Genomic DNA, 53,210 nt, shown 5'->3' with positions numbered 1-53,210 from the left:
TCTACCTGTTGCACAACCTGCAACTTAAAGGCAAGACTGTAATCGCGCTGACTGCGCCTGATAACTCGTTTTAAGTGTTTCTTCATAATAAGTCAACTTGGATGTCAACTTATTTCAGGACGGGACAGGGGCATAAAAAAAGGCAGCTAAATTTTTAGCTGCCTTTTTTTATGGAAAATTACTGTGCTTATTGTGCGGTAATCATAGTTGATGGCAGAACTGTTGGATTAACATCGGGTGTTCCCCAGCGATTGTTGTTCCATCCGTTAATTGTGCCGCAGTTGCCGCCATTCCAGCTTGAATTCTGATATCCGCCAGCGGCTGTAAAGTTTACCTGGTTATTACTGATAGTTATAATTGAACATCCCGCGCTTGATTCGTATTGGTTCCAGGCAAATATACCCACGTTAGTATACCATGCTTGTGCGCCGTAAATTTGATTGTTAACAATTGACATTTGTGTTCCTGAAGCTATTGCTATTCCGTATTGACCCGGGTTAATCAAAACGTTATCAGATGCAGTTTGGTAAGTGCCGCCATCATCGCCTAAGGCAATACCGCCGCCGCTTTTGCTTGGGCCACCACCGCGTATCCAATTGGCTTGGATCATAATTGGGTTTCCGGATACACCATTACTGCGATAAATGTTAATGGCATCCTCGGGATTGCTTTGGCCCATAACGTTCTCAAATCTGTTACCCAAAATTTTATTTCCGGGGCCATAACAATTGTTAAATTGAACAAACTGGCCGCGCGGTGCAGGGCCCCTCATGTTTAACATCTGGTTGCTGGCTACATATACACCAGTACTGGTTGATGCATAAACACCGGTTGAAACGTTATTGATGTAACAAAAATCTATGGTTACGTTGGTGCATTTAAACAAATAAATACCAACTGCGTCAACGTTTGTTCCGTTAACTAAACGGCATAAGGTAATATGCACATTAATAGCATTACTTATGCTTATAGCTGGTCCGGAACCGGCTGTTATTGATAATCCACTAATGGTAATGTTGTTAACACCATCATATTTAACAGGACCGCTTGGAGTATAAGTTGCGGAAGCAAATGTATTAGTATTAAGTGTTGCTGCAGAAGGAACTGTAAGGCCGGTTGTTGCAGCAGTTGCTCCGGTTATGCTCATGCTCTTGGTCGAGGTACCGGCGGTGTTAGATGCTGTAGCAGGAGGGGTTATTGATTCTTTAGTACATGATGAGGTAGAAAACACAAGCATTACAGACAAAAGTAGTATACATGACAAGCTTAAGTTTTTTACAAGTGGAGATTTTTTTAACTTCATTTCAGTGGTTTAATTTAATGGTTTGTTGTACAGTTATCACGATCCTGTGTACGGATTAAAATGCGTTTTTAAAATGTTTTTATTGTGCGACCAAAATATTTTCTCAAAAAAATATTTTTTTTAATTAAAATTTCTCTTTGGTTATTTTAATTATTTATAGGTTTTAAAACCATATTTTTAACGAAAGTATAAAAAAGCGACTATATATTAACTAAAAATAAAAATATATTTTTTCTTTGCCTCTGTAAAAAATCAGTTTGGTATGGTTTTTATATATGAAATCGCGTTTTTTGGCACGCCTGTGCCAATTTTACTGTACAATATATTAGTCAGTAACTTTGTTACAATTTTCTTCATAATTAAGAAATCTATCCGCAGCAGAGCGCCTAACTAAAGGAGAACTTTTAAATATTAAAAATTTGAAGATTATGATGTGATCCGGCTATTGTAATTTAACCAGATTAATAACTTGATAGCTGTATATTTTCAATAAATAAAATGCAAATAAGAGGATTGTATTTGGAATAACGACAGCCGGGGGTTGGCTTTAATAAAGTTATACCAAATTAATGCAGGAGAATTTACCTGATAATGGTAACATAGCCGGATAATAGTTTATTGATATTTTTTAAATCAATAACATAATAGTATACACCAGCCGGAAGTGCAGAGCCGTGGAAAGTTCCATCCCAGGGCGTGCCGTAGCTATTTGCATAAAATACATTTTGTCCAAAACGGTTGTATACGCTAACAGTGCAATCTTTATATGAATCAAGGAATGTTATGTGCCAGGTGTCGTTTATACTGTCGCCATTAGGGGTGAAAGCGTTGGGCACTGTATAAGATTTTATAACTACTAATGTTCCCGGTACATAAGTAATAGTGTAATCGGGACTTAAAGCACCGGATACTGTTATTGGGTAACTACCAGGTGTTGATATGTCTGTGGCGGTGGTGGATATAACAGGCAAGGTGGTCAATTGCTTAGGAGTATCACCATTTACCAATCCATTATAGGTGGCTGTTAATATCGGGTTTGGTTCGCCGTACTGTTTAATTTCATCATCGGCAATAATTGTTAGCGGCGCCGGAGCCACGATTATATTCCCCGGGGCATAAGTAATACTATAATTGAAAGGGTTGAAAGTTCCGCCTGTCGCGCCCGCTACAGTTACACAACCGCGGCAAGTACCAACATGCGCACTTGCGGCACCCGCTGTTCCGTAACCAACTGATACACTACTGATAGACTCGCCATTTTGCAAACCGGTGGATGTAAAGGTGGTAGATCCCGGTCCGCCTTGTAGTACAGCGCCATACGTTTTAGTAACATCATTAGCGGTAATGGTTAACGCGGCCGGCACCACCTTAATTCTTCCCGGCACATAGGTAATAGCATAATTATGATTTGTAAAAGTCCCTCCTGTTGCTGCAGCTATTGTCACGCAGTCAATATATGTTCCGGACGCATCGGTGGCTGCTGATCCTGTGCCATAGCCAATGGTTACAGTACCTACTGTCTCCCCATTTTGCAATCCAACTGTTGTAAACGCGGTAGAACCAGACCCTGCTGTAAGATTACTTCCATAAGTTTTGGTAACATCATCAGCTGTAATAATCAATGGTGCCGGATTTACAATAATATCTGCTCCCGCGTATGTTATATTATAATTGTTAGCCAAAAAAGTCCCCCCGGTGGCATTAGCAATCGCTACACACGATAAATAGGTTCCAACAGCGTCTGTTGGTTGCGCGCCGGTGCCATATCCTATTGTTGCGCTGCCGATAGTTTCTCCGTTTTGCAAACCAGTTGCTACGAAAGCTTTCGCCCCTGCGCTGCCGGCTAAAGTAGCCCCATACAATTTGCTAACATTGCTTGCAGTCACAGTTAAAGGGGCCCTGTCTACCCTACTGTTTGAAATAGCTACATTCACATTAGCTGCCCCTGTGCTTGTTAACACAATATCCCCCCCGTAGTTTCCGGCTGGCGTTGTTGCAGCTAATCTGATATAAATAGTAGTATTTGGAATATTACCAGCGCTACCAACAGTTAGTGTACTTGAAAATGTTGTTTTATCTGTACTTACCTCAAACCCGGAGGGCGGATTAACTTGTATTCCAGCCTGCATATTACTACCAGATATGGTAAAACTGGTCATTGCTGATGCCGCGCCATATGTAGTAGTTATAGAACTGGGCGCTCCATTTTCGTTGATCACAGGTGTTGCATAAGCAACATAAACGATATTTTTTGAGGTAGAAGATATTTGCCCTGATTTGAAAAATACCGGCTTGAGTTTGTGTTCTTTAGCTGGTAATCTACCCGCGGCCGCTTCGCTCATGTTAGGAAATATCACTAAAATAGCTATGGTGGTTATAAGTTGGAATAAATGTTTTGTCATATCCATGCCAGTAGTACAAGGATAACATCCCTAAAATAAAAAAGTTTATGCTGAGGTTGGCAACGATTAAAAACAAATTTATTGCCCCATTTATAATACAATAGGCCACTGAGCGTTAAATATGAAGCTAATTGCTTGATCATTCAGGAATATTTCCTTTAACTCCAATTTAATTTTGCTAAACCGATGGTTGGTTACGATATTTTTTTAAAGTTTTTTTAAAAAAATTATTTTAGATTTGATAGTATATTTAATTAACAGCTATTAAACAGATACACTCTCTGGATGAGTGATAGACATACAATGTTTGAAATTGGTAAAAAGATAAAAGCACTTCGTCAACAACGGGGCTGGTCTCAAAGTGATATCGCTGAATTATTGAACATTTCAGTACCGGCATTTTCTAAAATAGAATCAGATATTACAGATTTGAATATCTCCAGGTTAAAACAAATTGCCGATGTTTTTAACGTTCCTATAGTTGATTTGATTTCAGACCAAGCTAATCCAAGTCAAACTTTGCTGGACGAACTACAAGAGTCAAAGAATACGATAGCTGCCCAGGCTTTAAAGATTAGCCACTTACAAGAATACATTATTACACTTTATGAACAATTACATAAACATACACAAGATGTAATTAGCAGTTAATTACATCTTGTGTATGTTTTTTTATCAATAAGCATTCTTGTCGCCTTTAAAAGTAGCCGAAAGAGTTTGCAGCACTATTTGCATATCAAGCCAAAAATTCCAGTTTTCAATATACCAAAGGTCGTGTTCAACCCTTTTAATTAACTGCTCATCAACTTTGATCTCGCCGCGGTAACCGTTTACCTGAGCCCAACCGGTAAGACCCGGTTTAATAGAGTGACGTAGCATGTAACTACCATGCAGGCGAGAGTAATCTTCGGTGTGTTTTAACATATGTGGCCTTGATCCAACTACCGACATATCACCTGCGAGTACGTTAAAAAACTGTGGTAACTCATCAAGGTTTGTACGCCTTAAAAACTTCCCGATTTTTGTATATCTTGAGTCGTTTTGAGTTACCTGCATAGTATCTGCCATATCATTAACCTTTAAACTTCTAAATTTCAGGCATAAAAATGGTCGATTGTTCTTACCTGTACGGAATTGTTTAAAGAATACCGGGCCATCAGACTCCATCTTAATTAGTATCGCAATAATTGGTATAAGCCATGATAAAATAAAAACTATTACCAAAGAGCTGAAAACAACGTCAAAAATACGTTTCTGAAGTTGGCCTGAGATGTCGGCCAAGGGTTCAGGCTTAAGTGAAACAATAGGCAAATTACCGTCAAATTCAAAAGTGTATTTATATTTTGAATTGTTCCTGAATTGAGGAACAAATTTGAATTTTATAAAATTATTCTGTGCCTCGTCAGCTAATTGATATAGTTCAGGCATGTGATCTGGCGATATCACTGAATATATTTCTGAAATGTTATTATTTTTTGCATACGCCAGGCAATCATCTATATTGCCCAATAGCGGATATTTGCTATTAAACCCGTTTTCGGTATCATTGAAAAAACCTTTGATCTCGTAAAATATCTGTTTTTCCTCTAATTGTTCAATTAATGGTAGTGCACGCTGCACCTGCCCTATTACAACTACCCGTTTCCTGAAAACGCCTGTCCTGTCAATAAACTTAACTATACCTACCATCCCCACCCTGCTTAAAATCAGGAAAACACCGAACCATAGCACATCGTATACGATAAAGCTCATTGTGTCAGCAAAAAAATTCAGATCAAAGAAGAACCACGTTATAAGTGCAAAAAACACATAGGTTATTGTTGTTTGTTTAAGTAAGTCATATACTTTGTATATTTTATCATATTTATATATCCCGGCAACATGAGAACAGATAAGCCAAGCCATGTTGTTAAATACAATTAACAACGTATAAAAATGGGCCTGACTATTTACAATAAATCCAATATTGGTTATTAACAGAAAATGGATAATATTAAAAACAAGAAGATCGGGAAATAAAAAAGAAAACTTAGTTGAGTTGTGTTTCGGTTTCATATCGGAATAATTTAAGCAGCGTTGAATTTATCGTTTCTTAGTGAAGGTATTGTGATAACTGAGGGATTAGGACGTAAAGTGGCGGTAGACGCAGTATTATCGGTCTTGAATTTTTGTTGAACTAACTTGTAAGCGAAGACCGGCCCATAAACCATATATCTTTTATATAGCCTCCTTGGTTCAGCTACCATGCGGCCCATCCATTCCAGGCCAAGGTTAATCCAAACTTTATTTGGCCGTTTAACAGTGCCCGCGTAAAAATCAAAGACAGCCCCTATGGAGCAAATATATTTTGCGTTCAATAAGGCTTTGTTAGCAATAGCCCATTTCTCTTGCTTTGGGGCAGTCATCCCAACAAATAATACATCAGGATTTACTTCATTCACTCTGTCAATCATTTCCTGATTTTCTTCAGGTGTGAATTCTTTTTTAAATGGTGGTGAGTAAAAATGGCCTTTTATATTTGGATACTCCTTCTTTAGCCTTTTTTCAATTTTTTCAAGTGTAGCTGTTGATGACCCAAGGTAAAAGCAAGTTCCACCCTTAACATTCAGATCTTTTAATAAATGGTCATGTAGATCTGCGCCTGAAACCTTTTTAATCAGAGAGCCTTTCAGAAATTTCGCAGCGGCGACAATACCTACGCCGTCCGGCAACAAAATATCCGAATTTTTTAAAGCCTCTTTAAAATGGTTGTCATGTTCGGCCATGCAGTACGAATACTGATTAATCGTATTTATAACGGTCCGGTAATTTGTGGGTAGTTTTTCGAGGGTGTCTGCAAATATTTCGTATCCCAGGCAATTGCAAGTACTAGTGAACATTTCTGTAATTTTTTAGTGAGCTTAGTTAACTACAGAGTAATTTTTGGTAATAATTATTTCTATTTTTCTTGCGTTTAATTTAAAAATACACATTTTCCTCACACACTTAATCAAAACATTAAATTAAAATCAATTTGGGTAATTTTGTTTAATTATTATTTAATTATACTCCATCTTACCGTAGCAATTACAATAAACACGCCAAAATTTAACGCAAACGCTTTTTTATATAAATAATTATAATCAAAGGGTATTAAACTTAAATAAAAAGAAATTATTAACCAATGAATTACCTAAAAGAGCAAACACCGCATACTATAACAGACAGCAGAATACTACTGTGGGGTAATTTTGTATAGTTTTTAGTTAATTATTTTTCCAAAAATAGACACTCACATTTCATAGTATATTATTTGGAACCTGATAAAAATAAGTGAGCAGTTAAAGGAAGCGAGTATTGCAACTCAATAAGTTTAATTGATTGGCAATACGAAGAGATTACCAATATATCTAACAATGATTTCTGTTATTTAGGTCGGCGTGTGCTTGAATTTACAAAAATTTATACATTTTTTAATTTTTGCGTACATACAGATTAGCAAAAATTTATACATTTTTATTTTTACTTACATAGGATTAGTTCTCAATTAGACTGCACGCTAATGCCAGTCATCTGGCGGGTCCATATAAAGCATAAAAGTTAACCACCCAAAAACTACAATTACGCTAAATACAATAATAGCGATAATAGTATGAAGCCATAAAGCCCAACCTATTATTATAAGCATTAAGGTTAATAATGCTGCTCTTCCTATTGCTTTTAACATACCACCAATATATTTAAAATATCAGCAAAATTAAAATGCGGGAAAAATCTTTTAAAAGATATTTTATCTTTTTGTCTTTGTTCGGCAGACTTTTTGTTTAAAGGTAAACGCATGTCTTTATTAACGACACTTATTGTGGTTATTAATACAGAAATGTAGGTTAAGGTTATGAAGGCATTACCAATATTGGTTATATCCCACTACCCGACGCTAAATAACAGATACTAAGATTTATAAAGAACATCTTAACAAAAATGGAAAACGTTGAAATTGTAAAGTGTTATTGTTTTAATCCATTATGCAAAAGTTCAATTTTTGCGCTGAATAAAAATATCACTATCTGGGAACCGCTTGAGCGGGTATTATCTGAGCCGATACACTGTAAAGATTGTCATACAGTTTTAATTTCGAAACCTGTCTTGGAGATTAAAATACAAGTAGATAACTGCCTTCTTTACAGACCTGCAGGAATGGAGCCAAGGGTGATTACTAAAGATCGTTTTTTTATGACTATTTAATATAATACCAGTATAATAATACCAGGACTAAAAAGTATTATTCTTGCACATTGTATTAATATCGTTTAAGCATAGGTATCTGTCCAAGGCTGTTAAGTATATATATCTTATTGAATAGTCGTTTTTTATACCACTCCTCCGCCCGGTTTATTTATGATAAATACCACCTTGGTTGCTACAATTAATACATACTACTATCCATATCAGCGCCATTGAAACGCCAGTAGTTAAATTTAACTATTGGTTACTTTATTTGCACCTTAAAAGAAAATATAAATTCAAACTTAGGTATAGGCTTAGTTACATATGGTAATATATTTTATCTTTTTTTTTTAGTCAGAGTGAAAACTAATTTCATTTAAAGTAGTTTCATTATAAAACAAATCAGCTATGAAAACTACTTTTTTACTTCCGATCTTCGCGGCTGTTGTCTTTTTTTCGTGTAAAAAAGACAACCTACCCCACACCAGCAATGATACTCAGTTAGATACATTGCAGGGAACTATATCAACTAATACCACATTAAGTGCTAACAAAAATTACTTTTTAAAGGGTAAAGTATTTGTTAAAAACAATGCCACACTTACTATACCCGCCGGTGTTACTGTTTTTGCACAGGTAAACGACCTTGCTGATAATAAAAGTGCATTGATAATTACACAAGGCTCAAAAATTAATATTGCCGGTACGGCCACTAATCCGGTTGTATTTACATCAGCAGCTACCAATAAAAAACAAGGAGATTGGGGTGCAATAATAATACTTGGGAATGCACCTACCAATGTAGGAACCGGCCATGTGGAAGGTTTATCGGTATCTAACGATACGCAATACGGCGGAACTGTGTCAACCGATAACTCGGGATCTATTAATTACCTGCGCATAGAATATAGCGGTGGTATAAATCCGCCGGCTGAGGACGAGTGGATTGTAGATAAGGCCAGCGGTTTGTGCCTGGCAGGTGTTGGGTCAGGGACGCACATTGACAATGTAATGGTGACACATTCAAACGATGATGGCTTTCAATTTGTTGGCGGTACAGTGAATGCAACGCATCTGATAGCTTTTAATAATGGTGACGATGATTTTGATTTCGACTTAGGCTATGAAGGAAATTTGCAATTCTTAATAGCTTACCGCACCCAGGCATCATCACAAGCATTGCGTGCTAACGGGGTTGAAAGTTATAATGATGAAGTACCAACTACCAATACACCGCTTACACGCCCCGTAATTTCTAACATGACAATCATTGGTCCTCAAGGAATCGAATCAGTCAAGACAAATATTAACCAGGGCGTTTACATGCGTAAAGGTACACGCCTGGCTTTTAGAAATTCAATCGTTGCTGAATATAGCCAGGGGGCTTTTATGGTTTGCCCAAGAACAAGACCAGTGATATTAAACAATGACTGGGCCGAATTCAGGTATAACTTAGTACAGTCTGATAGTGCGGATCGTACATTTTCATATGATACAAACACATCGGTAATTCCAGACCCTGAGTTAGCAGCATTTGAAACAAACAGCGTAAATAAAAATGTATTACTAATATCATCTGTCGATTTTAAGTTGACAAACCTCTATAATTCCGTACCTGATTTAACACCAGGCAGCGGATCCCCAGCCTTAACAGGCGCCGATTTTACAGGTGTAGATTTTTCTTCAGCCTTTTTTGTAAAAACAGCCTATCGTGGGGCTATTGGATCAACAAATTGGGCAGCATCAAGCAACTGGGCCACTTGGAAATAAACAATGCTCAATTAGCAACAACATAAAAAGGGATGCCCAAATGGGCATCCCTTTTTATGTTCAGGAAGTGGGTATCTACTTTGGAAAAAGCTTTGGTCAAACGAATACATGCTTTCCATTAGCCATTAGTAAGATTCAGTATTTCGAATCCCTTTTTTTTGACCATTATTGAGGGGGAATATCTGTTGATTTTCTTTATTATCTTCTTCCTTTTTAAACTCCAACTTACCAAACTTATAGCTCAGCGTAACCCCAAAGGAGCGATAAGGTGTTTGGCGGAGATTAGATTGTTCAAAATTAGCGCCATGCGTCGTGGTGGTTTGACTAACGTATTGGGCAAATGGGTTTGCCGCAGTTATCCCGATGCTTGCGTTTTTATTAAGGAATTGCTTACGCAATGCTATATTGTAAAATCCGAAACCGGGACGAGTGCCCTGTAGGTTCTTCTGACTGGAGTTATAATTACCAAATACTTCTGCCATTAAGTCGCCGGGAAACTTATAACTGGCATTGAGGTTTAGACGGTAAGCAAAACCAGTTACACTGGCTAAGCCAGGGGTACTATTTGTGCGCTCTCCTAACTGTACATTAGACCGGAAAACGAATTTCCCGGCAGGTACCGAACCAAACAAGTTCAATCCAACACCAGTCTGGGAGCCGATATTATACCGCTGAGTCAAGGTCACGTTTGTATAGTCAGTCCCTCCGATGTTAATTGATGGATAAAAGGTACTGAATGCCTGCATGTCATCAGTGTTGTAGCGGTAAAATGCTGAAGCCATGAAATTGCTGCCGTCCTGAAATGACTTATTATAAACGAGCTCATAATTATGGCCAATCTCCGGTTTCAAATTCGGGTTGCCTGTGCTGATATTATGAGGGTCGCTGATATTATAAAATGGATTAAGATCGCCATAATCGGGTCTTTCTATGCGGTACGAGTATGCAAATTTGATAGACTGTGACTTATCCAGCTTATGCGAAAGGACAAATGACGGGGCCCAGGTATTGTAACCGGGTATATTTGTGCCAGGGAAGTCTGCCCACGTAGCGGTACGCTCATACCGCATACCGGCTTTGCCATCAAAAAAATCAAGTAGTTTAAAAGTTCCTGATAAATAGACGGCGTAAACTTTTCTGCTATAGTTAAACCCATAAGTTTGCAATGGGTTATTTTCATAAGCGCCATTACCGAGCAAGGTATCAGTGATAATATTATTTTTAAGAGATTCGAGCGTAACCTTCGCACCGGTTTCTAGTTGAAAATTATCGCTAACCGGATCAGTGTAATCAACTGCGATTTCGGTTTCGTGGTCATGTCCTGGATTATTGCTAATAACGCCTTGGGACTGGTTGCCACTGGACAAGTAATTTTGCTCCTGTGTAGCGTAAGAACTGTGGGTTTCATAACTTGACGTATACAACACCTCTAATTCCTGTCCATCTTTTTTAAATGTCTTTTTATAGTCAAGACTCCAATCCGCAGAAGTCGAGCTGGAATTACTCACCGAATTTCGAAGGCTAAGCAGATTGCTGAATAACGCTCCTGCAGGCGATAGGGTTTGTTGTTGCTGATCAGTGCGTCCGTCGCCCCTATTGCTAAATCGATCCAAACCAACGGCGCCAATTATATTGTCGTGTTTACTTATATCCCACTGGAAGTTCAGCCCGCTCTCGTATCCCAGGCGTTTGTATCCGCCATATCCGTTTTGCAGTAATGTGGTAATGGTATCGCGGCTGTTATTATACGATCTCCGATTATTAGCGGTGTACATTCGCGTATTTAACTGTTCGTTGCCGCTGAAAAATAAGCCAGCACCGAAATTGTTCTTTTTAACATTCAAGTTAATCGAACCATTTTCCAGACGTGTGCCGGCAGACAAGTTAAAAGAACCATTCATACCCTGGACTTTGTTGTCTTTTAAAACAATGTTGATAATGCCACCAGTACCTGAGGCATCGTATTTCGCACCTGGGCTGGTAATTACTTCTATGCTTTTAATCTGACTCGCAGGTATAGATTGCAGTGCATCGGCCAAACTTGCACCAAATATACTGGAAGGCTTGCCGTTGATAAGAAAGCGAATTGCTGAGCTGCCTTGCAGTTCTACATTTCCGTCGATATCCACGCTTATCTGCGGTACTTTTTTGAGCACATCGATGGCTACACCGCCCTGCGCTGTCAGGTCATTGGCGGCATTGTACACCATTTTGTCGATTTTATTTTCAACAGTGGGAGCTGTAGAAACTACGGTTACCCCTTTTAGCGCGGTTTGCAAGGCTGCAAGTTTAATCAGACCCAATTTCGTATTTCCGCCTTTGACGTTAACATTTTCAATCGTGTCCTTTTTATATCCCAGGAAATCTATAGTTACACGATAAGCGCCATCCGGGATGTCATTAACGCTAAAATTGCCGTTTACGTCAGAGCTGATGCCGTTAAAAGGACTGTTGCTTCCCGGCTTAAAGACACTGATTGTCGCATAGTCCACCGGCGAGCCATTAGCGGCATCTGTCACTTTCCCGGTGATTTTTCCTTTAGCTGATTGCGCACTAGCCGTTCTTAAAAGACCAAGAAACAGGACTAGTAAACATAAATTTCGTAACATTCGCTTCATGCAGCAAAAATGTCGCCTAATTCTGGATAAAGTTTGGAAGCCACAAAAAATAATTAACAATTACGTTACATGGAAAATAGATCATAGTTGCCGCATTTGCTGGAGCTGCAAAACAACAAAGCCTGCAAATTGCAGGCTTTGTTTCTAGCTTGGATTAATCGTTTTCTTTTCCGGCTTTGACAAAGCTGCCTTTTTTGTCAAAAACAACTACTACGCCTTTAACTTCTGCCTCGAAGGTGATTTTGCCGGCAGCATCAACCACCCTGCCAGCTTCACTAACTTTTTTCCCAGAATAGTGGCTTTTCAAATAAGCAGTCGCTGCAGCAGGTAAAGCTGTGGCGCTGACCGCCTCTACCTGTTCTACAAAAGCCCCGGTTGGTGTGAATACGACGGACATATCCTCTCCTGATTTGCCACCCCAGTTAGCTTCGTAATTTCCTTTTTCTTTTTCCCAGGTCACATTTGCTGCTTGCGGATATTTACTTTTAAGAGCAGAAGCCACAGCTGAGGGAACCAAGCTGCTTTTAACTTTTTGTGCAAGGGCCGCAGTACTTATTAACATGGCTGCAGCCGTTGTGTAGACGAATGATCTTGTTTTCATAACATTAATTTTTTATACAATCATAAATGGCGATTTTGATTTTATTTAGGACAAAATCTATGTAAATCCTGAATTAATGAACTTTCATTTTAAACCAGTGATTTAGCATGAACGTCACAAAAGCAACCGGCACCTAATACCGCGCTGCCCAATACATTACCAAGATAATGCCGCAAGTAAAGCGTGGAATAGCCATTTTGGTGTTACGTAAGAATGATGGCATTATGATCTACCATTCTGAAACTGAGGCTCAGTGAGGTAGCGGTGTCGCAAGCCGTCGAGGCATCACCTGAGGGCAGGGATAATCCCTTTGTGATCTTTGCCGCCAAACAACTCCGGATGCGCGATAAATAATATCTTTCAGCGTTACTGCCCAGCGTAAAAACATAATCAGCATTTAATATACGATGCCAGAAACCGTCGCCACCAGAGGGTTAGCCATTAATTTGTTATAAAGACGGAAATTAATTTGTTGTGCTTTTGTTACAAAAGAAGCGAACAAAATAATTAAAATGGTAATGTATTTTTGAGTTCGCATCAGCGACTGACAAAGCTAAATCTGTGTTTTTTAGAACTATCTATGTAGAATTCATCATGTTAAGCAACAGCATTTGCACAAAATTTATACAGAATTAATGATGAGCTTTGAAACTATTGTGAAAATTCTTGTTATAGAAGACGAACCTGGTTTGCGTGATAGTATTCGGGACTATTTTGCAGAAAGCGGAAACATCTGCGAAACGGCTAGCGAGTACGAAACCGCTTTGCAAAAAATAAATGTGTACCGTTACGATTGTATCTTGCTTGACATTACCCTGCCGAATGGCAGTGGCCTGGATATTTTGGAAGCCCTAAAAGCGAACCATCATCCTGACGGTGTTTTAATTATTTCGGCGAAGAACTCGTTGGATGACCGTCTACGGGGACTGGATCTCGGGGCAGACGATTACCTTACTAAACCCTTTCATTTGTCGGAATTAAAAGCGCGGGTAATGGCAATTGTGCGCAGAAAGTCTTTTAATGGTAACAGGGAGATCATTTTTCGTGAAATTACTATTGATCTGCTGGCTAAGCAGGTAAACGTCTTTGGAGTCTCGATCAAACTGACTAAAAAGGAATATGCACTACTTCTGTACTTTGTGGCCAATAAAGGTAAGGTCATTTCTAAAAACGCTATTGCTGAACATTTGTGGGGTGATGAGATAGATATTTCTGATAACTTTGATTTTATATACTCGCATATTAAAAACCTTCGCAAAAAACTAATAGAAGCCGGCAGCGGAGATTATATTCAATCCACCTATGGCATGGGTTATAAATTTCGTGACCATTGAAATTACTTGATCGCTATAACAGCCTAAGCTTACTCACTACCATCCTGGTTATCGTCGTAACCGGCGTTATCTATTATTTTTCGATCAGCTATATTTTAACAGGGCAAGTTGACAAAGACCTTGAGGTGGAGGAAAATGAAATCTTTGAGTATGTAAAGCTGAACCATGCCCTGCCTCAAGTGTTTAAGTCAGACGACCTGATCATTCATTTTACGCCAATTGGAGGCCACGGGGTTACACGACGATTTTCAGATTGCCGTTTTTTTGATGCTCATGAACGCGATGAAGAATCTGGCCGAACGCTGACCAGTTCAGTAATGGTGGGACAGCAGCTTTACCGCATAGAAATTACCGAGTCGAAGGTTGAGACTGAAGATCTGATACGGATGATTTTTTTCATAACGCTGGGAATCGTTTTCGTTTTGCTGACTGTCCTGCTACTGATTAACAGATTGGTTATGAGAAGGCTTTGGCAGCCGTTTTATCGGATTCTTAAAGCCATCAAGCTTTTCAACCTGGCCGACCGAAATGGCATAGACCCGGTAAATAGTCATATTGATGAATTTCGCGATCTTAACCTGGAGGTAACAGCTATGTCTCAACGGGTACTTCAGGATTATAGATCTCTGAAAGCATTTGTTGAAAACGCTGCACACGAACTTATGACGCCATTGGCTGTAATTAACTCCAAGTTAGACACACTAATGCAGGTTGGTGAAATGAACGATAAGCAAGGACTGCTTATCAGCGAGGTTTATCATACTGTAGGAAAGCTAAAGAAGTTAAATCGGTCAATGCTCATGTTATCCAGGATTGAAAATAAGCTGATTGCAGAACGCGAAGAAATTGACCTATGCCAATTTATACAAGACATGGTCAATGAGTTTCAGGAACTACTTGCTGACCGCGGGATTGTCATTTCGGAAGGTTTAAAGCCTTGCCGTATTAAAATCAACCGCGATCTATTGATGATTATCCTAAATAACCTGATGGGGAATGCCATTCAACATAATTGCAAACAAGGTAAAATAGTTATTCAACTGGATCAGCAAGGTTTTAGTTTCTGCAATACCGGTGCTCCTGTACCGCTCAATGAAAAGCAAATACTACAACGATTTTATAAATCGCCGGAATCTGAAGGCAGCGGCCTGGGCCTAACACTGATTAAAGAAATCTGTGATAGTTACGGTTTTTCCTTTCGGTATGCCTTTCGAAACAATATGCATTGCTTCGATATATCCGGTATATAAAAAGGCCTGTTGAAATAAGTATTAATCAAGCCTTGTCCGAAAGTGATTATCAATGAAGGATCAAAAATCCGGGCTAAAGCTTAATTTAACGCTATAAGAAGATATACCCGGATGATCGAGGTAATTCAATCTTTTGATTAGGTCGATCCTAAGGAATTTAAAGATATTACCAATACCGGCACCAACTTCTGTATAAGGTGTATGGCCTAAGGCATAGGTACCATAGGCTCCATTTGATGCAGCTGGAAAACGATACAAACCGGATGTTTTTGCGGGATTGTTTTCATCGCGCAGTCCCCCATACAAAAACTTAAAGGATAGATATTCCCGCCATTTCAGATGATTGATCAATGGAACCTTATTCAGAAAGAATCCATTAAAACTTTGGGTGAAATTTAAGCCCATATAATGATCGCTAACAAATTCAAGATAATACATTTTATTATAGGCATCCGCTTTGTAAGCGACAGATTGATTAGCCGGGCTGATATTCAATAAAGGGAAGGGTACCCTACCAGCAATCAGGCTGCCTGTTAAGGTAACATCTCCGTACCCCAATTGTGACATATAAAATCGCTTGTAAATACTGGCATCAAACCGGGTATATTGGTAGTCGCCCCTAAGTCTGCCGTTTAGTGCCTGGGTAATTTGCAAATTGTATATCGGGTATTTACTATGAATAGTATGCCGGTCGCGGGTGCCCTGAATGATCTGCTCATGTGCAACATACCGTAGGGCCAATGTGAGTTCATTGGTGGTTAGGGCAGGCACCAAGCTATTGGCCAGATCATTTCTTTGAAAAAGCAAGGTGCCGGCGGGCCGTTGATTCCAGTTCCGAAAGCCCAGGTTATAAGAGAAATGATTATCGAATTCCTTTACATAAGCCAATGAATAGATACGGTCATAAAGCCAGTAATTGGTTGAACCACTTTGAAATGAGTTGAGTGCAGCTTGTGAACTGTTGGCTGCAAAGCTTTGCCCCGGAATGTCCACATCATAAAGGTAGCCAACCTTAAAATAATGATTAGGATAGCGGTAATAAGGTGTTTTGTTTAAAGAGAAGTAAGTATTAAGTTCATACATAAATTGTTTATCTCTCGTGCCATAACCTAAAGAACCGTCAAGGTAAATAGTTTGGTTGAATTTAGGTGTCGTTCTTCCGCCCAGTTGAAAACGGGCGCCTTCCTGGGTATTATGCGAAAAAAGAGAACCCACCGGACCCGCCTGTATAGGTCCGAGGTCCGCAAAATCGCCAGTGATGGTAGCCGCTATCCAGGTAGCCGTCTTAAACGAGCGCATATTCTGAAGCCGGTTAATGCGTGCATAAGTACCCGCCTCTCGGGCGGTTAGGGTATCTGTACGATGTCTGGTCCAATAGCCGGTATCGGCTTTACTGAAATTAACAGCGGTTTGAATGCTTTTGCCCCGATAAAAGCTTTCAGGTTGTGGTGTGTTCAGCACATAATTGGAGTAGATCACCGTTCGCTCACCGAATACACTCATCCCTTTATCTCTTATTAAACTAAAGTCGGCGGCTACGTTACTTTTAGTTAGGTAATAACGACCATCAGCATGTGGCTGAAAATCCAATGTAACCTTCAGGCTGCGCATAAAATTAATATTGATCTGTTTATTTACATTCAGTTCGCAAGACTGTACTGCATAACGTCCGTCCAGCGTTACCAATAGCCTGCCTTCAAATAAAAGATCGCCTTTATTACGTGGTGTAAAGCTAAGCGCTATCAGCTTGCCATGGTCTGTTTGCAATGTATCTGTTATAAAAAATTTATAATAGTTGGGCGCATGGTCAGCAATAGGACTTAAAAACTGATTGACGATAATGAAGATATTGTTATCATAAATATCAATGTGATTTCCATAAAGCCGGTTCAGGTAGATATCTATACCTGCGGTATCGACAAATTTTATGATATTGATACTCTTTTCGGCCTGGAGTATTTGTATAGTCTTTTCGGGGGTTTTTCGATAGAAATACCTGGATAGCTTTTCGCTCAAGTACCCGGGGAGAGAAGTTTGTTTTTGATTGTTAATTATAGTGGTCGTATCCAGCATGAATTGGTATTTCCTAAAAAATTTACTGTTGATCAATTTCTTCGAAAGATTAAACAATGACAAACCAATACGTTCATATTCATTGTATTGAACATAATCAGCGCTTTCCATCCGGTTTTGCGCTTTATGATCGATTACCTGCTGGATCAACTCGACCGCTGGATTGCCCTTATTGCTATATTTCACATGCTTTCCTGAAACAATATTCACCTCACTTAGCTGTGTTTTGCTGGTTATTAGTTTAACTGAAACTTTATTAACCTGACCGGGGAGGATAGCTTTCGATACCGGTTTATAACCTACAAAACTAAAAGAAACTTGTTTGAATGCCCCGGCAGCGCTTAAGGAAAATTGCCCCGATTTATCAGTAGTGGTGCCATGGCTGCTACCTGGAAAACCGACATTGATATATTGTAAAGGTTGACCGGAAATCTGGTCGGTAACTTTACCGGTAACTGTTGTTCTGACGACGCCCTCCGGCAAAGTTTGCGCGGCCGCTAACTGTGAAAATAATAACAGGCATAGCCAGGTTATATTCATCAGCGAAATCAACCGATGTTTATATTTACAAAAATTAATAGTAATGGCTAGATGATAAATAATAAATAACATATTTATTTATTAACCATCTATTATTATTTAAGTTTATAATAATCAACGGAATGTTATGTTGCTATTTATTAATGAACTATAGCCGACTAATGCCATGGTGGCAGACTTTTTTCAAAACAGGGTTGAAAAGAAAAAGGTTGCCTGAGAGCAACCCTTTTCTTTTTTAGTCCTTTGTAACTAAAAGACTGAGCAGCCTTTCATTGATCATTTTGAGTTGTTAAATAAATGTAATTTTAGTCCTAACTCAAAAGAACCGGTGGTATAGTTGCTTAAGCTACCTGTTTCAAAATCATAGTTAAAAAAAAGTGCGTAGGCGCGCTGATCAAGACCGATACCTACGCCCACACTCTCGCTGGTATGATAAACGCCTTGCAGGAATATCCCATTATTATTCATAGCAAAGTTGAAACCAGCATCGACTATGTCTTTATAACCTTTTACTTTACGGTAGGCGACCAATGGGCTCAACGTCATACTGTTCACCGCTGTAGTAATATCGAATTTATAACTAACAAGGGTAATAAAAAGCAAACGATCGGCATCAAAACGTTGATCTGATTCCTTAAAAAATATTGTTTTCAAATTAGGCAAGCCGCCACTGACTGTTAACCGTTCACCTGTATAAGCCGCGCCAAAGTCACCATCCACATAAGCTTTTAGCTGATTATACTGCGCAATTTGCGCATCAGTCAGGTCCCCATTAACTTTGTTATAATCCACACGAGCGTCATTTACACCCAATGATAAACCAAAACTTAACTTATCATTTCTATCGTTTAACGGCAAATGGTATGCATAACTACCCATTATACGGGTTTGTCTGATAATCCCAATCTGATCGTCGTTCACATTCAGGCCAACGCCTACCCTATTTGCAGGTTGAAAGTCAGCAGTAAACAGTGTCGTCTTAGGCGAGCCGGGAAGGTTACTCCATTGCTGACGAAAACCGATATTCAGGTTTAATCCCTGATTCAACCCAGCCATGGCAGGGTTATATTGATATGGGTTCTGGAAGTAAATCTGCTGAAAAGGATTTAACTGTGCCTTTGCATCGTAGCTGCAAAGGGCGATAATAAGTACAATTAGTGATGTACGGAGAATTGATGATATATAACGTATGTTCATGCCTTGATAGTCTTTCTTTATCATGCTTATTGTGCTTTCAAAATGGTAATAAAACCTTTTATTGATGCAGAACCTGATCCCAAATCAATAATATAGTAATATGTACCCTGCGCTAATGGTGCACCGTTTAAGGTACCATCCCAGCCATTATCATAACCGCGTTTCGAATATACTTCGCGACCCGCGCGGTCATATATAGTTACCTTATTATTTGGATACAATTTAATATCTTTTACTACCCAGGTATCATTCTTGCCATCACCATTTGGTGATAATATGTTAGTTGGTACAATCTCAGCTGGTGGTAAAGCACGATATACCGTTACAGTATAGGTTTGTTTAGTGGTACCATCTTGCGCAGTGACTACGATAGTGATGTTATTATTGCCTGTACTTAACATTACCGGGGCAGAGTTATTACCGTTATCTGTTACGTTGCCATTTATAGTGATAACATCCGTCGGATCGGTTGTCGGTGTAAACGTTATCCGGTCTGTAAGATGCGAAACAGAGACCGCATATTGGGTTACAGAACTGCTGAAAGCAGGTGATAAATTGCCTGAACTGATCTTCAGATCAGTCATAACTGCATTCGTTAGTGGCATTATCGTCAGTGTACCACTACTATATGTTAAGGTATAGTTAGATGATTCCGCCCCTCTTGCTATGATCGCATATTTACCTGGCGCAGAGTTTGTTGTAGCATTGGTAATAGCTGTGGCCTGCGTACTCAACCCAGCTTCGGTATCACCATTTACAAAACCACTGTACGTTACTGTAAGCGGTGGATTGTCCTGCCCATAATCGCGACTCTTATCTTCGGCAGTTACATTCAATACGGCTTTGTTAACAGTGAGCACACCCGGGATATAGGTAATGTTATAACCGGGCATAACTGCACTACCGGCTGTAATTGCGTAAGTGCCCACGGCTGAAGCTGTAGTCGCCGTTGTAGTAACTGTTGCCTGGCTGGTTAAATTTGCCTCCGTATCGCCGTTTACGAAGCCGCTGTAACTTACTGTCAAAGTTGGATTAACATCGCCATATATTTTGTTTTGATTCTGCACTGTAACCGTAAGTGTAGCATTAGATATAGAAAGGTTGGCGCCGGTATAGGTCAGCGAGTAGTTACTGTTTAGCGCCAGCGTACCCAGATTAATAGCATAATTACCTACATCTTCACCTACATTACGGGTTAACGAACCGCTGAAGCTATCGCCGCTGATCAGATTTGGTGTGTATGTATAAGTTAACGCTGGGTCAGTTGCGCCATACGCTTTTGATTTTGCGGCAGCAGTTACAGCAATCGCTTTTTTACCAATTGCCAGCTGAGCCCCGGTATAAGTCAGTGTGTAATTATTATTCAACGCCAGTGTACCTTGTTTAATGGCATAGCTACCCACATTCTCTCCTGCATCACGTGTGAGTGAACCGGTAAATGCGTCTGTACCTGCCAACGTACCTGAAGTGATCTGATAAGTCAGTTGCGGATCAGCATCGCCGTAGGTTTTGCTTTTGGCACCTGCGGTGACAGTTATCGCTTTATGCGCAATGCTTAGGTTGGCGCCGGCATAAGTGAGCGTGTAATTGTTGTTTAATGTCAGTGTATTTTGCTTGATGGCATAATTGCCAACATCTTCACCTGCATCACGGGTCAGTGAACCAGTAAATACATCTGTACCTATCAATGCGCCTGCCGTGATCTGATAACTTAGCGCCGGATCAGCATCACCATAAGTCTTGTTTAGTGCGTTGGCTGTAACGGTTATGGCTTTGCGCCCAATGCTAAGGTTAGCACCGGTATATGTGAGCGTGTAATTATTATTTAACGCCAGCGTGCCCTGTTTAATCGCATAACTACCCACATCTTCGCCTGCGTCACGGGTCGGCGCGCCTGTGAAGGCATCTGTACCCACCAGGGCACCTGATGTAATCTGATAGGTGAATTCTGGATCATTATCACCATAGGTTTTGGCTTTGGGATCAACAGTGACGGCGATAGCTTTAGCGTTAACCGTTAATGTTCGGGAAACATTGGTCGCAGCTTCGTAAGTTCCGTTGCCTGCTTGCGATGCTGTAATATTTGTCGTACCAACGCCTATAATAGTCACCGTATTACCACTTACTGTCGCTACAGCAGTGTTAGAACTTGTGTAAGCAACCGTTAACGCCGAGGACGCACTTGCACTAAGCGTAATAGGCAAATCGCCATATGTAGCATCTGCGAGTGCATTAAAAGTGATGGTTTGTACGCCTTTAGCAGCATCGCTGACATTCGCGCTTAAGGTGCTTTCATTTCCCGTATTGTCAACAGCCGAAATACGGTAATAGTAAGTACTGCCATTCATCAATCCGGTATTTGTATATGTGGTAGTTCCGGCACTGATGGTTGTTAACAGGGTAGTAGGATTAACTGAGGTACCCTGATATATTTTATAGCCCTGCAAATCGGCTTCATTATTCGTGCTCCAATTCAGTACAATTTGCTGATCGGTATGTGTTGCAGCCAGATCTGTTGGTGTAGACGGAGCAGTTTTATCAAAAACTACCAAACTGCTGTTGGTCGTAGCGGTAACATTCGTTCCATCATTACCGGCTATATCGGTAAAAGAGACACTGAACGGTAGCGTGCCTTCGGTGACGGTGCTGGTTAAGGTATACGTCGCCGTCCAGTCATTGCCTGAGGTATTGCTTACCGCTGCAGACTGGCCGCCAATGGTAACCGTTGGGCTAGCGACCGCCTCGCTAGAAGTAAATGAAATGGTTACCACATCGCCCACTTTGGCTTTTGAAGTACTAGCATTATTGGACGCTATAACCGCAGTTGTAAGCGTAGGTGCCTGGGTATCGAAACTCAATGAAGGCGTAGTGCCTGCTTCTCCGTCATTGCCCGCGGCATCTGTATAGGTGCCTGCCGATACAGTAATACTTGCAGTTCCGCCATTCATATTTGTGCTCGGTGTAAACACCGCAGTGCGTGTTAAACCGGTACCGCTAATGGCTGATAATATTCCGCCGCTTACCGTTACATCGCCCAAAGAACCGTCCCAGGTAAACGTTGCACCCGGATCCTCGTTGAAGGTAAAGGTAATGGTGGCGGTTTCGCCGGCTTTTAAGGCTGATTTATTACTGGTGATGGCTAGTGTCGGTACCTTCGTATCGAAATTCAGTGAAGGTGTGGTACCTGCTCCGCCGTCATTGCCTGCGGCATCTGTATAGGCTCCGGCAGATACAGTGATGCTTGCTGTTCCGCTGTTTGTATTTGTGCTCGGTGTAAACACAGCCGTACGGGTTAAGCCTGTGCCGCTAATCGCTGCCAATGTTCCGCCGCTTACCGTTACATCGCCCGAAGAACCGTCCCAGGTAAACGTTGCACCCGGATCCTCACTGAAGGTAAAGGTAATGGTGGCAGTTTCGCCGGCTTTTAAGGCTGATTTGTTACTGGTGATAGCCAGTGTCGGTACCTTCGTATCGAAATTCAGTGAAGGTGTGGTACCTGCTTCCCCGTCATTGCCTGCGGCATCTGTATAGGCTCCGGCAGATACAGTGATGCTTGCTGTTCCGCTGTTTGTATTTGTGCTCGGTGTAAACACCGCAGTGCGTGTTAAACCGGTACCGCTAGTGGCTGATAATGTTCCGCCACTTACCGTTACATCGCCCAAAGAACCATCCCAGGTAAATGTGGCTCCCGGATCCTCACTGAAGGTAAAGGTAATGGTGGCAGTTTCGCCGGCTTTTAAGGCTGATTTATTACTGGTGATGGCTAGTGTCGGTACCTTTGTATCGAAACTCAGAGAAGGTGTGGTACCTGCTCCGCCGTCATTGCCCGTAGCATCTGTATAGGCTCCGGCCGATACGGTTATACTTGCCGTCCCACCATTGGTATCAGCTGTTGGGGTGAAGGTTGCCGTACGGGTTAAGCCGGTGCCGCTAATCGCTGCCAATGTTCCGCCGCTTACCGTTACATCGCCCGAAGTCCCGTCCCAGGTAAATGTGGCTCCCGGATCTTCACTGAAGGTAAAAGTAATGGTGGCAGTTTCGCCGGCTTTTAAGGCTGATTTGTCACTGGTGATGGCCAGTGTCGGTGGGGTTTCATCGGCATTGCTTACCGTAATGCCGTTGCCGGTAACATCCGCTACCACTACCGCCGCATCTGCTCCTGCTGCCCAATCTTCGGCCGCTGCCAGGTTATAAGTGGTACCGCCTTTAGACGATGTGCCGTTTTTATTCAGCGTTGCAATCAAGCCTGCTTTATCGGTCGCGCTCAAGTTTAGTGTAAAGGAGGTTCCGCTGGTGATCTCAGAATTACCTGAATCCGTCAGTGTATAAGTCGCTCCGCCCTCGCCTGTAAAAGTAAATTTGTTGGCGACAATATCATTGATCGCACCGCTTAACGTTAAGAAACCTGTTCCGGTAACAGTTAACGAACCGGTGGAAGCATCGTAAGTTGCCGAGGAAATCGCTGGTACAGCGACATTGCTTACCGTAATACCATTACCCGTTACATCTGCGGTTACTACCGCTGCATTTGCTCCTGCTGCCCAGTCTTCACCAGCTGCCAGATTATAAGTGGTACCGCTGGTGGAAGAAGTGCCGTTCTTATTCAGCATCTGGTTAATTGCCGCTTTATCGGTCGCGCTCAAGTTTAGTGTAAAGGAGGTTCCGCTGGTGATCTCAGAATTACCCGAATCCGTCAGTGTATAAGTCGCTCCGCCCTCGCCTGTAAAAGTAAATTTATTGGCGACAATATCATTAGTCGCACCATTTAACGACAGGAAGCCTGTTCCGGTAACAGTTAACGAACCTGTGGAAGCATCGTAAGTAGCTGAGGTAATCGCTGGTACAGCAACATTACTGGTTGTAATACCATTACCCGTTACATCTGCGGTTACTACCGCTGCATTTGCTCCTGCTGCCCAGTCTTCGGCCGCTGCCAGATTATAGGTGGTACCACTGGTAGATGAAGTACCATTCTTATTCATTAGCTGGGCAACTCCCGCTTTATCGGTCGCGCTCAAGTTTAGTGTAAAGGAGGTTCCGCTGGTGATCTCAGAATTACCCGAATCCGTCAGTGTATAAGTCGCTCCGCCCTCCCCTGTCAAAGTAAATTTATTGGCGACAATATCATTGGTCGCACCGCTTAACGACAGGAAGCCGGTACCGGTAACAGTTAACGAACCTGTAGAAGCATCGTAAGTAGCTGAGGTAATCGCTGGTACAGCAACATTGCTTACCGTAATGCCATTTCCTGTCGCGTCCACTACGGTCACGGCCGCATTTGCCCCTGCTGCCCAGTCTTCGGCCGCTGCCAGATTATAGGTGGTACCACTGGTAGATGAAGTACCATTCTTATTCATTAGCTGGGCAACTCCCGCTTTATCGGTAGCGCTCAAGTTTAGCGTAAAGGAGGTTCCGCTGGTGATCTCAGAATTACCCGAATCCGTCAGTGTATAAGTCGCTCCGCCCTCCCCTGTCAAAGTAAATTTATTGGCGACAATATCATTAGTCGCACCATTTAACGACAGGAAGCCTGTTCCGGTAACAGTTAACGAACCTGTGGAAGCATCGTAAGTAGCTGAGGTAATCGCTGGTACAGCAACATTACTGGTTGTAATACCATTACCCGTTACATCTGCGGTTACTACCGCTGCATTTGCTCCTGCTGCCCAGTCTTCGGCCGCTGCCAGATTATAGGTGGTACCACTGGTAGATGAAGTACCATTCTTATTCATTAGCTGGGCAACTCCCGCTTTATCGGTCGCGCTCAAGTTTAGTGTAAAGGAGGTTCCGCTGGTGATCTCAGAATTACCTGAATCCGTCAGTGTATAAGTCGCTCCGCCCTCGCCTGTAAAAGTAAATTTGTTGGCGACAATATCATTGATCGCACCGCTTAACGTTAAGAAACCTGTTCCGGTAACAGTTAACGAACCGGTGGAAGCATCGTAAGTTGCCGAGGAAATCGCTGGTACAGCGACATTGCTTACCGTAATACCATTACCCGTTACATCTGCGGTTACTACCGCTGCATTTGCTCCTGCTGCCCAGTCTTCACCAGCTGCCAGATTATAAGTGGTACCACTGGTGGAAGAAGTGCCGTTCTTATTCAGCATCTGGTTAATTGCCGCTTTATCGGTCGCGCTCAAGTTTAGCGTAAAGGAGGTTCCGCTGGTGATCTCAGAATTACCTGAATCCGTCAGTGTATAAGTCGCTCCGCCCTCGCCTGTAAAAGTAAATTTGTTGGCGACAATATCATTGGTCGCACCGCTTAACGTTAAGAAACCTGTTCCGGTAACAGTTAACGAACCTGTGGAAGCATCGTAAGTTGCCGAGGTGATAGCTGGTACAGCGACATTACTGGTTGTGATACCGCTTGTAGAGACAGAGATATCGGTATTGTTGATAACACTGTCCCAGTCGTCTGCCGCCGCCAGGTTGTAAGTAGTTCCAGACGTAGAAGCGGTGCCATTTTTGTTTAACATCTGCTCAACCTGTCCCCGATCGGTAGTATTCAGCGTCACTGAAAACGACGTAGCGCTGGTGATATCGACGTTCGAGGTGGTCAGTGTATAATAAGTAGTTCCGCCTTCCCCAGTGAGTGTCAGTTTCGATACAGTGATGTCGTTATTCGCACCAACGGTCTTGACCAACCCGGTGCCTGCTACTGTCAGTACATGGGTACTCGCGTCATAGGTTGCTGAGGTAATGGTAGGAGAAGAAACATTGCTAACCGTGATGCCGTTGCCACTTATGTCGGCGACGGCATGAGCAGCGGCAGTGACATCCCAGCCGGCGGACGCGGCGAGGCTGAAAGTCGTTGTATCAACCGCAGTAGTGCCGTTTTTGTTGAGTAATCCGTTGATGGCCAGCTTGTCGGCTGCGTTTAGTGTGATGCTGAACGAAGTGCCGCTACTAGCGGCCACATTGGCCGATGTGAGCGTATAACTCTGTCCACTCTGCCCGGTCACCGTTAGCTTGGTTGGGGCGATCGTGTCGCCGGTTGTCATGTTGGTGCCGGTCACATTCAATATGCCTGTATTAGCGTCGTAAGTGGCGCTGGTAATAGTGGAGATAATAAAGTTGGTATCGACTGTGCCGCTGTCGTTATATATCTTGGCGTTTGCAGCGCCTGTTGCGCCGTTTGTTCCGCCACCGCCACTTCTGGCGGTACCACCATAGCCACCTGCTGCCGCGTTGCCGGTCATAGCGGAATACGCCGCCGAGGTCATGTAGACGCTGCTGCCATTGGTATTCCAGATGCCACCTGCCGCAATACCGCCGGCACCGCCGTTGTTACCGCCGCCGCCGCCACCTGCCGCAGCGCCATTATTGGTGATAGCCGAAGAGCCGAGGACGAAAATCGTGCCGGAGTTATAAATGGCGCCAGCGGCATTGCCGCCAGCTGTGCCGGCATATTGCCAGCCCGATCCGCCACCACCGCCGCCGATCTTGGTGCTGCCTATGGTTGCGGTACCGCCCGCACCACCATTCGCATAACCGCCGCCACTGCCGCCCGCACCGCCGCCTGCACTTGTGCCGCCATGACCAACGAAGGTACTGCCATTATACGACCCGCCGTTTCCGCCGCTGCCACTGCCGCCTGCCTGGCCTGAATAAGTATGAGGACCTGAGCCGGTCGTTCCACCGGTTGCTCCACCGATGCTGCCCACGCCACCGCCGCCGCCGCCACCACCACCGGCATAACTGCTGACGGCAAGTGAACCACCACCGCTAGTTGCGTAGTTGTTGGCAACCGTAACATTCATGAGTGTCAGTGTGCCTGCGTTGCTTATGCCGGCACCGAACGAAGAACCTCCCGGCAGACCCTTGTTTGCACCTGCTCCCGACAACAAGCCATGTTGAATGGTAAGGCCATCCAAGGTTACGTTACCCGAGGTTACGTTTATAACACGGCTATTATAGCCTGCGTCGACGGTAACGTCCGGAACGCCATCGTTATTCAGGTCGCCGTCAATGATGACGCCCTTGGAAATCACCAGTTCGCCAGAGGCGAGTGAAATCGTCATGCTCGCATTAAAATTGATTTGGTCACCGTCCTGCGCCCAATGCAGCGCTTCGCGAAGCGACAGGCCACTACCATCGGCCAGATCGGTCGCCTCATCGGCGCCAAAGGTGGCATCAGCACCAGTATCCAAATTAGTAGTAACCGTATAGTCAGATGAAGCCAGTAGATTGGCTGCATAAGCTTTATTTCTAAATAATTGCAGGGGCTCTCCCGCCGAACCCTTAGCCAGGTCATGGCCATGTAGCAAAATTTGCCCCCCCGGCTTAATAGCATAATCAATCGCGTGCGTAAATTCAGGGTGACTTTCCAACACTTTACTGTCTACCAGCGTGTTTCCAAACAATAATTTCCCGGCATTAGCATGTGCAAACAGGTGTACTATATTTAAATTTTGATAATTGGCAAGCGTCTTTAAAATAAAGTCGACGCCATTTACCTGCTGCGGTATCTCTACCACCTCTACTCCCGGTCTGGCCAGCTTACTGATATTACGGTAGTCTCTTATATTACGATCTACAATCAGCAATTCCTGCCTACCTGCCTTGTTAATGGTTACGTCACGAACAGCTGAGATTGGCTTAAAAGAAATTTTATTTTGCTTATGCCAAAGCAGATTGCCTGAAATATTACCCAGGCCGCTGTCTACCAGGTAGCTCTGGTTCTTGCCGCCACTATAGCTTCCACGCCTGCGGGCGTAGTAGGCATTAGTAGCCGCACTGGCAGAAAAAGAGCCCGCCATTACTGCCACCTGCACAAGGGCAGAGGTCCAGTTTCTTTTCTTTGTAAATAAGTCGTTGACGTTCATAACAACAGGTTAGGGTTTATTACTATTTTTATTCTTTTGGAGCTATTAAATGCGCCGCACTTCCGGCTGTATCTTTCCAGAAAGCCAGTTCCCGGTATTTCTGGAATAAATCGGGCGGAAGGATCGATCTGCGTTGTTTAAATTCTACCTTACGGGCTACCGTATGCAAACCTTTTACACCAAGGGTATAATCAAATTCGTCATGCGAATAGCTGATATTATTAAAATCATGCTTATAGGGCTCCATACCGGTAAATTCATAGATCAGTTTTAATGTACTTTCAGGAAAGCGGGTGAGCAGTTCGTAATCCACTAACAACAATCTTTCTGAATATTCGCTGTAAAAGGCTTCTTTTAATGCGGTAAGCGGAATTCCGACTACGCCATCTAACAAAGCCTCACAACGTGAATAAACCGTGGTACGGTTTCCGGCAGAAAACATCCGGCTATAATCGAAAGGGTTTTTACGGTAGATCTTCTCGAAGCTATCCATAATCCAGGCGGGGTCGCGTACCAGACAGACTATCTTAAAATCACCAAACAATTCAACTAACTGGTGCAGACGCGCTGTCCATACCCTATTGGTATCGAAAATAATTTCTTTCTGATTATCCTGGTAATAGGCATTAAATAAGGATGAGCATATAGCCCTGCGCTTTTTTTCATCAAAAAAGCTGTAAAATTCATTGCCTGCACCAATTTGTTCCAGGCATCCGTTAATTAAAGAAGCTACCGGACTGGTCATGTCTGCATGGATCAGTGGGTTCTGAATCAGTATTCCAGACAATAAGGTAGACCCTGAACGCGGCAATCCGGATATAAAATGTATTTGTTGCAATGGTATCAGTTAATTATATTAGATATTACTTGTATCAATAAAAAACAATGCGCCGGATATCCCTGCGTTTTAACACGATATATTCCGCTGTTATTCCGCGGCACACAGCTTTCCCGAAATATAGGCACAAAGATTGAATGCCGAACGAGCTATACTGTCTTTGTCTGTATCTACCACAAAGTCGGCGTCTTGAGGTTCTTCAAAGGGATCGTTGATCCCGCTCAGGTTACCTAATTTTGCAGGATGGCCGTCGGGCAACAATGCCTCTTTATACAGGCCTTTTGTATCCCTCTGCTTTAAAATATCAACCCCGCAACGTATCCAAACTAATGGGGCCTCGCAGTTATTCCTCATATACCTGCGTCCTTCTGCGTATGGGTTAATCACAGCGACCAGCACAACATCGGCTAAACTCTCTCTTGCATAACAGGCTATCCTCTTCATATTTTCCAAGCGGTCTTCTCTGCTGAAACCCAAACCGGCAGAAATGCTTTTGCGCATTTCGTCCCCGTCCAGCACCTGCACAGTATAGTCACGCTCCTGTAACAACTTAGCTACTTCAAAAGCCAACGTGGTCTTCCCCGAACCGGAAAGACCTGTAAACTGGAATATATTTTTTTTCCGCTTATCCAACGTTTAAACCAAATATCTTACGCGTACTTTTATAACATTTTCCATCCAAAACCATGTTTTGAATGATGGGATATCTAAGGATAACAGACCCTTGCGTTGGATTAACCAATAGTTAAATAATAGACGAGGTAATCTCCGAAAAAAGACCACTTTGTCTATTAAATTTGCTTAACTGATTTCTTTTAAATTATTTGAGGGCAAATTGATTAGTGCTTGTCCAATTGTGATAAAAATTCAAAACAGTGCGTTAAGGCAACCTAAAGCTAATAAATAAATAACTAATAATCGATAAAACTTTTTTCTTGTTTTTTTTAAACGCAAAAAAAATCAAATAACATTAAATTTAAATAGACTATAAACTACTGAAAATCAATTTCTTATTACTTAATTCCGGTTATTACAATCACTTGGCAAATAGATTAAAATAATAAATTAAGCCGTTTTAAATGCATAATATGCCCCGCGGAGGCCGTCGACATTTCGCGCTAAAGGTGAGTACCATGATTAACAATTTCCTAAATATCCGGTTTCTGAGATCTTGCAAGATCCAGATTGATAGGTGGCCATTTATCATCGGCCATTGACTAAGGAGATTATTGGAGATGATCAAGTCAGTCTCTTATTTTCTATTCTTAAAAGAATATGTGACAAGGAATGACACACCTTTTATTGCCGCGATACAGAAAGTGAAGACATAGGTGAGTATAGTTAGCTCGGCCCGGACTACATTCAAAACAGAAATGAACTATCGATCGTGAATTTCATTGCTTAATGAAATTTCTAAGAAAGAAAATTCATATGCTCATCATCTCAATTAACGATTCTGGAAGTTGGTGTGTAAACATGAAAATTTGTGCGTTATACGGTAAAAACATTTGTGGGGTCCATTTTTCCCATGCACGTTTACAATTGATATACATTTGCTTTGTTTTATTTGCCTGGAAATTTATGTTATTATATTCATTGACGGCAATACGTGATATATTGTTGATACTAGTGTTTATAGTCTTCCTTGCAAAGCCTACATGAATACATTTCGCTCTTGTAGTAAAAACCTTAATAACAACAGAATGATGGTTTAATATTATTCCGTTCGGACGAACCGGATCATCTTCGTTGGAGATAATATACTTCGTTCCCGGCGTCCATTTAAAAATTCTGTTAAAAGGAACATCCCAATATCCACCAACCACATGGGTGCTAAACCCGTGCCATAGATGGTAGTAAGTCCTTTTATCAGGATCATGTGAAAAATCGAATTTAAATAAGTCAACCTTGGGGTTATTCGCTATATCCTCTTTCAGGGTTTGAAGATCCTGATTAGAATAAAATTCAGTTGTATTCATGATAAGAACATGTGTTCCCGTGACTTCTTTGGCGTAAGCATTTTGTTGATCCGTCTTATCTCGAAAACTCCCTGAAAGATATTTGATTTTTTTTTCTGGATCAGGAAAATTTTTAATTATTTCTGTAGTGCCATCTTGAGATACATTGTTTAAATATTTAGTTTTGGACTGCTGTTCTACAAGCCCTTCCACAATGATAATTTCGTGGCAGCAATCCCAATTATATATTTGTTTTAAAGCGAGGTCTATGTATTCTGACTCATTGAAAACAATTATACAAATACTAACCTTTGGACAAGATTGATTTTGGGCCAAATTATTTTCATAATTTACGGCATTATCAGAAACGCTTATGGGCTTCCAACCATAGTACATTATTCTTCTTATAAAATCATGTCGCTTGTAGTAATGGTTATTTCTCGAGCTTAAAGCATATCCAGAATTTAATTCTTCTTTATAGACTAATGTTTCCGAATCGCCATTGTAAGGAATTAAAAAACACTTAAGATTTTCATTATATTTTAAAGACGCACATAACAATAAGTCGTCTTCAAGATGATTTTCCTCAAAATACCCTATCTCCCATCTGAATTTGATAATGTTGTGAAGATTTCGTGTCTTTATAAAATAGGCGCGAATTACAAAATCAACCTCCACAAAATTGATATTGTCTTGACTGACATAAGATATATTGTAGATTCCATCGCCGCCTACAATTCTGCCTATTTGTCCAAATACGCCAAAATCTGGGTTAGCAGCGGCTGCTTGTAAAAACCCTTCCAGACATTTAGTGCCAGGCAACAAATCATCGTCAATAAAGAAAGTATAATAATGATCATATGATGCTATCGGAACATATCTGCTAAAAGCGCCAAGATTATGTGCCCATTTAAAAATGCGATCGATCAAAGGAAGGACATCTTCACTTAGCGAAAATTCCGGTGTTTGATGACAGTCACATATCGTTATTGTACAAGGTACTGTTTGAATTTTTAGCGCTCTAATTATTCTTTCGACATTTTCGGGGCGTTTCCAATTGATAATTACAACTTCAACTGCTGGTAACATGTGAAAAGTTTAAGTAAACATTATTCGATTAAATACTAAATTATTGTTTATTTATAGCGTCTAATAGGGATAAACCTAGTCCTGCAATTCCACCATTAAGCCCCAGATTGTAATCGTGCACATTACTTAAGATATCCTCAATTAGGATATTATTATTTACTATCCTATAAATATCAGATAGGTAACCAACTTGCTTGCTATTAGTTAATTGCCTTCTATAAATTAAATTGTAAAGTGAGATTTTACAACAGTCATTAGTTAAATTACCGATCGCAATTTTAAAATCGGGTACCTGGGATATTATTTCTAGAACCGACTCACACTTAATTTTACAGTCTTCGTCATTAAGGATTAATGTAATTTCATTAATTTGAGTCAGCAAAAGATCTCTATCAATATTATCAATATACAACTTTAAGGAAGATTTAAAATAGTCAGGCAGACAACTTAAGACCTTTTTTACTTTTTCAATATTCAACCCTAATTTGTATGCTTCAAGTAAAAAGTAAACAATTGAAATAAGAGTTTGCAGCCTAATTGCAGGAACATAGAGATTTTTAGATAGATGATTATAGAGTATATTTTCGCATTCATCAATCAGAAATAAAACATTTTGAGTTTTTGATAACAGATAGGTGGTATTTCTATTAATTTCAGGTGTGTATAATCTTGATAAGCAGTAGATTCCAGATCCAAATACATCGCCGGAATTTTCATACATTACACAATGCTGTGATTGTTTTTTTATAATTATCTCATCTATTTCTAAAAGGATTTCGTCGGTATCATTATCTAAAAAATTATTTTGAAACAGGTGTGCAAAACACCAACCAATCCCTGATAGTCCTTCAGAAAAGCTCAAACTAGAGATAGATGACATCTGGCCACAAACATCGTCAATCAATAGTTCTGCAAACTTTTTAAATCTGTTATCATTTGCATAAAGTGAATATTTATAGAAAAAAAGTGCTATGCCAGCTTTACCATAAAACAAACCTACATTGGTCACACCAGGTGTTTTTGAAATCAGGATTTCCGCGATTTCGTTCAGAAGTAGATTATTGATTTGTCTTATGGAACGCATCAGGTTATTATTTTCTATAGCAAACTACTTAAGCATCTTGGTTATGTTCCTTGTTATTCGTGACAGAAGACTTGCATCTTCTGTAATTATTTCAGCGTTTGCAGTCATCCCGTTTTTCAACTTGGCTTGTTTTAATCCCGTAAACCTGGTACTGTTAAAATGAACTGTTGACATAAATACGCTGTCTTTATAGGGTACGTCTGCGATGTAAGTGATTCTTCCGGTAAGCATGCCATATTCTTCATAAGGGTAACTTTTTAGTTTGATCTGTACTTTTTGTCCCTCTTTTATTTTACCCATATTATCTTGAGGAATATTCATTTCACCAAAAAAATCCTCATGACCTGGATTAATATAAAAAACTTCTTGATTGACTGTAAGTATCTGGTTCTCTTGCAGAATGCCAGCGTAAGAAATTTTGCCATTCTGCGAGGCACTTAAAACATATTTGCTTTTCCAATCTTCTGTCTGGCTGATCAAACTATTAAGTGCCTGAGAAAACTTATCCTTTTCTTCAATTATTTGATTGTCAAGCTCAAGTATTTCTTTCTGTTTTGCCGAATAATTGGTGTTGGCTGAAATTAATGAAGCTTCTGTTTGTATCAATGGAGACTTTTGAGATAAGTATTTACTTTCTTCATTTCTAAACTCAGCCTGCGATTCAACTTTAGCATCTTTCAGTTTTTTATGCATTTCGTATTCATCTTCAGCAAGTTTAAGCTCCTTTTGATGAAGAGTTTTTTCTGAATTTAATTGTTGTTGCTGGAGAATGATGTCTTTCAAATCTTGTTTGAGATAAGTTTTCGTTTTAAGATATAAGCCGTTGTCTATTGCCGATTTATAAGATAAATATTCTTGAAAAAATGTTTGATAAGCTGTTTGTAATTCGCCAAATTCAATATTAATTGACTGGTTAAAAACAATATCGGTTGTTGGCTTGTCTTTCAAAACCTGTTTCTGCAGCTCTTTTAAATTTTTTAATAATTTTAATACTTTGTCATGATTGGCAGTGCTTTCAAGATAAGCTAATGATTGTCCGGATATGACATGCTGATTTTGTCTTACCAACAGTTTGACCAATTTGCCGGATATTTTTGATACAACTGGTTTTGGCGAGTTTGGCGAATTTATTTTTAGCGGAGCGCTTACAATATCTGGATACCGGATAAATGCCGATAAACCTATAATCAGTACCATTACAGAAAAAAATAAGACTATTCCCCAGCGCAATAACCACGATGGTGGGGACATTATAATATCTTGTATTTCTTCTGTATGATATAGTTGATCTTCGGTGCTTGTTGTCGACATATGCTCAATATTATACCCCTAATTCTAATTGATTTTTTACCAGTTTATAGTATTCGCCCTGCAAGCAGGTTAATTCATAATGTGTACCCTGCTCAATGATCCTGCCTTTATCCAAAACAATAATATTGTCGGCACTACTTACTGTGCTTAAACGGTGAGCCACTACTACTACTGTACGGCCAGAAAAGAATTCCTGCAAATTATCCATTATAATGGTTTCGTTATTTGCATCAAGCGAGTTAGTAGCCTCATCAAAAAACAGGTAATGTGGGTTTTTATAAACTGCACGGGCAATAAACAAACGCTGCTTTTGCCCTTGGCTTATTCCACTGCCGGCTGCCCCCACTTTGGTCTGTAAACCGAAAGGCAAGTCTTCAATAAAATCGCTGATATTGGCTACTTTAATTGCATGCGTCAGTTTATCAGGGTCAGGAAACTCATCGCCAACAGCAATATTACCCGCTATAGTATCTGCGAATATAAAGCCGTCCTGCATAACGGTACCGCATTGGCTCCGCCATGTTTTATAGCCAAACTGATTTAATTTTGTTTCCCCTATTCTGATTTCGCCTTTTTCGGGTTCGAAAAAGCGTAATAATAATTTAAGTATAGTGGTTTTACCACTTCCGCTCATACCTACAATAGCAGTTGTTTTACCTTGCGGAATTAGGATATCAATATTTTCCAGTACGGGATCATTGCCGGCTCCGGGATAACGGAAAGTAATATTGCGCATATTGATGCTCTTATCAACAGGCAATTCATTGATCAATTGTTTATCAGTAGGTTCTTCATCTTCCAGTTCATGAATTTCACTTAAACGCTCCAAGCTTATTTTAGCGTCCTGATAACTTTGTATAAAACCGACCATTTGTTCAATGGGGCTGCTTATTTGCCCAACAATGTATTGTATTGCCATCATTCCACCAAGTGTCATTTGCCCGTCAATAACTGCTTTTACGCTTAAAAAAGTAATGAGAATATTTTTTGCCTGGTTAATGAACATGGAGCCAGCCTGTTGCGACTGGTTCAAAGCCAAATTTTTAACTTTTAAATTAAATAAACTGGCTTGTATATGTTCCCATCCCCAACGTTTTTGCTGTTCGCAATTATTTAACTTGATCTCCTGCATACCATTAACCAATTCAACGATTGTTGTTTGATTGCCGGATGAGTATTCAAATTGTTTATAGTTAAGTTGCCTCCTGCGTTTCAGAAATATTAATATCCACGCTGTATATAATATGGCGCTAATAAACGAAACCGAAAAAATAACGGCGTTGTAATAGACTAGAATTATAGTAAAAATAACCAGGTTAACCATTGAAAACATAGTACTTAATGTAGTACCAGTTAAGAAACTTTCAATATTCCTTTGATCTTGCACACGTTGCATAATGTCGCCAGGTGTTTTAGTTTCAAAAAAACTAATAGGCAGCTTCATCAGCTTCATTAAAAAATCAGTAAGGATAGAGACATTTATACGCGTACTAATGTGTAGCAGGATCCATGAACGAATGAAATTTACGCTGGTGCTGCCTATAAAAAGCATTACCTGAGCGATAAGTATTAAATAAACAAAATTAAGATTATGTGTATTGATGCCGATATCAACTACGGCTTGTGTAAGAAAGGGAGTTATAAGCGATAAGAAGGTGCCAAATAACAACCCCATCATAAGCTGTATAAATAACTGCCTGTATTTATAAAAATAACGAAGTATATAAGCCCACCTTAATTCATTCCCTTTCTCTTCTTCCCAATCAAAGAATTTTGGTGTAGGACTTAATAATAAAGATATGCCGTCGTGCATTTCTTTATGGCTAAACCAATTTTTTGCAAAATCTTTTTCGGTGTAAGTGATGAGGCCCTTTGCAGGATCGGCTATATAAAAAACATTTTTCCTGATTTTATATAAGATCACAAAGTGGTTTTGCCGCCAGTGAAGGACACAGGGCAACTCTGCTGTTTTTAACTGGTCAATAGTCAGTTTAACGCCTAACGATCTGAACCCAACCTTTTCAGCAGCTTCACTAATTCCTAACAGATTTACGCCGCGCCTGTTAATTTGGCATAATGCCCTTAATTTTTGTATAGGGTAATTGCGCCCGTGCCATTTAATAACCATACGTAAACATGATGGGCCGCAATCCATCTGATCCTGCTGTTTATAGTACGGGAATTTCTTTTTCACTGTATTTAAATATTAGTTATTAGCATTTAAGCAGGACTAACACTTTTCCAATTATTACCAAAAACATCGTCTTTAAAAGTTATACAATGATTAAATCATATATCAAACACTCCTTTGATTTGAAAATGCTTTGCATCGACTTTATATGGACGAGCGTTATTTATATATTCTATTTAGGTAGTTCTCAATATACTTATCAGTAGGATTAATCTTTACTATATTACCTTTTGAATTAACCAAGATGGCAAACGGTATAGCATCAATTCCAAAAAATTTGACATCTTTTGAATCAAATCCTTTCAGATTGCAATAGTTTTCCCAATTAATCTCATACCTTTCTCGGGCAGCCATCCAATTGTTATAATTATTGTCGAGGGAAATAGAAATAAGCTTAAAGCCTTTTTTCTCAAATCTTTTTTTATACCTCTTCAATACTGGTAATTTGGCTATACACGGAGCACACCACGAAGCCCAATAATCAATGAGATAAACCTGATGGTGGAGTTTTATTGTTTTTATTTTTGTATGTTCGTCATAAGTTGCGATTTGAGGGAATAACACCCCTTCCAGCAATTTTTTCTCAAATAAAAGCGAGTAAAACTCTTTTCCCTCATCAGAGTTTTTTATTCTCGCTGAAAAAAGCGGGAATATTTTTTTAGCCAGATTGAATACTGCCGGCGTGTATTTATAAATTTGCATCAGGCTGAAAAAGGCATAGTAACTATCTGGATATTGTTTTGTAAAAGAAAATAAAGACACAACCATAGATGAGTCCTGTTTATCCATTAATCTACTATATCTTTTAGCTAACTTTTTACTTTTATTCTGATATTTGAGCAGGCTGTCCTGAAAAACCTCTCTGATTAATTGTATAGAATCGACTTTATTTTTCTCTATAGATAACCAATGGTTTTGCAGTGATTCTACTTTGGTAGTTTTCCATAAATAATTGCTTGCGTCACCTTTTATAACAATTTTGCCATTATCAATAATAAATGGAACATAATCCCTTTTTGAACCAATAGCGATAGAATAGTATTGCAACTGGGTAAACTCACCTTCAAAAGTGCATCTATTATTAACCATCAATGTCGAATCAACATGCACGGCTTTTGTCCTATCAAGTGGCCCGCCATAAGCATTTGACAAGTACACCATTTTATTACTGGAATGATTGAAATTTACTTCAATAACATATTTGTTTTGCCCATAAGTTGCAAGGTTGCAAAACAACAAAACGGTTAATAAAATTTTCATATAAAAGATTAAAAGGAAGTAGGCTATGTTGAAACATAGCCTACTTCAATTGTTTCAATACATGTTAGGCGCAATTCTTTTTAAGTGTATTATGTGCACCCACACATTCAGCATATCCGTCATGACCTGTGCAATCGCCGTGGCAATTAGTAATTGTAGCCGACTGGCCACTTGGACAACTCGCTGAACATGATGTACCACTACCGCTCCCACTGGCACTACCACTGCCGCTACCGCCCATGATTTTTTTCATTTGTTCTCTGGTAAGCATGTCTTTTACGCCATCCAGTTTTAACTGTAATTTTTTCATATTTTTATTGTAATTTTGCCTCTATTATCGGGTTGCGGCTTTCCCTATCCTGTTTACCGAAGTCAGGCACTTCTCATTGTTCTCGAGACAATTTCGTTGCTGATACTTAGTATAAAGTATAATATCTTTAGGTTGGTTATCGGAGAGCTTGCGCCCGTTAATTGTTGTATACTTGAGTTATTACCCTTACTCCGTAGCATAAATTATTTAATTGATTTTTTAAACGTTGACAACATTGCATCATCATTTATATTTTGCTATGGTCGTGCCCTTCGGGTCTATTAAGTAATTAGCTGGTATATCGTACACATAATAATTTACCTAAAGACCAACAATATTTGCTGGCACTTTATATAAAGTATTTAATATCTTCAGGGTGATAGTTATCGGGTATCCTTCGACCGTTAATAAATACGGTGGGTGTACTGGTAATATCTGCCAACTTACACCAGGCACTCTGCGCCTCTAATGCTTCGATATTAATTATTTGTTCTTCTACCGGATGCTTATCCGCCCATGCCTCGTAACTTTTCTGTTTTTGTTCATACCAATCATCAAGAGCCTTTTTTAATGAAAAATCATTTTGGTCAGACCTTAAAGAAAGTAAGTGCGACGCTATTGCACTTTTAGGGTCTTTTTCGTCTATGGTGTTGATATTAAAAACCACCTGCAATTTGATATCATTACGATTACGAAGCCAATTGTCAAGCTTTTTATGCATTGCCGAACATGGCTGGCAATAAGGATTTGATACCATAGTAATAACATGTTCTGCTTCTCGGTTACCAATTATAAGCGAATATTTTTCGTCGGGCAGGGCATATTTTAGTTGCTCATTAAGTAATTTATTAAACAGGTTAACATTGTATTTAAACTTGCGCAGTTGCCATTTAAGTGGTTTTATCTGCTTGCCTTTTAAAAAATATGGCTTAATAAATATCCAGGCTAATATTGGCAAAGCCATGCCGGTAAGCAGGCTTGTCCATTCGCGCAGACTGGGCACTTGAATTGGTAATTTTATGTAGGGTACAAAAGCAAAAAACTCCAGCCATAGCAGCGCTTGCACTGTGCAACAAAATATACACCATTGCTTAGCTACCCGCCACTGATAATAGATAGAATAAAAAGTATAGGGTAAGCTTACAATATTAAGCAGGACCAGCATTTGCATTAAGCTGTTGTGCCCGTTGTTAAGCAATAATACCAGCCAGGTACCTGCAAAATAAAAAAAGCCGATCTCTGACCAGCTTAATTCATCGCTTATTTTTGCGTCTTTTGATGATAGAATGGCATTACAATCCCTATTGTTGTCACCGCCGCATAATTTTTGAATCAACGGGTTATTGATGTCTATGCTTTGTATCAATAGCATTATAGATGTTACTAAGCCAGCTGTTTTCAACAGAGCTAAAAGTATAGTTGGCCAATTTACTGTTGAAAATACTGAGTGGGATAAAAGAGAAAGAATTAACAAAACCACAATGCTTGTAATAACAAAAGGGATGCGAATGTTATCTACTACTTGCTTACGATGTTTCCTTTTATAATCGGGCTCGCCCGAATTTTCTTGTTTTTCGGCTATCAGTATAGCACCATTATATTGTAATTTGAACTCATTAATACTCAGACGGTGCTTGCGCCAATGTTCGTTCGATACAACAACCTGTTTATCATCAAATTTACTGACCAAGACAAACTCACCACCACTATTTGAAAGATGCGCAATAAATGGCGTGGGCACATCAGCGTCAATTAGTTCTTCGAATGATAAAGGATAAGCTGCATTTGGGATATTCCAGTTAGTGAGCACTTCGCTTACAGCAAGTAAACTCCGGTAATCAGGGTGCTTTGCTATTTCATCATCTATCCCTTGTCGAGTGACAGGGATCTGTAACTCACTAATAACAAAGTTTAAAACCGCGGTAATATTACTTCGTTCCATAAAAATAAGGTATAGGTTGCAATTAAAAACAAGCAACGTCAACTGAGGTTGCCAAAAGTCATCTCCGCTAAATCAGAAGCTATTTATTTAACTATTTTTTAATTGGTGGAACTAACATAGAAGTTTTTTGTTTAAATTCCAAATATTATTTTAACAAAACAAGTGGATTTAAATCAGTGATAATTAGATATTTATCTTTGTCAAGGGTTTTGTTAATAAACACGTTAACTAATGCCCTAAAATTAATATCAGTATTTAACTGTTGATTAATTATTTGATCAAGCTGGCAAAAAAATATAGATGGATTACTGTTCGAAAGTACTTTTTTCCATGTATTGTTAAAAACATCTTCCCATGTATTTATCCAAGCTAAATCGTTCATTACACTGCCATTTACAACGTCTGAATAAATCTCATTAACAGCATCGGACAATGCCTCATATTGATCTTGAATAAGCTTACTATTATCTTCGGTAGTGGTTAATGATTCAGAAATATAACCATTGTAATCCAGCCACTTCTCGATAACTTCGGGACCGGATCTCTTGATAACTTTATGGCAATTAAATAAAACATACAGCACAAAAGTTAGAATCAGTTCGTCGTCAACCACATCATTGGCAAATGCTTCCATTATGCAGGTACTAAATGCCTGTTCAAGCGATTGAAGATATTCATACTCGGTATCTATAATTGTTGAATAAAGACCATACTGAACCGAGTTTTTATGGAAGAGCATAAATGAGGTCCTGTCAAGATCATTATTTATACTTAACGATAGATTTTTCGCTTTAAAGAAATTATTTAAACATTGATCAACAATTTGAGCTACCGTACGTTTTTTTTTACCGTCGACTAACAATGAGAACCTAATGTTTTCGCCAGATTGGTAATTGAACCCAAGTTTATAATAAACTAGATCGCCTTCTGAAAAAAGCTGGTTCACTAAGGGTTTAATGACGTTTTTGATTATCGAATGCCATTTGTTTCTTGATATAAAAATAGAAGTGGAAAGCCATCTGTTATCTTCTTTTCCACAGTCGCCTGTTATTACAGGATGATTCTGATTGAAATTTTTATAAACTATTGAGTTGCCGAAACCTGCATTGTTTAGGTCAATGCCTTTAGTTGATCTGATGTTTTTTAGACGATTTTTATTTTTATGTAAATAATGGAAATCAACTAGTCTTCTTTTGCTATCAAGAGCAGCGATGTTATAAAATTTGGCACGGTTGCCGTTAAAATTTGTTTCATAAAAGTCTTTTCTTACAGCGAGTTGAAATTCATCTCCATTATTTGTTTTAAATATCAATGTTTCATCATTATCTGCTAAGCGCCATGTTCCCGCTGTCCAATTTTTTGTTTTTAAATCATATTCAAACGCCCTGTTGCGTTTTAAATAGCTATATCTAAAATCAGCATGGTATATCGCTGCATTGTTTATAACCGTCCCCATCTCAAAATTACCTGTATGATACATATAGATAATATTTGATGTGGCAGGATCAATATGCTGGACGAGTGTTTTATCTAAAGTTATATAGGCGTTTTCGAGCGAAAAGCCGGTGGCGGCTGAAAATGCAAGATCACTTTCGCAATTTAATGCAACTGGTTTAATCCGCGATAGCTCAAGCCTGTTTAAAAAATCAATATTTTCGGCGCCAGTTGATAATTGTCCGTTAAAGCCTTTAATATATAAAAAATCATCTTTTTTAACAGATATTATGTCGTTGACTGCAGTATCTGTTGACGCATAAACAGATACTGAACCTACGCTGCTTATTACAATATTATTATTTATCTTGAACTGGTCATTTAAATATACAGCAAACCCTTTCCCTATAAATACAGAAGCGCCAAGACTACAAATAATATCACCGGACGCTAGTTTAAAAGCCAAGTTTTTAGCACAACTATGATTATACGGCAACTGCTGTACAGTTTTATAGTAAACTATTTTTTTGCTATCTATATAACTGTTTAAGTGCTCTTTAATCCACCGTTCAATGTTGTCGTTGGTGTCATGATCAAGTATGACAAACTCAAAGTTGTCATAGTCCTGATTGTCTAAAATATTGGGAACAAGCGTTTGTTTAAGTTGACCAAGTATATCTATCCCCGTAATGCAGAAAGATATTTTAAATTTAAAATTATCTGTAATCTTAAACTTGTTTTTAACAGGATGATATATCTTGTTTATTAACTCACCTGGGGCTTTAAATGATGGTCTCCATAAATGGGTATTACCTGTATAATATTTATTTTTGAAGCCTGGTGGCACAAACCGCAGGGCGCCCCCAAAATCTTTTACCTTAAATTTGTTTGAAATAAGTAATGTTGCCATCAGCACTTCATGGTGACCTGTCCAACCTGATTTCAACGACTGGTCTAAAAACTTGGCAGCCCTGTTAGATAAACTATAAATAGGATTAAAGGACATAGCTAACACGTTTTTGTCTATTACAACGTCGGTTTTTGTAAGCTTATCCCACCAGTACCAATTAGGATTAAGGTTATCGGTATAATATTTAATAAAGCTACTTATAAAATCGTACTCTATATTTTTTATCACAGTATTGAAAAAGGATGACCATGTTCCGTTAAAAACGACATCATCTTCAATGCACCAGTAATAATCATAATCGGGATAATCCAAATGAAATTTAATAATTGGAAAATGGTTGCTGCCAGGCACAAGGGTATTGCTAACTGGTGTGTAACCAAGGTCGGTCATTACTGCATTTGTAAATTCATATACCTCATAACCTTCCAATCGTTTTTCGGGCTTGTCAGTTCTATTGTGATATACGATAAATGTATCGCCCCATTGAACGGTAGCTGCTTTTACTTGTAGATATAAACGTATTAGCGATTCACTAACACAATCACTTAAAATAAGAAAAGCTTGTTTGTTGGATTTCTTTTTCATAAGCATACTTGACATTAGGTAATACTTAGTAGCAGAATACCATTCGTTCTAACTACTTTACAGATCAGGCATGAAAAACTTGGGACATTTCGGCGTGATGTTTAGGTTAAGGTGTAATATTAGTCAATATAAGATTTTATAAATTAAAATCAAATATTCATCGGATTGCAGTTTCCTATCCTGTATATCAAAGTCAGCCTCTTCTCCTTGTTTCGACATAATTGCGTTGCCAATACTTAAAGTATTTAATATCTCAGGTTGATAGTTGTCTGAAGCTTTGCGCCCATTACCCCTTTCTCAACAAAAACACTTACTTATGAATGAGCTATTACCGTTACTCGTCCTATCAATCATTTAATTATTCTTTTTAGCGTTGACAACATTACATCGCTATTTATATTTTTTGCTATGATTTTACCATTAGGATCTATTAAGTAATTAGCCGGTATATCATAAACATAATAATTTACGGAAACTCCATTACCCCAATATCGTAAATCTGATAATTGGGTCCAGTTCAGACCATCTTGTTTGATAGCACGTAGCCAGGAATCTTTTCTGCTGTCGAGCGAGATTCCTAAAATTGTAAAATTACGCATGGCGAGCTGTTGCGAAACTTTAAGAACAGCGGGGTTTTGAGCCCTGCATGGCAAACACCATGATGCCCAAAAATCAATCAACACATATTTACCCTTAAAATCAGTTAATTTTACTATTTTCCCATTAGTATCTGCCTGTGCAAAATCTGGCGCATTACCACCTACAAACAGGCTATCAATACGGTATTTCAATTCGCTACCCCAGATATTATGCTTGATATTTATAGGCATGGCAGCAAAGACGTGTTTAACTTCCTCCTCTGAAATAGATTGTTCCGATTGATTGTGTGCGTTGTATAATAAATAAGAGTTTAAGTAAGACGCTGGATGTATTCGTATCCATTCTAAAACCAGCCTTCCGTATTCTTTATTAAAAAGTTCCAAAAGTTCGTCTCGTTTTATCCTGTTAGCCGCTAATGTATCCTTATTTATTTTTTTATTCCGTGCGTATCTACTATAGTCTGCATTAATCTTTCGGTACGCTAAATAAACAGAGTCATTGACCACCTGATTGAGAAATTGGTTATTTTCATCTGCCATTAAATTATTAGACACGGTTACATTACGCAAAAGAGAATCTGCGAGTGTAACACTCGCCATACCGGGCTGCAAATAAAGGCGTGTATGGTATTTGTTTATAGTTAGATCGTAATATTCACCATTATTGTTCTTAAGTCTAAACTCGAATTGATGGCCTTTAACATAGGTACTGTCTACTTCTGTCTTAGCCGCAAAACGCCTTGGCTTTATTTTTTCAATGTTAATTTTAGTACCATCTTTTAGCAATGGTGCTTTACCTTTTATAATTAAATTATTTTGTGAAAAGGCTACTTGGGCTAGCAGTAACAATAAAAACAGTAATGTCAATTTACCCATTAGATTATTTCATTATAAGCCATTAAAGCATTCCCTTTAATGGCTTTAATTAAGATTAGTGACAAGAACATCTACTCGGACAAACCTCAGATCCATCATTCTCACATTTAAATCCCCCAGAACAATCGGAGTCGTTACTACACGAGCTTTTACACCCTGGGTCGGCACTGCCGCTTCCTCCAAATACTTTTTTCATTTCTTCTCTGGTTAGCATTTCTTTTATACCACCTAGTTTCAATTGTAATTTTTTCATTATTACTACCTTAATTTGCTTTATTATTGATTAGGCTTTCCCTGTCCTGTTTACCGAAGTCAGGCATCCCTATACAAAGTAATTGATATCTTCAGGTTGGTCGTTTTGGGGGAAAGCCTATGCCCCTTATAAATGTGGTGGGGGGACTAGTGTTTGTCAATGCACCGGGCACGCTGTATCTCAATGCTTCGACAGCAACTATTTGCTCTTTTACAGGGTGCTTTCCGACGATGCATTGGTAATTGAGGACTATTTCATCATCTATTCCTTGCGGGATGACGGTGATTTGCAGCTCATTAAGCAGATTAAAAACCGCAGCAATACTACTTCGCTCCATAAATAAGGTATAGGTTATATTAAAAAAGCAACCTCGGTTAAGATGCCAAAGTCATCATCACTGACAAGGCCATTTGTTTAACCAGATTTAATTGGTAAATCTAACTTAGTAGTTTCTTGTTTGAATTCCAAATATTATTATAAATTTCTGACTATTAGAATAATAGAAAGATTATACGCGTTATCACATATACAAAAAAGAGTACCTATTTAAAAGATCTTAGTTGATTATCTAAGCTCTAGTCTCAATTATCAAGAAATTAAGTGAATCAGCTTATCAGGAGAATGACACGAGTTTTTTTGATAGGAATGAGTATGACTTCGTTTTTATAACTATTTGCCGATACAGAATTTACTAAATATATTATCCAGCAGATCATCAGTAGTTACGGCGCCTGTAATCTCACCCAGATAATGTAGTGCCTGTTTAATGTCCATCGACAGGAAATCTGAAGTAACTGAATCAATTCCTCGTAGCACATCGGCCAACGCCTCCTGGGTTCTTTGCAGTGCTTCGAGGTGCCGGATGTTAGTGACAAGGGTTTCGTTGCCGTCCAGCTGTTCTTTAATTGCCGAGTGGTATATTTTGGAGCGTAACTCGCTAATACTTGTTCTTTCCCTGGCGGATATAGCCAATATACCAGATTGGTTCAGTTTTTCAATTTGCTGGGATGATAATAGATCGGCTTTATTGGCTACGATGAGTGCAGTAACTCCTTGTTGCTGCAATTTGGTCAAGTCGCTGTTTAGCTCTTCATCGGTTAGAAGTGCTGCATCATAAATATAAATTACCAACGCCGACTGCGCTATTTTTTCCATCGTACGCTGTACCCCTATCTTTTCAATAGCATCCGTGGCTTCGCGAATGCCGGCGGTATCAATTAATCTGAAATTAATACCATTGATATTAAGCACTTCTTCTATAGTGTCACGTGTAGTGCCGGGAATATGGCTCACTATAGCGCGTTCTTCATTTAATAAGGCATTTAGCAAGGTTGACTTACCGGCATTTGGCCGACCTGCTATGACGGTATTTACGCCCTGTTTAATAGCGTTTCCTAATTCGAACGATTGCACTAAAGTGCCTATCACCCGGCTGATATCATGGATCAGTTTCTTTAACTGATCGCGGTTGGCAAATTCTACGTCTTCTTCGGCAAAATCAAGTTCCAGTTCAATTAGCGAAGCAAATTGTACCAGTTGTTCGCGCAGGCCTTGTAATTGATTACTAAATCCCCCCCGTAACTGCTGCAGAGCTACCTGTTGCGAGGTTTTAGAGTTCGAGGCAATAAGGTCGGCTACAGCTTCTGCTTGCGACAGGTCCATTTGGCCGTTCAGGAAAGCACGTAGCGTAAACTCGCCGGCTTTTGCCAGCCTCGCTCCTTTTTTGATGAGCAGTTTAATAATTGATTCAATGATGTAGTTAGACCCATGGCATGATATCTCCACTACGTTTTCGCGGGTGTATGATTTGGGTGCGACGAACAGCGAAACTAAAACCTCATCCAATATCATGTCATCGTCTGTTATATTGCCGAAATGAATAGTGTGCGAGGCCTGTTTAGCTAGGTCCTTGCCTTTAAACGTGCTGTTGGCAATGGCTATAGCATCGGGTCCGGATAAACGGATCACCCCGATAGCGCCGGTGCCCGACGGAGTGGCTAAGGCAACAATGGTTTCTTCGGTATTTGTCATTACGGGCAAAGGTCGCAAATTAGTGGCATCAATACTAAACTAAAACGGTAAATTGCGTGTCAATTATGGTAACCGCATTCGAAGCTTATTTAGATACAATTTCAGTACATCACGTTGGCAACCAGGCGCAAAGCGAAATGTATGCTTTGTCAGATCATCCACTTGAGTTAAAGGACGAGTTAATTTCGAGTCTGTTAAAGCAATATTTCCTTTCACCCTTTCAAAAAGCGGTAGAAGTTTATCACCTTATGCACAGTAGCGGTAATCTGGCGTTGAACGAGGTGCACAACTTTGTTTCGCAGATATTTGAGGACAAGGATAAGTTTCATGAGATGTCTGAACAAATAGCCAAACATCTGTACAATGTAACCAATCATCCTAATATTAAACCGGGCGAGCTATACGTCGCTTATTTTAAGGATGTGCAGATCGAGGGCAACCTGTTGGATGCCATCGGCATTTTTAAATCAGAGAATAAAGAAACTTATCTGAAAGTCTACCCGGAAAATAGCGGTTTTGCGGTCGACTATGAGGAAAATGCCATCAACATCAATAAACTGGATAAAGGAGTACTGATCTTTAACATCGAAAAAGAAAATGGCTATAAGGTGGTGGTTATTGACACTGCCAACCGTGGACAGGATGCTGCTGTTTACTGGAAAGATGATTTCCTGCAGTTAAAGATACGCAATGACAGCTATAACCAAACCAGCAACGTCCTGGGTATTTACAAAAACTTCGTTACTGAAAAGATCGACGATGAGTTTGATATGACCAAAGCGGATAAGATCGATCTGCTTAACCGCTCGATGAAATATTTTAAGGAAAAAGAGACATTCGACATGGATGAATTTGGCGAGGAGGTGATCAGTAATCCTAAAGCAATTGAATCATTCAAAACATTTAAGAGCCAGTATGAGGATGAGTTTGATACCCGCATTGGCGACACCTTCGAAATATCAGACAATGCGGTTAAAAAACAATCGCGTATTTATAAGAGTGTGCTGAAACTGGACAAGAACTTTCACATCTATATTCATGGCGATAATAAGCTGATTGAAAAAGGTTTTGACGATGAGCGGGCCATGAATTATTATAAGGTTTATTTTAAAGAAGAGCAATAACCCCCCATACTGTTTCACAAAATAGTGAAACACTTTGAAACACTTGAAACACTTTTTAGGTATAAATATCTCAAAATGAGTTATTTATAAAAATCGGGTGAAACACTTTGAAACAGTAGTAATACTTTAGGTAAACGACATTAACTTATTCATATATAGTATGTTAAGCTATTTATTTACCATCGCGGCTAAATCCAGTGAAACACCTGAGGTGAAACAGCGCTGAAAATTTGAAACCCGACAAAAATGGATTGAACCAAACCTTCTTATCTGAATTTAAAACACAGCGGCAGCTTACTAAGCAAGTGGGATGACACCTCTTCCTCTACTTTTCCTCACAATACGCCCTACGCATAAACCCGATCACTTCGTCATTAATATCTTCTGCATTCAACACCCGCAAATGGTGATTAAATTGCTGGGAACCCGGCACTTGCCCCACCTTTTGAAAGCATAGATTATCGTTATAAGGTTGCCTAAACGGGAACACTATGTGAATAAAATTCTTACCCAATTGCGTTATCCAGGCTGTGCGTTTATGCGCGTTGGAAATACCTACCATGGTTTTGGTAGGTTCGACAATGATATCGCCTATCTTTTCAAATTCTGACAGGAAATGATCGTACAGCATTAACGTGTGTGCAGATTTGCCCGCTAAAAATTCGCTGATGCGTGGGTGTAGTTGCATGATTCTTCTCCATCTTGTCATTTCAACGGGAGAAATCCGTACACGGACAGTCAATGTAATACTTAGCGTGTGTATAGATCTCTCACTACGTTCGGGATGACATACTTTTTAAGAATATTATCAAGGCAATATAGGCAAAATAGCGTCACGGCCCCAACGCTCCTCTATGCCTAAGCCAAAAAGGGCAAAATCGTATTTAACCGGATCTGCCGGGTCGAATTCGCGCAGGCGCCGGGTTAGTTCAATAGCGGTTTGCCAGTCGGTTTGTTTGCGGGTAATGAGTTTGAGATGGCGGGCTACGCGGTCGACGTGCAGGTCGCATGGCACAATCAGGTCTGCTGGTTTGATCTGCTTCCAGATACCAAAGTCGACAGCTTTATTGTCATTGCGCACCATCCAGCGCAGAAACATATTCAGACGCTTACAGGTTGATTTTTGCGAGGGTGATGATACATGTTTTTTGGTGCGATGCGGATAGTCAGGCAATGAAAAGAAATAGCGACGGAAATAGTTAAGATACCTTTCTATCGGCTCGTCCGGAGCTTCTTCAAAATTTGGCCTGTCGCCCTGAGGCTCTCGAGGGGTGAGCGGAAAGGCGTGCCCCGCACGCTTCGAGTGCCTCAGCATGACAGCGCTCTTTGTTTGTTCTTCCTGCTGTATGAACGCCGACTCCAGCGATTCATGATTCTCATAATGCGCCCTAAAAAACGCAATAAAATACAGTGTATCAATATCATTAAAGGTACGATGTTTAAAGTGCAGCAGCTTTTTCAGGTCGATCTCCTCATGATTCATAATAAAATCGTGCGGCGCACCGTCCATCAGCGTAATCAATTCTTTACATTTCCTGATAATGGTTGGGCGCTGGCCCCAGGCCAGTGTGGCTGCCCAAAAACCCATGATCTCGATATCCTGCTTTTTGGTGAACATGTGCGGGATACTGATAGGGTCGTTAGCAATAAAACCAGGTTGGTTGTATTGCGCTACTTTGGCGTCGAGGAAAGCTTTGAGATTGTCTTGCATATTACCAAGCTGTCATTGCGAGTGTAGTGGCAATCGCCCGGAGAACGGCTTTAACGTGTGCGATTGTTTCGTCGTTCCTCCTCGCAATGGCCCTAATTTTTTACGCCAGCGCCTGCTTCAAATCATCCAGCAAATCATCCACATCCTCTACCCCTACACTTAAACGTAACAGGTTATCAACCACCCCAACTGCCTCGCGTGCTTCTTTGGGTATCGATGCATGCGTCATGGTAACCGGATGATTAATGAGCGACTCCACTCCTCCCAATGACTCTGCCAATGAGAATACTTTAAATGATGATGCTATACGAAAAGTTTCTTTAAGGTCGGCACCTTTCAGGGTAATCGATATCATCCCCCCAAAATCGCGCATTTGTTTTTTTGCGACGTCATGGTTTGGATGGTCGGTAAAGCCCGGCCAGTATATTTTTTCAACCTTCGGATGCGTTTTCAGGAACTCAGCTATTTTACGGCCATTCTCACAATGTGCTTTCATGCGCAAATGCAGCGTTTTAATGCCGCGTAGCACTAAAAAACTATCCATAGGGCCCGGTGTGGCACCGCACGAGTTATAAATAAACCACAGGCGTTTATACAGGTCCTCGTCGTTCAGCATCAAAGCGCCCATTACCACGTCGCTATGGCCGCCAATGTATTTGGTTACAGAGTGCATTACCACATCGGCACCCAAATCAATCGGGTTTTGCAGGTATGGCGAGGCAAATGTGTTGTCAACCACCGTCAATATACCTTTTTCCTTGCCTATTTTGGCCACCACCTCAATATCAACGATCTGCATCGTCGGGTTGGTTGGTGTTTCTATCCAGATAAGCTTTGTATGAGCGTTTACATGCTCACGGATGGTCTCCGGGTCAGACAAATCCAGGAAATGAAACTTGATACCGTAATTGGCAAATATCTTCGTAAATATCCGGTAGGAACCGCCATATAAATCATTTCCGGTAATTACCTCATCTCCGGGAGCCAGTAACTTCATTACCGCATCCGTGGCGCCCATTCCACTCGAAAATGCCAATCCAAACTTAGCATTTTCCAAAGCCGCCAAACAGCTTTCCAAAGCCTTACGCGTCGGATTTGTTCCGCGCGAATACTCGTAGCCTTTATGGTCTCCAGGCGATTTTTGCCAGTAGGTTGATGTCTGGTATATCGGCGTCATTACCGCGCCGGTTGACGGATCAGGCTCCTGACCAGCGTGGATTGCCTTGGTTGCGAATTTCATTTTGTGGTTGATTAAGTTGATTGGTTGATGGAGTGAGTAGTTGGTCTAGCTCAATTCATCAACCTTTTTCTTTTTAAGATATTGAATATAACCATTTAACAATCTCAAACAGCTATCATACGCTAAGTAAAACTTCCAGCCCGGTATAATTTATGATCTTTTTATCGACAGCAATTAACATATCATCAAGTGTTTCTGACCATGAACCGCGTGCCATTATACAAAAACGGATATTGTCTTGGTAATAAGCGACCGTGCCCCTCTGCAATGTTATTATCTATTGAACGGGAAGAACGCATGATTTGATCAGTAATCAACACTCCCTAATACGCTCTTGCAAAAAGAACCCTCTGCGTCGACGGCTTACCGGTTAAGATACATTTACCTTCTTCCTGCTTGTTATTTAAAGGAATACAACGGATAGTCGCTTTAGTTTCGTCTTTTATGCGTTGTTCGGTTTCTGCAGTGCCATCCCAATGAGCTGACAGAAAACCGGGTTTTTCGTCTAACAGGCGTTTAAACTCTTCGTAATCGTTCACCTCGGTGGTGTTTTCGGTGCGGAAGTTGGCGGCTTTTTGGTAGATATTTGTCTGAATTTCCTCTAGCAACGCTTCTATCCTGGCGGCTAAGCCTTCCTGGTTAACGGTTTCTTTGGTTTTAGTATCGCGACGTGCCAGTTCAACTGTACCGTTCTGCATATCGCGGCTGCCTATAGCCACTCGCAATGGCACACCCTTAAGTTCGTATTCGGCAAACTTAGCTCCGGGACGATGGGTATCGCGATTATCAAACTTAACTGAAATACCTGTTGCTATCAATTCTTTACGCAGGCTGTTTACGTAGGTGGTTATGTTTTCCAGCTCTTCGTCATGCTTATAGATCGGCACAACAACTACCTGTATAGGCGCCAGTTTTGGCGGCAATACCAGGCCTGCGTCATCAGAGTGCGCCATGATGAGCGCGCCTATCAAACGGGTTGATACGCCCCATGAGGTAGCCCAAACATAATCAAGCTTGTTTTCTTTATTGGTAAACTTTACATCAAAAGCTTTGGCAAAGTTCTGACCCAAAAAGTGCGATGTGCCAGCCTGCAACGCTTTACCGTCCTGCATTAAAGCTTCGATGCAATAGGTATCCAAAGCACCAGCAAAACGTTCGTTTGGTGTTTTGCGGCCTCTTACTACGGGTAGTGCTAAAAAGTTCTCTACAAAATCGGCATAAACCTCCAGCATTTGCTCGGTTTCAGCAACAGCTTCTTCGGCTGTGGCATGGGCGGTATGCCCTTCCTGCCATAAAAACTCGCTGGTACGTAAAAACAAACGGGTACGCATTTCCCAGCGCATTACGTTGGCCCACTGGTTAACCAGAATAGGCAGGTCGCGGTATGATTGGATCCAGCCACGGTAAGTATTCCAGATAATGGTTTCTGATGTCGGGCGGATGATTAATTCTTCTTCCAGTTTAGCTTCCTCGTCTACTACGATATTACCACTACCGTCATTTTTTAAACGATAATGCGTTACCACTGCACACTCTTTAGCGAAACCCTCAACGTGGCTGGCTTCTTTAGAGAAAAATGATTTAGGAATAAGCAAAGGGAAATAAGCATTGCTATGGCCGGTGTCTTTAAACATCTTATCTAAGACAGATTGCATCTTTTCCCAGATAGAATACCCGTACGGTTTGATGATCATACAACCCCTAACCGGCGAATACTCAGCCATATCTGCTTTTATAACCAGATCGTTATACCATTGCGAATAATCTTCATCTTTACTAATAACGCCTTTACTCATTGTTGTGGAATATATTTTGACTGTTTAATTACTTAAATTTGTGCTCAAATTTATAAATTTATACGTTATCAGCGCGCCAAATTAAACCATTGGTGTAAATTATAGTCAAACGCGCATAACCAAACCTACAATGAAAAGGGACCTGCTAAAAGGAATTGTTTTGATCAGTGCGGTTGCATTGAGTTCCTGTTCTACGCTTACTGATATATCAAGCAATAAAATTATAGGCGATGATGTGTATTACACTAAAGCGAAAGCCGGTGTATCTGAGTACTCTGTACCCGAATATGTAGAGCAGCCGCAATTAAGAAACGATGATTACTATTATTATGGCGACTATGAATCGCGCATAAGACGTTTTAGTTACGCATCGCCATTTGATTATGATGATGATTACTATGGCGACTATGTGCCCTATACATCGGTGTCTTATCGGGATACAACCGAACAATATGCTTATGCTCCTGATGACTATACCTATGATCCTTATTATGATGAGTTGGGCGTATACTCTGCTTATGATTTTGGTTATGGCGATTACTGGGG

The 53,210-nt window shown here is 40.2% G+C and carries 34 protein-coding genes (1 of these 34 only partly in view); 7 read left to right on the top strand and 27 right to left on the bottom strand.

Annotated features, from left to right (window positions below; genetic code table 11):
• Positions 1–187: 187 nt before the first annotated feature.
• Positions 188–1,303 (bottom strand): right-handed parallel beta-helix repeat-containing protein, encoded by a 1,116-nt coding sequence (locus tag ABD772_RS15360; RefSeq protein ID WP_345106355.1) that lies wholly within the window; start codon positions 1,301–1,303, stop codon positions 188–190.
• Positions 1,304–1,884: 581 nt separating this feature from the next.
• Entirely contained in the window at positions 1,885–3,705 is a 1,821-nt protein-coding gene (locus ABD772_RS15355) for an MBG domain-containing protein (protein ID WP_345106352.1), read from the bottom strand.
• A gap of 303 nt (positions 3,706–4,008) precedes the next feature.
• Here ABD772_RS15355 and ABD772_RS15350 point away from each other — a divergent pair, with 303 nt between their 5' ends.
• Positions 4,009–4,356, top strand: coding sequence for a helix-turn-helix domain-containing protein (locus ABD772_RS15350; protein WP_345106350.1), 348 nt, complete (start codon positions 4,009–4,011; stop codon positions 4,354–4,356).
• Between the two features lie 24 nt (positions 4,357–4,380).
• On the opposite strand, the gene ABD772_RS15345 is transcribed toward ABD772_RS15350, so the two are convergent.
• From ABD772_RS15345 to ABD772_RS15335, 3 genes are all read right to left on the bottom strand, one after another.
• Positions 4,381–5,760 carry an undecaprenyl-phosphate glucose phosphotransferase gene (locus ABD772_RS15345; protein ID WP_345106347.1) on the bottom strand — a complete coding sequence of 460 codons (1,380 nt, stop codon included), beginning with the start codon at positions 5,758–5,760 and terminating at the stop codon, positions 4,381–4,383.
• A gap of 11 nt (positions 5,761–5,771) precedes the next feature.
• On the bottom strand, positions 5,772–6,584 hold the full coding sequence (locus ABD772_RS15340) for a WecB/TagA/CpsF family glycosyltransferase (RefSeq protein WP_345106344.1): 813 nt from the start codon (positions 6,582–6,584) through the stop codon (positions 5,772–5,774).
• Positions 6,585–7,243: 659 nt separating this feature from the next.
• A complete protein-coding gene (locus tag ABD772_RS15335) occupies positions 7,244–7,411 on the bottom strand; it encodes a hypothetical protein (RefSeq protein WP_345106341.1) in 168 nt (55 codons plus the stop codon).
• Between the two features lie 254 nt (positions 7,412–7,665).
• Between ABD772_RS15335 and ABD772_RS15330 the strand changes: the two genes are divergently transcribed.
• Positions 7,666–7,929 (top strand): hypothetical protein, encoded by a 264-nt coding sequence (locus ABD772_RS15330; protein WP_345106338.1) that lies wholly within the window; start codon positions 7,666–7,668, stop codon positions 7,927–7,929.
• A gap of 390 nt (positions 7,930–8,319) precedes the next feature.
• Entirely contained in the window at positions 8,320–9,681 is a 1,362-nt protein-coding gene (locus ABD772_RS15325; protein WP_345106336.1) for a hypothetical protein, read from the top strand.
• A gap of 125 nt (positions 9,682–9,806) precedes the next feature.
• Here the strand turns inward: ABD772_RS15325 and ABD772_RS15320 are convergent, their stop codons facing one another.
• Positions 9,807–12,290, bottom strand: coding sequence for a TonB-dependent receptor (locus tag ABD772_RS15320; protein ID WP_345106333.1), 2,484 nt, complete (start codon positions 12,288–12,290; stop codon positions 9,807–9,809).
• A gap of 163 nt (positions 12,291–12,453) precedes the next feature.
• The gene (locus ABD772_RS15315) at positions 12,454–12,900 is read right to left on the bottom strand and encodes a PepSY-like domain-containing protein (protein WP_345106330.1); all 447 of its coding nucleotides are present in this window, start codon (positions 12,898–12,900) and stop codon (positions 12,454–12,456) included.
• Positions 12,901–13,556: 656 nt separating this feature from the next.
• On the opposite strand from ABD772_RS15315, the gene ABD772_RS15310 reads away from it, so the two are divergent.
• Complete coding sequence (locus ABD772_RS15310) at positions 13,557–14,234, top strand: response regulator transcription factor (protein WP_345106364.1); 678 nt, start codon at positions 13,557–13,559, stop codon at positions 14,232–14,234.
• Entirely contained in the window at positions 14,231–15,484 is a 1,254-nt protein-coding gene (locus tag ABD772_RS15305; protein ID WP_345106327.1) for a sensor histidine kinase, read from the top strand. Before ABD772_RS15310 ends, ABD772_RS15305 begins: the two co-directional genes overlap by 4 nt.
• A 60-nt stretch (positions 15,485–15,544) precedes the next feature.
• On the opposite strand, the gene ABD772_RS15300 is transcribed toward ABD772_RS15305, so the two are convergent.
• The 15 genes from ABD772_RS15300 to mnmE form a co-directional block, all read right to left on the bottom strand.
• Complete coding sequence (locus tag ABD772_RS15300; RefSeq protein ID WP_345106324.1) at positions 15,545–18,097, bottom strand: DUF5686 and carboxypeptidase-like regulatory domain-containing protein; 2,553 nt, start codon at positions 18,095–18,097, stop codon at positions 15,545–15,547.
• 276 nt (positions 18,098–18,373) lie between these two features.
• Entirely contained in the window at positions 18,374–19,318 is a 945-nt protein-coding gene (locus ABD772_RS15295) for a PorP/SprF family type IX secretion system membrane protein (protein ID WP_345106321.1), read from the bottom strand.
• A gap of 2 nt (positions 19,319–19,320) precedes the next feature.
• Complete coding sequence (locus tag ABD772_RS15290; protein WP_345106319.1) at positions 19,321–28,122, bottom strand: MBG domain-containing protein; 8,802 nt, start codon at positions 28,120–28,122, stop codon at positions 19,321–19,323.
• A 28-nt stretch (positions 28,123–28,150) separates the two neighbouring features.
• Positions 28,151–28,960: a sulfotransferase family protein gene (locus ABD772_RS15285; protein WP_345106316.1), complete on the bottom strand. Its 810-nt coding sequence runs from the start codon at positions 28,958–28,960 to the stop codon at positions 28,151–28,153.
• A 90-nt stretch (positions 28,961–29,050) separates the two neighbouring features.
• Positions 29,051–29,593 (bottom strand): adenylyl-sulfate kinase, encoded by a 543-nt coding sequence (locus tag ABD772_RS15280; RefSeq protein ID WP_345106314.1) that lies wholly within the window; start codon positions 29,591–29,593, stop codon positions 29,051–29,053.
• Between the two features lie 794 nt (positions 29,594–30,387).
• Positions 30,388–32,007, bottom strand: a complete 1,620-nt coding sequence (locus ABD772_RS15275) for a hypothetical protein (protein ID WP_345106311.1) — start codon at positions 32,005–32,007, stop codon at positions 30,388–30,390.
• Positions 32,008–32,047: 40 nt separating this feature from the next.
• The gene (locus ABD772_RS15270; RefSeq protein ID WP_345106309.1) at positions 32,048–33,091 is read right to left on the bottom strand and encodes a lanthionine synthetase LanC family protein; all 1,044 of its coding nucleotides are present in this window, start codon (positions 33,089–33,091) and stop codon (positions 32,048–32,050) included.
• A gap of 24 nt (positions 33,092–33,115) precedes the next feature.
• Positions 33,116–34,402: an HlyD family secretion protein gene (locus tag ABD772_RS15265; RefSeq protein WP_345106307.1), complete on the bottom strand. Its 1,287-nt coding sequence runs from the start codon at positions 34,400–34,402 to the stop codon at positions 33,116–33,118.
• Positions 34,403–34,412: 10 nt separating this feature from the next.
• Positions 34,413–36,596 (bottom strand): peptidase domain-containing ABC transporter, encoded by a 2,184-nt coding sequence (locus tag ABD772_RS15260; RefSeq protein WP_345106305.1) that lies wholly within the window; start codon positions 36,594–36,596, stop codon positions 34,413–34,415.
• Between the two features lie 156 nt (positions 36,597–36,752).
• Complete coding sequence (locus ABD772_RS15255) at positions 36,753–37,853, bottom strand: thioredoxin-like domain-containing protein (RefSeq protein ID WP_345106302.1); 1,101 nt, start codon at positions 37,851–37,853, stop codon at positions 36,753–36,755.
• Positions 37,854–37,917: 64 nt separating this feature from the next.
• The gene (locus ABD772_RS15250; RefSeq protein WP_345106300.1) at positions 37,918–38,163 is read right to left on the bottom strand and encodes a hypothetical protein; all 246 of its coding nucleotides are present in this window, start codon (positions 38,161–38,163) and stop codon (positions 37,918–37,920) included.
• Positions 38,164–38,512: 349 nt separating this feature from the next.
• Entirely contained in the window at positions 38,513–40,105 is a 1,593-nt protein-coding gene (locus tag ABD772_RS15245) for a vitamin K epoxide reductase family protein (protein WP_345106297.1), read from the bottom strand.
• A gap of 145 nt (positions 40,106–40,250) precedes the next feature.
• Complete coding sequence (locus ABD772_RS15240; protein WP_345106294.1) at positions 40,251–43,034, bottom strand: glycosyltransferase family A protein; 2,784 nt, start codon at positions 43,032–43,034, stop codon at positions 40,251–40,253.
• Between the two features lie 350 nt (positions 43,035–43,384).
• Positions 43,385–44,509 carry a peroxiredoxin family protein gene (locus ABD772_RS15235; protein ID WP_345106291.1) on the bottom strand — a complete coding sequence of 375 codons (1,125 nt, stop codon included), beginning with the start codon at positions 44,507–44,509 and terminating at the stop codon, positions 43,385–43,387.
• A 922-nt stretch (positions 44,510–45,431) separates the two neighbouring features.
• On the bottom strand, positions 45,432–46,793 hold the full coding sequence (gene mnmE, locus ABD772_RS15230) for a tRNA uridine-5-carboxymethylaminomethyl(34) synthesis GTPase MnmE (protein ID WP_345106289.1): 1,362 nt from the start codon (positions 46,791–46,793) through the stop codon (positions 45,432–45,434).
• A gap of 65 nt (positions 46,794–46,858) precedes the next feature.
• Here mnmE and ABD772_RS15225 point away from each other — a divergent pair, with 65 nt between their 5' ends.
• Positions 46,859–47,917 carry a nucleoid-associated protein gene (locus tag ABD772_RS15225; protein ID WP_345106287.1) on the top strand — a complete coding sequence of 353 codons (1,059 nt, stop codon included), beginning with the start codon at positions 46,859–46,861 and terminating at the stop codon, positions 47,915–47,917.
• A gap of 325 nt (positions 47,918–48,242) precedes the next feature.
• Here the strand turns inward: ABD772_RS15225 and ABD772_RS15220 are convergent, their stop codons facing one another.
• The 5 genes from ABD772_RS15220 to proS all read right to left on the bottom strand — a co-directional run bounded on the left by ABD772_RS15220 (position 48,243) and on the right by proS (position 52,664).
• Positions 48,243–48,605, bottom strand: a complete 363-nt coding sequence (locus ABD772_RS15220; RefSeq protein ID WP_345106285.1) for a DUF5655 domain-containing protein — start codon at positions 48,603–48,605, stop codon at positions 48,243–48,245.
• Between the two features lie 120 nt (positions 48,606–48,725).
• Positions 48,726–49,628, bottom strand: coding sequence for a TIGR02757 family protein (locus tag ABD772_RS15215; protein WP_345106282.1), 903 nt, complete (start codon positions 49,626–49,628; stop codon positions 48,726–48,728).
• A 100-nt stretch (positions 49,629–49,728) separates the two neighbouring features.
• Positions 49,729–50,868, bottom strand: coding sequence for a cystathionine gamma-synthase (locus ABD772_RS15210; RefSeq protein ID WP_345106280.1), 1,140 nt, complete (start codon positions 50,866–50,868; stop codon positions 49,729–49,731).
• A gap of 185 nt (positions 50,869–51,053) precedes the next feature.
• Positions 51,054–51,188: a four helix bundle protein gene (locus ABD772_RS17605; RefSeq protein WP_425562840.1), complete on the bottom strand. Its 135-nt coding sequence runs from the start codon at positions 51,186–51,188 to the stop codon at positions 51,054–51,056.
• Positions 51,189–51,191: 3 nt separating this feature from the next.
• Positions 51,192–52,664 carry a proline--tRNA ligase gene (gene proS, locus ABD772_RS15205; protein ID WP_345106278.1) on the bottom strand — a complete coding sequence of 491 codons (1,473 nt, stop codon included), beginning with the start codon at positions 52,662–52,664 and terminating at the stop codon, positions 51,192–51,194.
• A gap of 130 nt (positions 52,665–52,794) precedes the next feature.
• On the opposite strand from proS, the gene ABD772_RS15200 reads away from it, so the two are divergent.
• Positions 52,795–53,210, top strand: partial view of a hypothetical protein gene (locus ABD772_RS15200; protein ID WP_345106276.1) — the beginning only. The gene runs 538 nt beyond the window's last position; only the first 416 of its 954 coding nucleotides appear in the window; it begins with the start codon at positions 52,795–52,797; the stop codon falls past the right edge of the window.

Origin of the sequence: Mucilaginibacter panaciglaebae (assembly GCF_039539265.1) — a bacterium.
In the GTDB taxonomy this organism is placed as follows: Bacteria; Bacteroidota; Bacteroidia; order Sphingobacteriales; family Sphingobacteriaceae; genus Mucilaginibacter; species Mucilaginibacter panaciglaebae.
The sequence above is the reverse complement of the archived record's forward strand: the minus strand, read 5'-3'. Positions and strand labels throughout refer to the sequence as shown.

Excerpts from the sequence above, each read along its gene's own strand:
- ABD772_RS15360 (WP_345106355.1), bottom strand. The coding sequence starts at position 1,303 with ATGAAGTTAAAAAAATCTCCACTTGTAAAAAACTTAAGCTTGTCATGT.
- ABD772_RS15355 (WP_345106352.1), bottom strand. The coding sequence starts at position 3,705 with ATGACAAAACATTTATTCCAACTTATAACCACCATAGCTATTTTAGTG.
- ABD772_RS15350 (WP_345106350.1), top strand. The coding sequence starts at position 4,009 with ATGTTTGAAATTGGTAAAAAGATAAAAGCACTTCGTCAACAACGGGGC.
- ABD772_RS15345 (WP_345106347.1), bottom strand. The coding sequence starts at position 5,760 with ATGAAACCGAAACACAACTCAACTAAGTTTTCTTTTTTATTTCCCGAT.
- ABD772_RS15340 (WP_345106344.1), bottom strand. The coding sequence starts at position 6,584 with ATGTTCACTAGTACTTGCAATTGCCTGGGATACGAAATATTTGCAGAC.
- ABD772_RS15335 (WP_345106341.1), bottom strand. The coding sequence starts at position 7,411 with ATGTTAAAAGCAATAGGAAGAGCAGCATTATTAACCTTAATGCTTATA.
- ABD772_RS15330 (WP_345106338.1), top strand. The coding sequence starts at position 7,666 with ATGGAAAACGTTGAAATTGTAAAGTGTTATTGTTTTAATCCATTATGC.
- ABD772_RS15325 (WP_345106336.1), top strand. The coding sequence starts at position 8,320 with ATGAAAACTACTTTTTTACTTCCGATCTTCGCGGCTGTTGTCTTTTTT.
- ABD772_RS15320 (WP_345106333.1), bottom strand. The coding sequence starts at position 12,290 with ATGTTACGAAATTTATGTTTACTAGTCCTGTTTCTTGGTCTTTTAAGA.
- ABD772_RS15315 (WP_345106330.1), bottom strand. The coding sequence starts at position 12,900 with ATGAAAACAAGATCATTCGTCTACACAACGGCTGCAGCCATGTTAATA.
- ABD772_RS15300 (WP_345106324.1), bottom strand. The coding sequence starts at position 18,097 with ATGAATATAACCTGGCTATGCCTGTTATTATTTTCACAGTTAGCGGCC.
- ABD772_RS15295 (WP_345106321.1), bottom strand. The coding sequence starts at position 19,318 with ATGATAAAGAAAGACTATCAAGGCATGAACATACGTTATATATCATCA.
- ABD772_RS15290 (WP_345106319.1), bottom strand. The coding sequence starts at position 28,122 with ATGAACGTCAACGACTTATTTACAAAGAAAAGAAACTGGACCTCTGCC.
- ABD772_RS15275 (WP_345106311.1), bottom strand. The coding sequence starts at position 32,007 with ATGTTACCAGCAGTTGAAGTTGTAATTATCAATTGGAAACGCCCCGAA.
- ABD772_RS15270 (WP_345106309.1), bottom strand. The coding sequence starts at position 33,091 with ATGCGTTCCATAAGACAAATCAATAATCTACTTCTGAACGAAATCGCG.
- ABD772_RS15265 (WP_345106307.1), bottom strand. The coding sequence starts at position 34,402 with ATGTCGACAACAAGCACCGAAGATCAACTATATCATACAGAAGAAATA.
- ABD772_RS15255 (WP_345106302.1), bottom strand. The coding sequence starts at position 37,853 with ATGAAAATTTTATTAACCGTTTTGTTGTTTTGCAACCTTGCAACTTAT.
- ABD772_RS15250 (WP_345106300.1), bottom strand. The coding sequence starts at position 38,163 with ATGAAAAAATTACAGTTAAAACTGGATGGCGTAAAAGACATGCTTACC.
- ABD772_RS15245 (WP_345106297.1), bottom strand. The coding sequence starts at position 40,105 with ATGGAACGAAGTAATATTACCGCGGTTTTAAACTTTGTTATTAGTGAG.
- ABD772_RS15240 (WP_345106294.1), bottom strand. The coding sequence starts at position 43,034 with ATGAAAAAGAAATCCAACAAACAAGCTTTTCTTATTTTAAGTGATTGT.
- ABD772_RS15235 (WP_345106291.1), bottom strand. The coding sequence starts at position 44,509 with ATGGGTAAATTGACATTACTGTTTTTATTGTTACTGCTAGCCCAAGTA.
- mnmE (WP_345106289.1), bottom strand. The coding sequence starts at position 46,793 with ATGACAAATACCGAAGAAACCATTGTTGCCTTAGCCACTCCGTCGGGC.
- ABD772_RS15225 (WP_345106287.1), top strand. The coding sequence starts at position 46,859 with ATGGTAACCGCATTCGAAGCTTATTTAGATACAATTTCAGTACATCAC.
- ABD772_RS15220 (WP_345106285.1), bottom strand. The coding sequence starts at position 48,605 with ATGCAACTACACCCACGCATCAGCGAATTTTTAGCGGGCAAATCTGCA.
- ABD772_RS15215 (WP_345106282.1), bottom strand. The coding sequence starts at position 49,628 with ATGCAAGACAATCTCAAAGCTTTCCTCGACGCCAAAGTAGCGCAATAC.
- ABD772_RS15210 (WP_345106280.1), bottom strand. The coding sequence starts at position 50,868 with ATGAAATTCGCAACCAAGGCAATCCACGCTGGTCAGGAGCCTGATCCG.
- proS (WP_345106278.1), bottom strand. The coding sequence starts at position 52,664 with ATGAGTAAAGGCGTTATTAGTAAAGATGAAGATTATTCGCAATGGTAT.